Source organism: Arthrobacter sp. Ha26, from assembly GCF_059091705.1.
On the sequence record NZ_JBNHGX010000011.1, the window covers coordinates 1 to 41,408 of the forward strand.

A 41,408-nucleotide genomic window follows, 5' to 3' on the forward strand; every position below is an offset into this window, starting at 1 on the left:
CCGGCATGGCTACACCACTACAATCACCACAGACCCCACACCGCAATCGGAGGCCACCCGCCCATCAGCCGATTAACCAACCTGCCTGGGCAGTACACCTAGGCCGGGACAAACTCTCCGTATCCGGCGTCCCGAAGTCCCTGCCGCAGTTTTCCCGCATTGGCATCCAGGACTTTGGGGTCGGGATTCTGGTCCGCGGAGGCAAAGTTAAAGTCGGCCATGCTCCTGGAGGGCCACACGTGCACATGCAGGTGGTTGATTTCGTAGCCGGCCACAATGAGCCCTGCGCGTGGAGCGTCGAAGATCTCCACCTGGACGGCGCCGATGCGGCGGGCCACTTCCATGACTTTTGCCAGGGTTTCGGGGGAAGCGTCGGTCCAGCGGTCCACCTCCTCGGTGGGGACCACCAGGGTGTGTCCGTCGGCCAGCGGGCCAGTGGTGAGGAACGCGGACACGTCGTCTTCGCGCCACACGAACCGGCCGGGAATTTCGCCGTTCAGGATCCTGGTGAAGAGCGTGCTCATGCGTCTGCCTCCTTGGCGGGTGCCTGCAAGGTGCTGGTGTCCAGCACAAACCGGTATTTCACATCGCCTGCAACCATGCGGTCGTAGGCCTCGTTGAGCTGGTCCGCGCGGACCACTTCGATGTCAGCCACCACCCCTTGCCTGGCACAGAAGTCCAGCATTTCCTGGGTCTCGGCAATCCCGCCGATCAGGGAGCCGGCGTAGGCGATCCTGCGCCGGATCAATGCCCTCGGATTCACGGGCGGCATGGCCTCGGACGGCAGTCCGAGCTGGAAGAGCGCACCGTCCACCCGCAGGGTTCGGAACAGCGGGTTCAGGTCATGGGGCGCTGCGACGGTGTCGATGATCAGGTCGATGGTGCGGTTGGCCGCATTCATCGCCGCTTCGTCGCGGGAAAGGACAACCTGGTCGGCGCCAAGCTCCTGCGCGGCGGGCACCTTGGACGGGGACGTGGTGAAGACCACCACTTTCGCTCCCATGGCTTTGGCAAGCTTGACGGCCATGTGGCCGAGTCCGCCGAGCCCCACCACACCCACAACGTCGCCTTCTTCGACGTCGAAATGCCGCAGCGGCGAGTACGTGGTAACGCCAGCGCACAGCAAAGGGGCGACGGCGGCCGGGTCCAGGGAGTCCGGCACACGAAGAACGTAGCGGCGGTCCACCACCACGGTGGAGGAATAGCCGCCCTGGGTGATGGAATCGCGGTTCCGCCGGTCAACGGCGCCATACGTGCCCGTCATCCCGTTTTCGCAGTACTGCTCCAGACCGTCCAGGCAGCTCTCGCATTCCCGGCAGGAATCCACAATGCATCCCACACCCACCCGGTCCCCGGGGGCGAAATCTGTGACGGCTGGCCCGACGCGGCTGACGGTCCCCACGATCTCGTGGCCGGGGACCAGCGGATAGGCCTGGCCGCCCCATTCGCCGCGGACGGCGTGCACATCTGAATGGCACAGCCCGCAGAACTCGATGGCAATTTCGACGTCATCCGCCTTGGGAGTGCGGCGCGCAAGGGTCAGCGGCACCAACCCGCTTTCCGCGGACGTGGCGCCGTAGGCGGCGGCGAGGACGCCGCCGCCGGAACCAGCGGGCTCTGTCGCGGCGGGCTCGGGATCAACAGGTATTGCCAGGGGCGGTGGCACGGGACGTCCAGGAGTCATAGTGCGACGCTACCCTTGCGCCCGTGAGTGTTTCCACTCAACCGTCCCGTCGCCACCGCGGGGCCCCGGCCCGGTGACCACCGGCAGATGGGGGTTGCTGGACCACTCCGAGAAGGACCCTGGATACAGGGCGGCGCGGAATCCGGCCAGCTCAAGGGCGGCAACCTCATGCGCGGCGGTGACGCCGGACCCGCAATAGACACCCACCTCAACGTCGTCCTTCAGACCCAGCGATTCGAACCGGCGGCGCAATTCAGCCGGAGGCAGGAACCGTCCGTTGCTGTCCACGTTGGCCGAAGTTGGCGCGCTGACCGCGCCGGGAATGTGGCCTGCCCGCGGATCAACAGGCTCAATCTCGCCCCGGTACCTCTCGCCGGCACGCGCGTCAAGGAGCAGCCTGTCCGGTTGCGGACGTTCGGAACCGGGCTCCGTTTCCACCCAAGCGGTCACGGCAGCAGCGTCAAGGACCGGCATCTGCCCGTCCGCCAGGGAGACGTCCCCGGGAGGAGGCCGGACCTCGCCTTGTTCAAGCGGCAGGCCTGCTGCCTGCCAAGCCGCCAGGCCGCCGTCGAGCAGGTATACCTCGCTCAGGCCGGCGTTCCGCAGCATCCACCAGGCGCGCGCCGCGGCCATGTTGGCACTGTCGTCATAAGCCACCACAACATCGCCGTTGTTGATCCCCCACCGCCGGGCGGCGTCCTGGAACCCCAGCGGCGATGGCAGCGGGTGCCTGCCGCGCTCCGGCACCGCAGGGTCCGCCAGCTCCGCGGCCAGGTCGACAAACACGGCGTCCGGCAGGTGGCCCTGCAGGTAGTGCTCGTGGCCGTGCGGGTCGCCCAGTGCCCAGCGCACGTCCAGGAGCACTGTCCGCAGGCCGCGGGCGCGGCGTTCCTCCAGTGCGGCAACATCCAGCAGAGGCTTCATGGTGTTCCTTCGTCAGGCGGTCAATGCTCCCACTCTAACGAAAGCCGCCGGGGCCGCAGGTAGGCTGGGGCGGTGAAGATCGAGCGCAGCGCGGGCCGGGCCTGGGCGGACGAAGCAATCCGGAAAATCACGGCAGAAAACAACCGCTCCGCCGATACCCATCTGTATTCCGTGCCCGTTCCGGAGCACTGGGGCGTCCAGCTCTACCTGAAGGACGAATCGACGCACCGTACCGGCAGCCTCAAGCACCGGCTGGCGCGCTCGCTGTTCCTGTTCGGGCTGGTCAACGGCTGGATCAGGGCTGACACCACCATTGTTGAGGCGTCCAGCGGCAGCACCGCGGTGTCCGAAGCGTATTTCGCCCAGCTCCTGGGGCTGCCGTTCATCGCGGTCATGGCGCGCAGTACCAGCCAGGAAAAGATCGACCTGATTGAACAGTTTGGCGGCTCCTGCCTGCTGGTGGACCACGCCTCCGAGGTTTATGCGACGGCGGAAGAAGTGGCCGCCATCAGCGGCGGGCACTACATGGACCAGTTCACCTACGCCGAACGTGCCACGGACTGGCGCGGGAACAACAACATCGCGGAGTCCATCTTCGGCCAGCTCGAACTGGAGGAGCACCCCGTGCCGGACTGGATCGTGGTGGGCGCGGGAACGGGCGGCACCAGCGCCACCATCGGCAGGTACCTCCGCTACCACAGCCACCCCACCCGGTTGCTGGTGGTGGATCCGGAGAACTCAGCCTTCCTCCCCAGTTGGCGCGGCAGCACGTCCGGCCCTGCCACGGGCCTGCCCTCGCGGATCGAGGGCATCGGCCGGCCGCGGATGGAGCCCAGCTTTGTCCCCTCCGTCATCGATCACATGGTCCAGGTTCCGGACGCCGCATCAGTGGCTGCCATGCGCCACCTCCGCACGCTTGCCGGCCTCCACGCCGGCCCCTCCACGGGGACAAATCTTTGGGGCGTCTGGCAGCTGATCGCCGGCATGATTGCGGAGGGCCGCCGGGGCAGCATCGTCTCATTGATGTGCGACGGCGGGGAGCGCTATGCGGGCAACTACTACAGCCCCGGCTGGCTGGCGGCCCGCGGCCTGGACCCGGCACCTTATGAAGCGGTGATCACCCGCTTCTTTGACACTGGCATCTGGGATGGGGACCCAGTCTAGACTTCCACCGATTCCCCGGCTGCAAGGTGCTGGTACTCCGTGCCGTACTTTGCCCCAAGCCGTTTGACGTGGCCTTCCACGATCTTCAGCCCGTTCCCGTTGAGCAGCCCGTCATGGATCTGGAAGGCTCGTGGTGCCCGGACGCCGATAACAAAGTCCACCACCTCGGCAGCCTTGCTCCACGGTGCATGAAGGGGAACCAGCAGCGTCTTGACGTTGACGCCGTCAGGGATAACGAAGGAATCGCCGGGGTGGTAGACATTCCCGTCCAGGAGATAGCCGACGTTGGCCACCAACGGGATCTGCGGGTGGATCAGGGCGTGCTGGCCGCCGAAGCTGCGGACGTCGAAACCCGCCGCGGTGAAGGACGAGCCGGAGTCCACGGTAGTGATCCGGGCAGCGGCATCAGGGGCTTCCTTACGCAGGTTCTCCGCGACGCCGGCCGGGGCGAACAGTTCGAGCTTCCCGTTGTCCTTCAAGGCAGTAACTACCGCCGGCACGTCGATGTGGTCGCCGTGTTCGTGGGTGACCAGCACCGCCTCAGCACCTGCCAGGGCCTCTGCCGATTCAGAGAATGTTCCCGGGTCCAGCACCAGGACGCGGTTGTCCTTCTCGAGGCGGACGCAGGCGTGGGTGTATTTCGTCAGCTTCATAGCGCCAGCCTAGGGTCCGGCCCGGACACTGTCCACGAAGCTGCGGCTGGTAATCTGGATCTTTGCCACCATCCTGAGGGAAGCGAGTCCATCCATGCCGTTCGGCACCAAGGCTGATGCCACCAAGCCCGCTTCGGCTCCGGCTTCCGGCGCCGCGGGGACAGCCGCAGGCACGGCCGGCGCAGGTGCGGGCAAGGAGCAGCGGGTCACGAAACAGCGGCTGGCCGTCAGCGCCGCTTTGGACGACCTGGATGACTTCGTCAGTACCCAGGAGCTCTACCGGATCCTGCAGAACCAGGGCGTCTCGGTGTCCCTCGCCACGGCCTACCGGATCCTCCAGTCCCTTGCCGATGAAGGACGTGTGGACGTGCTCCGCAACGGCGACGGCGAGGCGGTCTACCGCCGGTGCGCCGTCACGGGACACCATCACCACCTGCTGTGCCGCAATTGCGGGAAAGCGGTGGAAGTGGAAGCGCCTGCCGTCGAAACGTGGGCGGCCCGGATTGCCCGGGAGCACGGCTACACCGAGGTGGCGCATACCGTGGAAATCTTCGGCCTCTGCCCGGAGTGCACGGCGCGCAAGGCCACCGGAACCCTGTAGAAAAACGGGTCAGCGGGCCTGCAGCACGCGCCCGTTGATCCCCCGGGAAGCACGGACGGAACCGATGGTCCGGCACACCACGTAGATCAGGAACGACAACGTAGTGACGTACGGGCTGATGGGAATGCGGCCGCCCAGGGCAAGCAGGATCCCGCCAACAGTCGCCGTGATGGCAAAGGCCACGCTGAGCACCACCACGGCCACGGGCGACGACGTCACCCGGAGGGCAGCCGCAGCAGGAGTAATGAGGAGCGCGAGCACCAGGAGTGCCCCCACCACCTGGATGGACAGCGCCACGCTGATGCCCAGCAGGACCATAAAGACTATGCCCAGCGTCCGGACGGGGACACCCCGCGCCTCGGCGAGTTCCGGGTCAACACTGGCGAAATTCAAGGGCCGCCAGATGGCCGCCAGGACCACCATCACCACCACGGCCGTTCCGGCCAGGGCCTGGAGCTGGACGGTATCAACCGAAACGATCTGCCCGGTCAGGAGGCCGAACTTGTTCGCGGCGCGGCCCTCATACAGGGACAGGAACAGGATCCCGAGGCCCAGCCCGAAGGGCATGATCACCCCGATGATCGAGTTCTTGTCCCTGGCCCTGACCCCCATGAGGGCCAGCAGCAGCGCAGCAGCCACCGAGCCGATGAGCGAACCGAAAACGATGTCTGCGCCGATCAGCAGGGCGAAGGCCGCACCCGCGAATGACAGTTCCGAAATGCCGTGCACGGCGAAGGCCAGGTCACGCTTCATCACGAACGTCCCCACCAGGCCGCCGAGCAGGCCGAGGACGGCGCCTGCCCAGATGGAGTTTTGGACCAGGACCAGCAGTTCGCCGTAGTTCTCGAAACTGAAAATGGCGCCAATAATACTGTCGGCGTCCATCAGGCCACCTCTTGGGCAAGGGCGTGGGCCTCGTCATGATGGTGGTGGGTGGTGGCGTCCGGCAGGCCAACCACCACGATGCGCCCGTTGGCGTGAATGACTTCCACGTGGCTGCCGTACAGGTCGGAGAGGACCTCCGTGGTCATCACTTCCTGCGGCGTGCCCACCTTGAAGCGCCCGCCGGCCAGGTACAGCACCCGGTCCACGTAGTCGATGATGGGGTTGATCTCGTGGGTGACAAAAACCACTGCACTGTTTTGCTCATGGCACTGTTTGTTGATCAGCGCACTGACGGCCTGCTGGTGGTGCAGGTCCAGGGAAAGCAACGGCTCGTCGCAGAGCAGGACTTTTGGATCTGTTGCCAGCGCCTGGGCAACCCGGAGCCGCTGCTGCTCGCCGCCGGAGAGCTGGCCCACCGGAACTTTGGCGTACTCCGACGCCCCCACCAGTTCGAGGAGTTCATCAATCCTGCGGTTGGCCTTGGCTGAAGACAACCGAAGCCCCCAGCGGTGGCCGTCCACTCCCAGGCCCACGAGGTCGCGTGCGCGCATTGGCGTGTCACGGGCGAATGATTTCTGCTGCGGGATGTAACCGATCAGGCTGCTGCCGCGCTCCACCGGGTGGCCGCCGAGTGTGGCCGTACCCCGGTGCAGGTCCTGGAGGCCCAACAGGACTTTGAGGAAGCTGGTTTTGCCGCTTCCGTTGGGTCCCAGCACTGCGAAGAACTCACCCGGCCTAATCTCCAGGTCCAGGTCCTCCCACAGTGTCCGCTGGCCGAACGTGAGGGACGCCCCGGCGAGACTGACCACAGGTTTCAACTATTTGTCTCCAGAACTTTGCTGACGTTGTTCACATTGTCCGTCATCCACTGCAGGTAGGTCTTGCCCTCAGGCAGCGTTTCACTGAAATCGACCACGGGGACACCAGCCGTGCCGGCCGCCTTCTTCAGCGCTTCCGTCTGCGGGCCTTCCGTCTGGGCATTGTAGGCAAGGAACCTGACGGACTTAGAGGCGACCAGATCTGTTGCAGCCTTGAGAACGGCCGGCGGAACGTCGGAGCCCTCCTCGATCGCAGCAGTGTAGTCCTCAGGCGTGGAGTTCTCCAGCCCGGCATCGGCCAGCAGGTACAGGGGCACCGGCTCGGTGACGGCCACCTTGTCCCCGGCCGCCTCCGCCTTCAGGGCACCGAGCTTTCCTGCCAGTTGGTCGAGTTCAGACTTGAAGGTGCCTGCGTTGGCTGTGAACGTGGCGGCTGATTCCGGTTCCAGCTCGCCCAGCCTGGCGGCAAGGATGTCGGCCAACTGGCCCATGGCGGCGAGGCTGTACCAAACGTGCTCGTTGAACTCTCCGTGGTCGTGGTCCTGCTCATCCGCTGCCGCCGACTCCGCCGTTGTCGCTTCGGCGGAGGCTTCCTCCTCCGGGTGCGCCAGCCCGGAAAGTTCGACGGCGTCCAGCACGTTGTGTGCGTCAATGCCGCTGTCTGCCACCAAGGTGTGGAGGAAATCGTCATAGCCCCCGCCGTTTTCCACCACGAGATTCGCCTTGGAAACGGCAAGCCGGTCCTGGGCGGTGGCCTCGTAGGAATGCGGGTCCTGGCTGGTCTTGTTGATGATGGCGGCGACGCTGACTTTGTCGCCACCCACTGTCTTCGCGATGTCCCCGTAAACGTTGGTGGACGCCACCACGTTGATTCCCTCAGCCGGCTTACCGGCAGAGGCCTCCGGCTGCGGACTGCACGCGCTCAGCAACAGGCCAAGCCCGGCGAAGACGGCAAGGGACGTTCTGGCGGCGGCGGAACGGCGCACGGAGACCTCGGTTCAGTGGTGTGGGATCGGAGCGAACCACTCCAGGGTATACCTAAATAGGAATGATTCCTATTTAGAAAGACTTGGGTGGGGAGCCCCCACGCACCGCGTGCAGGCTCCTCACCGTCCAAAGTCCCTGTACAGAAGTTGCTGTCTGCAGCGGCGTCAGTGCTCTGCGCCGTTGGGCTGGCCCAGCCGGCGGACGCCCCGGGCCTGGGTGGCGTCCCGGATCTCACCCACCAGCTGCTCGATCACGTCTTCGAGGAACAGGACGCCCTTGGTGTTCCCGTCCGGACCTATGACCCGGGCCAGGTGCGAACCCGTACGCTGCATCACCGACATGGCCTTCTCGATCTCGTCATCCAGGGCGAGGTTGGCCAGGGACCTGATCCGGCTCTCCGCGATGGGCCGCTCATAGGCCGCCTCCGGGATGGACAGGACGTCCTTGACATGGAGGTAGCCGTACAGCATGTCGTCATCGTCGAGCATCGGGAAGCGGGAGAAGCCGGTGCGGCTCACCGCCTTCTCGAACTCCACAGGCGTGGTGGAGCCCTTGAGCATGACCAGCTTTTCCAGCGGAACCATGATGTCCGCCGCGTTGTACTCGGAGAATTCAAGCGCACCGTTGATCAGCCCCGCCTCGTCATCCACCAAACCGTGACGCGTGGACTCCTGCACAATGGACTGCACTTCCTCCAGCGTGAAAGAGGAGTTCACCTCATCCTTGGGCTCAATGCGGAGCAGCTTGAGGATGTGGTTCGCCGACCAGTTCAGGACGGAGATGACCGGGTGGACCAGCCGTGCAATAAACATCAGCGGCGGGGCGAGCAGGAGCGCGGCCTTGTCCGCCACGGACACCGAGATGTTCTTCGGCACCATCTCGCCGAAGGTCACGTGCAGGAACGTCACCAGCATCAGGGCCACCGCGAACGCCGCAACGTCCGCGATCTCCATGGGCAGGCCCAGCGTCTCCAACGGCACAGCCAGCAGGTGATGGATGGCGGGTTCTGCCACGAGCAGGATCAGCAGCGAGCAGACCGTAATGCCCAGCTGGGCACAGGCCAGCATCAGCGAAACATTCTCCATGGCCCGCAGGGTGGTCTGTGCCCGCTTGGAACCCGCTTCTGCCAGCGGTTCGATCTGGCTGCGGCGGGCAGACATCACGGCAAATTCCGCGGCCACAAAGAACGCGTTGCCGAACAGGAGGACCACCAGCCACAGTATTCCGGCCCAGTCGCTCATCGTTCGGTCCTGTCGTCGTTCGTCCTGCCGGCAGGGTCACCGGACTCAGGTTCCGGCTGGGCCGGGCGGAAGCAGATCCGGTCGATCCGCCGGCCGTCCATCCTGGTAACGCTGAGCGTTCCGCCCTCCACGGGCACCGTGTCCCCTACCACCGCGATCCGGCCGAGCTTGCTCATCACATAGCCGCCCACCGTTTCGTAGGCTGACTCGTCGGGAACGGTCAGGCCCGGAATCTGCTCGGACAGCTCATCCGGGCGGAGCAGGCCAGGGAAGTACCAGTCCCCGGAAGCGCTTTGCAGCAGTCCGGGACGGACCTTGTCATGCTCATCCGCCACCTCCCCCACGATTTCCTCCACGAGGTCCTCGAGGGTTGCAATGCCGGCGGTTCCGCCATATTCATCCAGCACCACTGCGAGCTGCAGGTTGCCTTCGCGCAGTTCTGCCAGCAGGGCATCGAGGTGGATAGTCTCCGGGACGCGGAGGACTTCGGTCATGATGGCCCCGGCCTCGAGGTTCGGCCGGCGGTCCCACGGAACGGCCACGGCTTTCTTGACATGGACCAGGCCCCGGATGTCGTCCGCGGATTCACCGATTACGGGGAACCGCGAGTAGCCGGTGCGGCGTGCGGCCGCCAGGATGTCGGTCACAGGCTGGTCCGCCTCGATCGTTTCCACCCGGATGCGGGGCGTCATAACATCGGCCGCAGTCCGCGTGGAGAAATTCAGCGTGCGCGCCACGAAGTTGGCCGTACCGGCGTCAAGTGTTCCCATTGCCGCTGAACGGCGCACCAGGGAGGCCAGTTCAGCTGGGGTCCGGGCGCCGGAAATCTCTTCTTTGGCCTCGAGCCCGAAAACGTGCAGGATCCGGTTCGAGAAGCCGTTCAGGACCACGATGGCGGGTCTGAACACAGCGGTGAACATCAGCTGCGGCCTGGCCAGTGCCCGGCCCATGCGGAAGGACAGCGCGATGGCCATGTTTTTTGGCACAAGTTCGCCCAGGAGCATGGAGAGCAGCGTGGCGAGCACCATGGCGAGGACCAAGGAGATGGAGGCCACCGCAACCTCAGGCAGTCCGACGGCGGCCAGCGGGGCTTCCAGGAGCTTGCCCACCGAAGGTTCCATCACGTAACCGGTCAACAAGGTGGTGAGGGTGATGCCCAGCTGGCAGCTGGAAAGCTGCGTCGAGAGGGATTTCAGGCAGGCGAGCAAGGGGACGGCGCGTTCGTCGCCGTCGTCAATGGCTCGTTGGACCGTGGCCTGGTCAAGGGCAATAAGCGAAAATTCGACGGCGACAAAAAAGCCCGTGCCGGCGATCAGCAGCAGTCCCGCTGCGAGGAGGAGCCATTCCATTCAGCACCCCGCCTGAACAGCGGTGGGCGCCGGGATTCGCGAAGGAGTTAGGGAGCGGCGCCCGTAATATCGGTCCGGCGGAGGGTGGTCAGCCGGGGCCGACGCGGTTTCCTTTGCAGCTCCTGCCGGCAGTACCGGCGAATGGTGATGGGCGCGTGTTCGGGGTTTGCCGGCTCTTCGGGTGGACTGTGCGGCGCTGCTTACGCTCCGCTGACAGCCCCCAGGCCGGCACCTAGATTTACTGTCCATAAGAATTTCATTCTACAGGAGCAGATCCCGGCAGCAGCGCCCCCTGCCCGCGACTGCCGGGCCGACAGGTCAGGCGGCCCGAAGAGCTGCATGGCAGCCGTCCCGCGGCCGCCATATTCAGCCGTTTTCACGTCTCATCATGATTTGGGTCACCCTTATTGGCAGTTACCACAAGATGCTCACTAGACTGGCAATGGTCTGGGTTCAGAGGACGCAGAGACCGGTTGAAACGTAGTGCTGAAGCACCGTGGGCCGGAGAGAAATCAAACTCATGGAAGAGGCGTATTTCAAGTGCCAGAGCAGCCTAGCCACCGTCTACCAGAGGAATTTGGCGGAAACGAGTGGCTCGTTGACGAACTGTACGAGCAGTACCAAAAGGACAAGAACGCTGTCGACGCCAAGTGGTGGCCGCTGTTTGAATCCTTCGGCTCGGGCAGCAGTTCTTCTTCCAACGGAAATTCGGCGCAAGCCACCGCCCACCCCGCAACCAGGGAAATGCCGGTTGTAAACCAGGCCCCCGCGGCACCGGCAGCGCCGCCGGCTGCAGCTCCGCCCGCTCCGCCGTCGGCCCCGCCCGCTTCCGCGGCACCCGCCGCTGCGCCGGCACCGGTCAAGAAAGCCCCTGCCACGGTAGCCCGCGACGGTGGGAAGAAGACCGAATCCGGCACCGGCTCGCAGCCCATCCCGGCGCAGCTGCCCAAGAACGTCAAGGCCCCCACGGCTCCGGAAGAGGACGTTGTTTCGGTCCTGCGCGGACCGGCCAAGGCCATCGCCACCAACATGGTCACCAGCCTTCAGGTGCCCACTGCCACCAGCGTCCGGGCCATCCCCGCCAAGCTGCTGATCGACAACCGCGTGGTCATCAACTCCAACCTGGCCCGAGCCCGCGGCGGCAAGGTATCCTTCACGCACCTGATCGGCTACGCCGTGATCCGTGCGCTGTCCCAGTTCCCTTCCATGAACGTGTACTACGACGAAGTGGACGGCAAGCCCGTCGCCGTCCAGCCGGCACACGTCAACTTCGGCATCGCCATCGACATGCCCAAGCCTGATGGCACCCGCCTGCTGATGGTCCCCAACATCAAAAAGGCAGAAACCCTTAACTTCTCCGAGTTCTGGCACACCTATGAGGACCTCATCAAGAGGGCCCGTAACGGCAAGCTGACGGCCGAGGACCACCAGGGCACCACGGTGTCCCTGACCAACCCGGGCGGCATCGGCACCGTACACTCGGTGCCCCGTCTGTCCAAGGGCCAGGCCGCCATCATCGGCGTCGGCGCACTGGATTACCCTGCCGAATTCCAGGGGGCCAGCGAGAAGATCATCGCCCAGAACGCCATCAGCAAGGTCCTGACCCTGACCTCCACCTACGATCACCGCGTGATCCAGGGTGCAGGCAGCGGCGAGTTCCTGAAACTGGTCCATCAGCTGCTGCTCGGTGCCCAGAACTTCTACGACGAGATCTTCGAGTCCCTGCGCATCCCGTACGAGCCCGTACGCTGGAGCGCGGACAAGCAGGTTGACCCGGCCGACGAGATCAACAAGGTGGCCCGGATCCAGCAGCTGATCCACTCCTACCGGGTCCGCGGACACCTGATGGCGGACACCGATCCGCTCGAGTACGTCCAGCGCAAGCACCCGGACCTTGACGTCCTGACCTACGGGCTTACGCTCTGGGACCTGGACCGCGAGTGGCCTACCGGCGGCTTCGGCGGCAAACCCATGCTTAAGTTCCGCGACATCCTGGGTGTCCTTCGCGATGCCTACTGCCGCACCACGGGCATCGAGTACATGCACATCCAGGAGCCCGCCGAGCGCAAGTGGTTCCAGGACCAGCTCGAGCACCCGTACTCCAAGCCCAGCCGTGAAGAGCAGCTGCGCATCGTTTCCAAGCTGAACGCCGCCGAGGCCTTCGAAACCTTCCTGCAGACCAAGTTCGTGGGCCAGAAGCGCTTCTCCCTTGAGGGCGGCGAGTCCCTGATTCCGCTGCTGGACGCCATCATGTCCGACGCCGCCGACGACGGCCTGGACGAAGTGGCCATCGGCATGGCCCACCGCGGCCGCCTGAACGTGCTGACCAACATCGCAGGCAAGACCTACGCACAGGTGTTCCGCGAGTTCGAAGGCACCCAGGACCCCCGGTCGGTACAGGGTTCGGGCGACGTCAAGTACCACCTGGGCACCGAGGGCACGTTCACCTCGGACAACGGCAAGGAGACCAAGGTCTACCTGGCCGCCAACCCGTCCCACCTCGAAGCAGTTGACCCCGTACTGGAAGGCATCGTCCGCGCAAAGCAGGACCGCCTGGACCAGGGTGAGTCCTTCCCGGTTCTCCCCATCATGGTCCACGGTGACGCCGCGTTCGCCGGCCAGGGTGTAGTTGCTGAAACCCTGAACCTGTCCCAGCTGCGGGGCTACCGCACCGGCGGAACCATCCACATCGTGGTCAACAACCAGGTGGGCTTCACTACGGCGCCTTCCTCGTCCCGCTCGTCCACATACTCCACCGACGTCGCCAAGATGATCCAGGCACCGGTGTTCCACGTGAACGGCGACGATCCCGAGGCCGTGGTCCGCATTGGCCAGCTCGCCTACGAGTTCCGCCAGCGCTTCCACAAGGACGTTGTCATCGACATGGTCTGCTACCGCCGCCGCGGGCACAACGAGGGCGATGATCCCTCGATGACCCAGCCGCTGATGTACAACCTGATCGAGGCCAAGCGTTCGGTGCGCAAGCTCTACACCGAGTCGCTCATCGGCCGCGGTGACATCACCGAAGAAGAAGCCGAGCAGCTGCTCCGTGACTACCAGGAGCGGCTGGAGCGCGTCTTCGCCGAGACCCACGCAGCGCAGACCTCCCCGATTCCGATCATCACCGCCGATTCGGCAGCAGTATCGGACATCGAGCGGCCCATCGCCCAGCAGTCGGATTCCAGCACCAATGCGCCCGTGTCCACGGCCATCTCCGCTGACACGCTGGCCCGGATCGGCAAGGCCCACGTGGAGGTGCCCGAGGGCTTCACCGTCCATGCAAAGCTCAAGCAACTGCTTGAGAAGCGTGAGCAGATGTCCCGTGAAGGCGGCATCGACTGGGGCTTCGGCGAGATCGCTGCCTTTGGCTCCCTGATCATGGAAGGCGTGCCTGTACGGCTCGCCGGCCAGGACTCGCGCCGCGGCACGTTCGTGCAGCGCCACGCCGTTTTCCACGACCGCGCCAACGGCAAGGAATGGCTGCCGCTGGGCAACCTCTCCGATGACCAGGCCAAGCTGTGGATCTACGATTCACTGCTGTCCGAATACGCGGCCATGGGCTTCGAATACGGCTACTCGGTGGAACGCCCCGATGCCCTCGTCCTGTGGGAAGCCCAGTTCGGCGATTTCGTCAACGGCGCACAGACCATCATCGATGAGTTCATCTCGTCGGCCGAGCAGAAGTGGGGCCAGCGGTCCTCGCTGGTGCTGATGCTGCCGCACGGCTACGAAGGCCAGGGCCCGGACCACTCCTCCGCAAGGATCGAGCGCTTCCTGCAGCTGTGTGCCGAAGAGAACATGATCGTGGCCAACCCCACTACTGCGGCCTCCCACTTCCACCTGCTGCGCCGCCAGGCATACAGCCGTCCGCGGAAGCCGCTGATCATCTTCACGCCCAAGCAGCTGCTGCGCCTCAAGGCCGCTGCCTCGTCGGTGGAAGACTTCACCACCGGCACGTTCCGCCCGGTCATCCCTGAGCATGAGCAGCTGGCCGCAGACGCCGTCGAACGCGTCCTGCTGGTCTCCGGCCGCCTGTACTACGATCTGCTGTCCACGCGGCAAAAGACCGGCGATACAACGACGGCGATTGTCCGGGTGGAGCAGCTCTACCCGCTGCCGCACGCAGAGATTGCCGCGGAGCTGGCCAAGTACCCGAACGCCGAGGTTGTCTGGGCGCAGGACGAGCCAGCCAACCAGGGTCCGTGGCCGTTCATTGGCCTGAACCTTCCGGATGCGCTGGACCGGCGGGTCCGCCTCGTGTCGCGTCCGGCGTCGGCCTCCACGGCTGCCGGCTCCATGAAGCGCCACGCCGCAGAGCAGGATGCCCTGCTGAAGCAGGCGTTTGCACGGTAATAACCAGTAAGGCTGCCCGGCCGGACGTCGAAATACCAGACTCCGGCCGGGCAGTTCTGTTTAATGGGATGCACAGCGTCCGCCCGGGCCAGGAAGAAGCCGCGGGTTGCGGCGGGCAGTCAGCACCGAAGTAAAGAGGAACGTGTGGAAGACAGGAAGCTGCGTATTGCAGCTGTAGGAGATGAACTGCTGGCCGGACTGGGTGACCCCCGGGCACTCGGCTGGCTGGGCCGCGTACTGGCCCGCACTCCACAGGACGGCATGGTCCTGGAAAGCTACGCACTCCCTTGCCCGCAGGAAGGTACGGAAGGCCTGGCTGCACGCTGGTTTGACGAGGCGGGGCGGCGGTTCAGCGCCCAATCCGAAAACCGCCTGGTAATCGGGCTCTCGGGCCGGGACATCGAGTTCGGGCTTTCCACTGCCCGCAGCCGGCTCAACCTGGCCAACATCCTCGATTCTGCCTCCCAGAACCGCCTGGAGGTGTTCGTTGTTGGGCCACCGCCAACCCTGGACCCAGCCCAGAACCGGCGGCTGGACGAGTTGAACACGGCATTCGCAGACGTCACCACCCGCCGCAAGCACCTCTACGTGGATACCTTCTCCCCCCTGCTGAACCACGAACAGTGGCGCCAGGACCTTGCTGCCAATGGCGGCACCCCCGGGCAGGCCGGTTATGGCCTGATGGCCTGGCTGGTGTTGCACCGCGGCTGGTTCCAGTGGTTGGGGATGGCAGTTCCCGAGTAGGCCTGTTCGCGATATATCTTGTTTCCCCCCGGAGCGGGGAGTACCGTGGTCAGACACGATATATCGTCTCTGGAGGAACCATGGCTGATCAGAACTGGACCGTTACAGGCGCGCAGACTATTGACGTCGGGTCTGTCTCGTCACTGAAGCTGGGGATGGTCCGCGGCCGGTTCGACATCGTTGCGCATGAGCAGCCGTATACCAGGATCGAGATTACCGAGGTGCACGGCGATCCTGTGGCCGTTTCGCTGGAAGACGGCCGGCTGGAAGTCCGCCACCAGCTTGACGGGCCGCAGGGCTGGTTCAAGAACCTGATGGGAACGGTCAACCATCACAGCGAAAACTACGCCGTCATCAGCATTGCCCTGCCTGCCACGGTCGATGTTGAAGCGGGCACGGTCAGCGGCGACGGGTTAGTGTCCGGCATGGCCGCGCGCACACGCCTCAACACCGTCTCCGGTTCGGTGCTGGCCGACGGCACTGACGGCGAGTTGTTCGTCAACACCGTCAGCGGTGAGGTCAATGCACGGCATCACAGCGGCGTCCTGACCGCCAAGACTGTCTCCGGCGAGGTGACGGCGTCCGGCCATTTCAGCCACATCCGTGCCAACACGGTCAGTGGCGACATGAACTTCGACCTGCTGGGGTTCACCCAGGACTTCGGTGCCAATTCCGTCTCCGGTGACCTCACCATCCGGATCCCCCGTGACGTCGGGGTGGATATCGTGGCCAAGTCAGCCAGCGGGGCAGTGGTGATCGGCAACCAGCAGTACCATGTGGCTGCTGGCAAAGTGGAGACAATTGCCGGTCCGGACGCCAAGCTGATGCTGGTCCGGACCAATTCGGTCTCGGGCAAGACCTCCATCCTCCACAGCCCGTCGCCGGAGGAAGCCAACGGCACCACAGGGTCCGCGGAAGAACGGCACTGATGCCCGCCGTCTTCGCCCACGGCGCCTTGCGGCTGTACCTGCTTGCCCTGCTTGAGTCGGGTCCAAAGCACGGGTACGAGCTGATCAAGGCGCTCAAGGAACGGTTCGGGGGCACCTACTCCCCCAGCGCCGGCACCATCTACCCGCGGCTGGGGAAGCTGGAGGAAGAGGGCCTGGTGGCCACGGAGGCCGCAGGGCGCCGCACCAATTACCGGATCACGCCTGCCGGGCTGGCGGAACTCAACCTGCGCCGCGAGGAACTGGCAGCGGTGGAAAAGGAGATCTCCGCGTCCGTCCGCCGGCTGGCAGACAACCTCCGCGAGGATATCCGCAGCAATATGCGTGGTCTTCGGGCAGATCTTGCGGCCACCGCGGAGGCCGCCCGTGCCGGTGCAGCGTCCGCCGCTTTCACAGCCCTCAAAGGCAGCCCGGCCGGGGAGGGCAAGGGGTCGCTCAAGGAGGCCGAGCTTATGCTTCAGGCGTTCCAGGATGACCTCCGCGCCGAACTCCGGCAGCAGGCAGGAAAGCAGCCCCTGAGTCCTGTGGTCCTGGAGACGGTGAGGACGGTCTTGGAGCAGGCCGGAATCGCCATCCGCAACTCGCTCCGCAACTAGGGGATCGGCCGGCAGCCACTGAACCGCAGGTCATGCGGCGGTTGCCGGTTCGCGGGGCGCCACATCATGTGGGAGACTTGAGGGCAGCTCTTTCGAGTACAACAGTAAGGAGGCCAGCTATGAGCAAGCGTGCACGCAAGCGTCGTGACCGTAAGCGTGGCGGCGCGAACCACGGGAAGCGCCCCAACACCTAGGCACATGCCAGGTACAGCGGTTACAGCAAAGGACCCCGGAAGCCGATCGGCTTCCGGGGTCCTTCGTCTTTGGGTGACCTGCAGGCTCCCGCTGTCCAAGGTCCCTGGCCGGGCCAGCAGGCGGCCCGGAGCGTCAGGCACCGCCTAGGCGTCCACCGGACGGATCGAGTGGATCCGGTCCAGGATGGCGTTCTTCAGGTTCTCTGGAGCAGCTTCGGTGCAGGAACGCTTAACCATGTTGCGGATCACGCATTCAAGGTCGTACTGCTCCGAGCACTCCGGGCACTCATCAAGGTGCGTCTTGATTTCCGTGATGTCGTCACGGGTCAGCGCTCCGTCAAGGTACTCGTAGATGCGTTGCATCCTCGTATCGTCGCAGTCGCCCAATCCCTGGCAGTCGCTCATTTCCTGTTCTCCTGTTGTGTGCTTCCTGCCGCGTCCGGTGCATCCGCGGCTGTTTTGAATCCTCGCTCGGCGGCGTATTCCCCGAGCATGTCCCGCAACATTCGCCGGCCGCGGTGGAGCCGGGACATCACTGTTCCGATAGGGGTATTCATGATGTCTGAGATTTCCTTGTAGGCGAACCCTTCAACATCCGCGAAGTACACCGCGAGGCGGAATTCTTCGGGGATGGCCTGAAGGGCGCGCTTGACGTCTGAATCCGGAAGGTGATCCAGCGCCTCAGCCTCAGCGGAGCGCAGCCCGCTGGAGGTGTGTGACTCAGCACGGGCCAACTGCCAGTCTTCTATTGTGTCCGAATTGGACTGAAGCGGTTCGCGCTGCCGTTTGCGGTACAGGTTGATATAGGTGTTCGTCAGAATCCGATACAGCCAGGCCTTGAGGTTGGTTCCCGGCTTGTACTGATGGAACGCCGAAAAGGCCTTGGTGTAGGCCTCCTGGACGAGGTCCTCTGCGTCGGCTGGATTCCGGGCCATCCGCATGGCCGCCGAGTACAGCTGGTCGACGTACTGCATCGCATCGCGTTCGAAACGGACGCGTCGCTCCTCGGTGGACTCGGTGGAAACGTTGACCGCTTCTTCTGCCGATTCCGCAGGCTGCACGGATTCTTCCGTGGGCTCTGACGGCTCGGGCAGGGCATCGGCGGTCTTCTTGGCGTCGTTCTGCGAAGCCTCATACATGGCCGAAACGGCCGGATCCAGGGTGCTCATTGCCTTCAAGTCTACTGTCAGGCTCCGGGCACGCGCCGAACCGTACCCGGGAGGTTCAGCCCCCAACGAGTCCATGGCTACCGGGCCTGCTGCATCGATTCCGTCCAACACCCGCCTCAAGGGCCAACTCCGCTCTGTTGTCCGGTGCTTTGTCTTGTGGGCCCGGCTCTTCAGGCCCAGTTGCCATAACCTGCAGCTTCGGGCAAATATTCCCCAAAAGTGCAAGACTAGAACGGACTCCGCCGCACCAGACGCGGTTCGTCCACCCAGGAGGAAATCCATGTCCTTTGTCCGCACACTCGCACGGCCCATGCTGGCTTCCAGTTTCGTTCTTGCCGGAATGGATAAGCTCAGGAATGCCGACGATACCGCGCAACAGCTCTCGCCCCTGCTGAGCAAGGCCACGGCCGCGCTCCCTTTCCAGACCGACGAGAAGACTCTGGCCCGGATCATCGGCGGCACGCAGGTGGGCGCCGGTGTTCTGTTCGGACTGGGGAAGTTCTCCCGTCTTTCGGCCACCGTGCTGACCGTGGTTTCCCTGCTCAACACATTTGTCGAGTGGCGCAGCGCGGACATCAGCAGCAAGGAGGGCCGCGGAAGCCGCCGTAACCAGCTGCTGAAGAACCTGTCCCTGAGCGGCGGGGCCTTGCTTGCTTCCGTGGACACGGCAGGCAAGCCGGGGCTGGCCTGGCGTGCCGAGCACCTCGCGGCCGACGCCCGGAAGGGCGCGGCGCACCTCGCCGCCGATGCCCGGAAGACCACGAACAAGAAGCTGCACAAGGCCGACAAGGCCGTGCGCCGTGCTGTGGAACAGGCCACGGGGGCATAAGCAGGACATGACCGCACCAGCCGCCGATACCCGGGAAAACTCCGAAGCGTCCCTCCCCCACTGGCCCGCCCCCTTCGCCGCCCGCCCTGTCGATGCCACTGTCACCGTGCCGGGCTCGAAGTCGCTGACCAACCGCTACCTGGTGCTGGCCGCACTTGCCGACGGCCCGTCGCGCCTGCGCGCACCGCTGCATTCAAGGGACTCGGCCCTCATGATCGAGGCGCTCCGCCAGCTGGGCGCCACCATCACCGAGGTGCCGGGTGAGGGAGCCTTCGGGCCGGACCTTGAGGTCCTGCCGCTCACCGCGGATGGAGCACCTTCCGACACGAGGATCGACTGCGGCCTCGCCGGAACGGTGATGCGGTTCGTGCCGCCGCTGGCAGCGCTGCGCAACGGAACCAGCCTGTTCGACGGCGATCCGCACGCCCGGAAGCGGCCCATGGGAACCATTATCGAAGCGCTGAAGGCGCTGGGAGTGAACGTTTCGGCGGATGGTGGCGGCACGCCGTCGTCCTTGCCGTTTCTGGTGGAGGGCTCCGGCGAAGTCCGGGGCGGCCACCTGGTTATTGACGCCAGCGCATCGTCCCAGTTTGTCTCGGCCCTGCTTTTGGTGGGGGCACGGTTCAGTGAGGGGCTGCACCTGGAGCATGTGGGCAAACCGGTGCCGAGCCTGGACCACATCAATATGACTGTTGCCGTACTCCGGGGCGCCGGCGTGGTGGTTGATGACTCAGTCCCGAACCACTGGGTAGTTGCCCCCGGGCCTATCCGCGCGTTCGACCAGCGGATCGAGCAGGACCTGTCCAACGCGGGGCCCTTCCTCGCCGCGGCCCTGGCCTCGGGCGGAACCGTGCGGGTCCCGGGGTGGCCGGACCAGACGCAGCAGGTAGGTGATCTCTGGCGCAGCATCTTGGCCGAGATGGGCGCCGACGTCAACCTGCGTGACGGCGTCCTCACCGTTAAGGGCGGACCGGCGATCAAGGGGGGAACTTTCGCGGATACCAGTGAACTGGCCCCCACGGTCGCGGCCCTCTGCGCCCTGGCCACGGGCCCCTCCCGGCTTACCGGGATCGCCCACCTGCGCGGGCACGAGACGGACCGGCTGGCAGCCCTGGTCACCGAGATCAACCGCCTGGGCGGCGACGTCGAGGAGACCAGTGACGGCCTGGTGATCCGGCCCGCCAGGCTGCACGCCGGCGTCGTCCACAGCTACGCGGACCACCGCATGGCCACCGCCGGAGCCATCCTTGGCCTGGCCGTGGAAGGGGTGCAGGTGGAGGACATCGCCACCACCGCCAAGACCATGCCGGACTTTCCCCGGCTGTGGGCAGACATGCTCGCCCAGACTGGCCCCTCCGATGCCGGAGCGGAAGGTTCAGCCGGTGGCGCGCGGCACTGACTCCTGGGACGAATCGGATGTCCGCATCCGGCCCAGCAAAAAGGGCTCCAGGCCCCGCACCAAGGACCGGCCAAGCCACGATGACGCGGTCACGGGCCGCATCGTTACCGTTGACCGTGGCCGGTACACGGCAGTGGTGGGTGAAGACTCGGGCTACGAGCGCGTTGTTATTGCCGCACGCGCCCGCGAACTGCGCCGCAACCCGGTAGTGGCCGGCGACTTTGTTTCGCTCGTGGGTGACGTTTCCGGCGACCCCCACACCCTGGCCCGTCTGGTGAAAATCCAGGACCGTAAAACCCTCTTGCGGCGCAGCGCCGACGATACAGATCCTGTGGAACGGGCAGTGGTGGCCAACGCCGACCAGCTTGTGATCGTTGTGGCTGCAGCGAACCCCGAGCCGCGCACCGGCTTCATCGACCGCGCCCTGGTGGCTGCCTACGACGCCCGGATCGAACCGATCCTGCTGGTCACCAAGGCGGACGTCAAGGATCCCGCGGAACTGTTGGCCAACTACGAGCACCTGGACTTCCCTGTCATCATCAGCCGGACGGCGGATTCTGCGGCTTCAGGCATCGATGCCCGCTCAGACGATGGTCTGTCGGCACGCCTGGACAGCACAGCCGTGGCGGAGCTGCGGGGCTACCTGGACGGAAAGGTCACCGTGATGCTCGGGCATTCCGGTGTGGGGAAATCCACCATGGTGAACGCGCTGACAGGGGCCGAGCGTGCCACCGGCGGCGTCAACGCCGTGACCGGACGCGGCCGCCACACGTCATCGTCCGCCCTGGCGCTTCGATTGTCCGATGCACCTCCGGGCAGCTGGATCATCGATACCCCGGGCATCCGCTCCTTCGGCCTGGCCCACGTGGACCCGGACCGGATCCTGCGCTCCTTCCCGGACCTCTTCCCGGGCATCGAGGACTGCGAACGGGGCTGCAAACATACCGCCACTGCGGTGAATTGCGGCCTGGACGCCTGGGTGGCGGGCGGCCATGCCGGAGCCACCGGGGAAGCGCGGCTGGCATCCCTCCGCCGGCTCCTCGGCACCGATCCCCGCATGGAGGCCCAGGAGACCAAGGAGCTTGGCAGCGTCAACTGACAACGCCGATCTCCCAGCAGAACCGCGAGCAGACGGTAGTTTGGAACCATGATCCAACCCGCTTCAAGCTACAACGATGACCTGCGCCTGGCCCATGTCCTGGCCGACTCCGTGGATGACCAGACCATGAGCCGCTTCAAGGCCCTGGACCTCCAGGTGGAGACCAAGCCGGACCTGACGCCGGTCACCGACGCGGACAAGGCCGCCGAAGAAGCCATCCGCGGCCAGCTTTCCCGTTCCCGGCCACGCGACGCCGTGCTCGGCGAGGAGTTCGGCAGCACCGGGCACGGGTCGCGCCGCTGGATCATCGATCCCATTGACGGCACCAAGAACTTTGTCCGCGGCGTCCCGGTCTGGGCCACCCTGATTGCGCTCGTGGATGAAGGCGAGCCGGTAGTGGGTGTGGTCAGCGCCCCTGCCCTGGGCAAGCGCTGGTGGGCCGCCAAGGGCATGGGCGCCTACATGGGCCGTTCCCTCGCTGCGGCCACGCGGCTGCGGGTATCCAACGTGGCCAAGCTCTCCGACGCCTCACTGTCCTACTCCAGCCTCAGCGGCTGGAAAGAGCGCGGCAACCTTGACAACTTCCTGGGGCTCACCGAGGATGTGTGGCGGACCCGGGCCTACGGCGATTTCTGGTCCTACTGCATGGTGGCAGAGGGCTCAGTGGACATCGCGTGCGAACCTGAGCTGAACCTTTACGACATGGCCGCACTGGTGCCCATCGTGGTGGAAGCCGGCGGACGCTTCACCTCCCTGGAAGGGGAAGACGGACCCTTCGGCGGTAACGCGCTGGCCACTAACTCCATCCTGCACTCCGAGGTACTCCGCCGGTTGAACCCGGACCTGGACGACCTCCTCTGAAGCAACAGCACCGAAGAATCAGCGGCGGGCGGCTCCTCAAGGAGGCGCCCGCCGTCGGTTCTTCGGGAAAAAGGCCCGCTTTTCACCCGCCCGTAACAATCCGCTTAACATTCCTGCCGGCTTCAAACCTTCCTGCCCCATGTCCTACGCTCTTAAGCAGGTCACGAGTGCCAGCGCGAAACCCCGGTTTGCTGGCCGGCAACCCTCCAACCGCGGTGGGGTGCCCCGGGTGACGACCAGGCCGGTCCGGAAGGGATACGGCAAGCGCGGATTCCCGGTAGCGGGAGTCCTTTCCAAAGTGAGGTCTTTCGTGACGACTGCCACCGTCTCCCCCAACGCCACTACCGCGCCCGGCACTCCCGTGCCTGAAGCAGCCCGGCCCGGGACCATCTTTGATGCCCGCCGTGCCGCCGCCGGCCGTCCGCTGTCCGCCGTCACCGGCGCTGAGATCCAGGCGCCGCTGATCCAGGGCGGCCACATCCGCTACGCCAACCTCGACTATGGCGCCTCCGCTCCGGCCCTGTCGGTGGTCTCGGCATACCTGAACGAGATCCTGCCGTTTTACGCCAGCGTCCACCGCGGCGCCGGTTACGCGTCCCAGATCAGCACCTCCGTCTACGAAAACGCGCGGAATATCGTCCGGGAGTTTGTGGGCGGACGCCGGGACGACTCCGTGATCTTCACGCGGAACACCACCGACTCGCTCAACCTGCTGGCCGGCTGCCTGCCCGTCACGGAGGGCCGGCCGGACGGGGATGTCCTCTACCTGGACATCGAGCACCACGCCAACCTGCTGCCTTGGCAGGGTGTCCCGCACCGCAGCATCGTTGCTGCGGACACCATCAAAGGCACCATCGACGCCGTCCGTGCAGAGCTGGCGCAGGGCGGCGTAAGCCTGCTCGCCGTCACCGGCGCGTCGAACGTCACGGGCGAGATCCTTCCCATCCGCGCCCTGGCCGCTTTGGCCCACGAGCACGGCGCACGGATTGTGGTTGACGCCGCCCAGCTGGCACCGCACCGCCGGATCGACATAGCCACGGACGACGTCGACTACCTCGCCTTCTCCGGCCACAAGCTCTACGCGCCCTTCGGTGCCGGCGTGCTGGTGGGCCGCTCCGACTGGCTCGATGCCGGAACGCCGCACCTCGCCGGCGGCGGCGCCGTCAAGGAAGCAAGGCTCGACGGCGTCAGCTGGGCCACCGGGCCGGCCCGCCATGAGGGCGGGTCACCCAACGTGCTGGGCGCGGCGACGCTGGCCCGTGCCACGCAGGTGATCGCCGGGCTGGACCAGGAGCAGTGGCACGCCCACGAATCGGCCATCCGTTCCTTCCTGGTGGAAGGCCTGCAGCAGATCGACGGCGTCACGGTGCACCAGATCTTCAAGGACACCAACCCGGATACAGACACTATCGGCGTGGTCAACTTCTCGGTGGAAGGCTACGACGCCGGGCTGGTGGCAGCCTATTTGTCCGCCGAACACGGCGTTGGGCTGCGCGACGGCCGCTTCTGCGCCCACCCGCTGTTAAAGCGCCTGGGTTTGCCGTCCGGATCGCTGCGCGCCAGCTTCGGCGTCGGCTCCCGCCTGGAGGACGCAGAGCGTCTCCTTGCCGGCATCACGGCGCTGCGCAACAACGGGCTGGGCTGGGACTACGTGGTGGACGCCGGGCGCTGGGTTCCTGCAAACGACACTCGGACCTACCCGCATTGGGCTCCCAACACCCCGGGAACCGCCGGGGCTGCTCCCTGCATTGACGATTAGGCACTTGCGGTAAATTCGAAGGATACCCAAGGGCAACAATCGAAGGAGGCCACACGTGGTACGGGGTGGCCCCAGGCTTGACCACGGACGGCGGCGGGAACTCGGCCAGAGCTTCCAGGACGGCGGCCGGCACTACCAGGAAGTCCGCCCGGGCTACCCTGAAGAATCGGCGCAGTGGCTGGTTCCCGCCGGAGCCCGGGATGCCTTGGACGCCGGCGCCGGCACCGGAAAATTCACCGAACTCCTGCTTGGCATGGGACTCTCCGTCACGGCAGTGGACCCCTCCGCGGACATGCTCGAACAGCTGCGGGCGCACTACCCCGCTGCCACGGCCGTCCAGGCCACGGCAGAGGAGACCGGCCTGCCCGAGGCCACCTTCGACGTCGTCAGCGTTGCCCAGGCCTGGCACTGGTGCGACGCGTTGGAAGCAAGCCGCGAGCTGGCGCGCGTCCTGCGTCCGCAGGGAACACTGGGACTCATCTGGAACCAGCTGGACACCTCGGTTCCGTGGGTTCACCGGCTGTCCCGGATCATGCACGCCGGAGATGTCTACAAGCCGGATTTCCGTCCCCACGTGGGGCCGGAATTCCGTGATCTTGAGGGCCACGTGACGCATTGGCAAGACCGGGTCACCACCACCGATCTGGTGGAGCTGACGAAGTCGCGGAGCTATTACCTGCGGGCGGGCGAAACCACCCGCGCGAAGGTGCTGGCCAACCTGGACTGGTATCTGCACGAGCACCTGGGCCATAGCCTGGATGAAGAGCTCGAACTCCCCTATCTCACGCTCACGTGGCGGGCCATCAAAGCGTAACGGCGGGCGGTCAACGGGTAGGCTAGGTACTGTGAAGACCAGCGCGCCCTCCTCCTCCATCGAGGATTACGTCAAGGTCATCTACTCATTCACTGAATGGCAGGACAAGCCCATCACGTCCTCCCAGCTGGCCCAGCGCCTGGGCGTGGCCAATTCCTCGGTGTCCGAAATGGTCCGGAAGCTCAAGGACCAGGGCCTGGTGGACCATAAGCCCTACAGCGCTATCACTCTTACGGACCAGGGCGTCCGGCTGGCACTGTCCATGGTGCGCCGCCACCGCCTGATCGAGACCTACCTTGTCCAGCAGCTGGGCTACAGCTGGGACGAGGTCCACGACGAAGCTGAACTGCTGGAGCACGCTGTTTCCGACACGTTCATTGAACGCGTCGCAGCCAAACTCGGAGACCCGCAGCGCGACCCCCATGGCGACCCGATCCCCACAGCCGAGGGCACAGTCATGATGCCCCGCGCCCACCTGCTCGGGGAACTGGACCAGGGGCACACCGGCAGGATCACCCGGATCAGCGACGAAAACCCGGACCTGCTCCGCTACCTTTCCGCCGAGGAGATAGACCTCGACGCCGAAGTGGAGGTGGTGGGCCGCAAGCCGTTCGGTGGTGCCCTGGTGGTGCGGATCCGGAACTCGGGCAGGACCAGGGATTACGATTTGGCCGATGAAATCACGTCTGCCCTGTGGGTGCACAGCGACCATCCCCACCCGGGCTGCCTGCTCGGGGAGAGCTGAATGACGCCTGCCGGCAGACCGGCGGTCCGCGCCTGGGTCGCTGTTGCCATCGGAGGCCTGCTCGGTACTGAACTGCGGTACGGGCTGGGGCTCGCGTTCCCGGATGTACCGGGCTCCGTACCGTGGGCAACCCTGTGGATCAACATGGGTGGAAGCTTTGTGCTGGCGTTGCTGACTACGGTGTGGATGGCCCGGCCCCACACGGCGTTCTGGCTCCGTGCAGGTCTGGGACCCGGCGTCCTGGGATCGTTCACCACGTTCTCCGCGGTGGTGTTCGCGGCGGACCAGCTGGCGCGCGCCGGCTCGCACTTCATCTGGGTCGCCTACCTGGTGCTGTCGGTATTGCTGGGCCTCGCCGCCGCCGGTGCAGGGTGGCGCTCCGGGAAGGTAGTGGCAGGCCGGTTGAACGGACGCGATACCAGGATGCGCGCGCAGGATGCCGGCCGGATGGGCGGGCGCGGTCCCGGTCGGATGGACGGGCGCCCATGATGGCGGCTGCGCTGGTGGGTGTGTTCGGGGTGGCCGGCGCGCTGCTCCGTTTTGCCGTGGACAGCTGGTTCGCCCACCACACCTCGATCCGGGCAGCCCGTGGCTCTGAAATGCATGGCACAGTCCATAGGGAGCGGTTGCACTGGCCGTGGGCCACGCTGCTGGTGAACGTTGTGGGGTGCTTCATTATCGGCGCCGCCCACGCTGTCACCCTCAGACTAGGAATGGCCCCGGAATGGGAGGCCGCACTTGCCACCGGGCTGGCAGGCGGGCTCACGACCTTCAGTTCATGGACCACCGCAACTGTCCGCCTGCTCAGTGAAGCCCGCTTCGGTGCCGCGGGTGCGAACCTGGCCGCCAACCTGGTTCTTGGTTTTGGCGCAGCTGCGGCAGGCCTGGCCCTCGCTTCCTAGGGCCGGCCGGGTGCGATTTGGCGGACTCCCGTATTGTGGATGGTGATGATTAGCAGACGCGACGCCGCCATTGCCCTGGATGTACCGATGGAAATGGCACAGCGCCATGGCCTTCCAAAGTGGATGACCGAGGCTGAACTTGGTGAGATCATGGACAACCCGCCGCCGTGGCTGGTCCAGTCCCGCGCCAACCGGACAGGCAAGCGGCCGGTCTGGGTGCACCTGGAGTGCGCCGTCTGCGGTTATGAGGAAGCGGCACGCCCCAAGAAGTGGTGGCCGGAATTCACCTACGTGGTCTGCGCGCACCATAACCCCGCGGACGTTCCGCCGCTGCGCACGGGGTACGTCCGCAGCGAGTTCGACGGCGTAGGCACGCGTTTCGTGGGCATCGCAGACGTAGCTGGTCAGGGCTAAGCCTCTTCCCTCTCCGGGGGGCCACCCCGCAATGCGGTTGCTGCCCTTCCCTTCCTGGACAGGCGGAACGCTACATTCCGCTGCTGTTCATTTCCTCCGGCACTGCCATGAGATGGATTTCGGCTCCGTCCCGCAACACGGCGAGCTGGAGTGGTTCGCCGATGGCGTCTGCGAACAACAGCCTCTGCAGGCTTTCGGCGTCGCTGACCGCGCGGCCACCGGCCGCGAGGAGGATATCGCCGCCGGTCAGGCCCGCCTTGTCCGCCGGAGAACCCGGCAGCACCTCCACCACCCGCAGGGCATCCCGCTGGCCGGTCCTGATCACGGCGCTCGGGCTAAGCCGCGTAGGAGTGCTGACCAGGCCGAGGTAGGCCCGCCGTACGCGTCCGTCCGCCAGCAGCGCTGAGATAATCCGCCGGGTGGTGGCGTTGATGGGGATGGCTAGGCCCAGCCCGGCACCGGCGACGGCGGTGTTGATCCCCACGATCCGGCTGTGGGTATCGGCCAGCGCTCCCCCGGAGTTGCCCGGATTGAGTGCGGCATCCGTCTGGATGACGTCCTCAATCACGCGACGGTTGCGGCCGGACCACACCGGAATGGACCGGCCCAGCCCGCTGACCACTCCGGCGGTCACGGAACCGGCCAAACCAAGGGGGTTTCCGACGGCCACCACCAACTGGCCAACGCGCAGGGACTCTGCGTCCCCGAACGTGGCTGGCGGAATCCGCGGCGGCCTGCCGTGGACCACGGCGAGATCGGACAGCGGGTCGGCGCCCACCAGCTCCAAATCCATTCGACTGCCGTCGGCGAAAACTGCATGCCCCCGGTTCGTGCCGGCCACCACGTGCGAGTTGGTCAGCAGGTAGCCGTCCTCGGTGAAGAGCACTGCGGAACCGGCGCCGACCCGTATGCGCCCGTTGCGGCGGCCGGCGGACATTTCCAGGGCTGCAACGTGAGGCGTCACGGTGGCGGCCACGCGCATGACTGTCTCTGAATAGGAGTCCAGGGCGTCGACGTCGGGCGCCTGCGGAACTGGCTCGCTCCCTTGGCTCATCGGGCACCTCCTCGGTTGCCGGACCCCGGCGGCATTGCGCGTCCGGGTCCTACCGGTGACAACGTTCGGCAGCGGATCCGTAGTCCCGGCCGGGCTACGCCGTGGGTGAACGGCGCGGATCCAGCCCCGCGTCTGCCAGGGCGTCCGGCCTTCCTGAGGGCAAAGAAAAGCACCCCGGTCCGAAGACCGGGGTGCTGTTCCGATGAATCCATTCCTGAGGATGGAACCATCGCAAAATGTGGAGATGGGGGGAATTGAACCCCCGTCCGATGTCGTGTTGTCAGGGCTTCTCCGGGCGCAGTTTGCTTCAGACTTTCTCGGCCCCAGCCATGCCGCAAACAGCTGGCTGATCCGGGCCCAGTCATCTAAAAGTCCCGTTCACCCCGATGACGAAGGTGAACAGCAGTGGCTATCTAAATGACGCCAGGATCCGGGGCGATAGCAACCTCGGGCTGACGGACTGTCTTACTGCTTAGGCAGCAAGAGCGAAGTCAGTGCGCTTAGATTCGGCACTTATTGGTTTGCAGAAAGCGTTTACGAGATAATTCTGCATCCTCGGCCCGCTTCACCTGTCGCGACTAACATCGTCGAAACCGATCATCCCCATATTCTTTTACCAAACCGGCAGGCAAGCCTGCCGGACTACCTATCATAACGCATCATTCAGGGAATTCATTCCAGCCTATCGGCGGCGGTTGCGCTCCCGCATTTCCCGCTGTGCTTCGCGGTTGTCCTGCTGTTCGCGCAGGGTCTGCCGCTTGTCGTATTCGCGCTTACCGCGGGCCACGCCGATCTCCACCTTTGCCCTGCCGTCGACGAAGTACAGCTGCAACGGAACGATCGTGTAGCCCGATTCGCGCACCTTATGCGAGATCTTGATGAGCTCCTCGCGGTGCAGCAGCAGCTTCCGGCGGCGCCGGGCGGCATGGTTGGTCCAGCTGCCCTGGTTGTACTCCGGAATGTGAATGGCTTCCATCCACAGTTCGTCGTTGTAGAAGGTGCAGAATCCGTCCACCATGGAGGCGTGGCCTTCGCGCAGGGACTTCACTTCGGTTCCCATCAGCGCGATTCCAGCTTCGTAGGTGTCCAGCACGTGGTAGTCGTGCCGGGCCTTGCGGTTGGTGGCCACCACTTTACGGCCACTTTCTTTAGGCAAGGGAAAGCTCCTCAGTTGAAGAATCGGATGTCCTCCTGGCCAGCCGGCGCGGAGTCATACCAGTGTACGGCAGGCTTATCCGCGCTAGAGCAGCCCCATCGGATCCACGGCGGTACCGTTCAGCCAGGTCTCGAAGTGGGCATGGCAACCGGTGGAGTTTCCTGTATTGCCCGAGTAGGCAATCAACTGCCCCTGTGAGACCCGCTGGCCGTTCGACACCACAATGCTGGCGTTGTGATAGTAGATGGTGTTCAGCGTGTTGCCCTGCATCAGGCCGTGGGAGATCTTCACCCGCCAACCGCCGCCGTCAGCAGAGTTCCAACCGGAGCTGAAAACCTCCCCTGCCGCTGCAGCGTAGACAGGTGTGCCGCAGGCTGCGCCGAAGTCAAGGCCTGTGTGCATGTAGCCGCCCTGCCCGTAGAAGTCGATGGTCCCAGGCGGCGTCGCACGCCAGCCGAAGCCGGACGTGATGGGGATGTTGCCGTCGAAGGGATGCCTGAGGCCAAAGGCCGACGGCGATCCAACAGGAGGTACAAACGGCTGCACGGGGGGTGGCGGCTGGTTCCTAGCTGCGGCTGCCGCTGCGGCCGCGGCTGCGGCCTCCGCCGCCAACCGGCGCTGCTCTGCTTCCCACGCCTCGCGCAGCTTCCGGTCACGTTCTTCGATTTCAGCCGCGACGGCGTTCTGGCTGGCCTGCACACTCGCCAGCTGGGACTGGATGCCCGGCTTAGCCGCCTGCAGCTCTGCATCCAGGCGGGTGGTGTCGGCGATCAGCCGGTCCACTTCGTCTTTCCTGGCAGCTGCTTCGTCCCTGGCCACTTTCTCCCGCTCCAGGGCAGCGTCGGCTTTGGCCTTCAGGTCCTTGATCTCGGCTTCGACGGCCTGGAGGCGTGCCTCGGAGTTTACGTTGGTGGCGTTCTGCTGGGAAAGCTTGTCCATGGCGGCGTTCTGGCTGCGCATGGCCTGGTCCGCCAGGTCCATGGTCTCAGTGAGGCTTCCGCCGTTGTTCGAGCCGAAGAACAGGGATAGGTTGGAGGGCACTCCCCCGGACTTGTAGGCCTGGGTGGCGATCTGGCCGATCAGCTTCTTGGTATCGGCGATCTTTTGCTTGTCCGTTTCAAGCTGCTGGGTGATTTTGGCCTTGTTCTGCTGGGCCATATCCACACGGGCGGAAAGCGCTTCAACTTCCTTGACGGCACCGGCCACGCGCCCCTGCGCCTCAAGGAGGGCCTGCTGGGCGCCCGGCAACTGTCCCTGGTAAATGACCAGGTCGCTGGCAGCCTTGGCGATGCGCGAATCGACGAATTCCAATGACTGCTGGACCCTGGCTGCCTCAGCCTCGAGCGCCTTCTGCTTGTCTTCCAGCTCGTCGGCGAACGCCACCGGGGTGGAGGATGCGAGCCCCGCGGTGAGGACGACGGCGAGCACGGCGCTCATGAAACCGGCGCGGCGAGGCGCCTTCCGCCTGTTGGGGCGTGGGCGCTGCGGGGACGTTTGATCCATTACGTTCATGGGCATTCCTTGTTCGGTTTGCATACCTAGACCCGAAGGTATCGGCGCAAGGTCAAGAGAGACGAAATTCCCGCCAAGGATCCGCCAAGGATTATCAGGGCCGGTGCCAGGATCAGCGTCTGGCCGGAGGAGATGAAGGCTGTGTCCGGGTACTGCTGGGACATGTATTCGCCGAGGAAGAAGTGCGCGACGGCCCATAGGGTGGCGGAGGCCAAGGCGGCGCCAATGACTGCTGCGATGACGCCCTCCAGGATGAACGGCAGCTGGATCACTGTCTTCGAGGCGCCCACCAGGCGCATGATTCCGGTTTCACGGCGCCGGCTGAAGGCGGAGAGCCGGATGGTGGTGGCGATCAGCAGGATGGCGCAGACGATCATCACACCGGCGATGCCCACCGCCACCAGGGAAGCCCCGTTCATGACCGAAAACAGCCTCTCGAGAAGCTGGCGCTGGTCAATGACGGTCTCCACGCCCGGCTGGGAGGCGAACGTCTCGCTGATGATCTGGTACTTTTCCGGGTCCTTCATGTTGATCCGGAAGGATGCGGGCAGCTGGTCCGGCGTAACGGAGTCAACGATGGGCGAATTGGAGAACTGGTCCTTGAAGTGCTTGTAGGCCTCGTCCTTGGACTCGTACTGGAAGTCGTTGATGTACTGCGAGACCGCCGGCGATTCCAGGAGGGCGTTAAGGCTTGACTGCTGCTCGGCGGTGACGGGCCCGCTGGCGCAACCGGCCGCCGTCGAGCCTTCACTGCACAGGAAGATGGCCACCTGGACTTTGTCGTACCAGTAGCCCTTCATCTGGTTTATCTGCATCTGCAGCATGCCGGCCGCACCCACGAAGGTGAGAGAGACGAACGTGACCAGGATGACCGAGACAACCATGGAAAGGTTTCGTCGCAGGCCGCTGCCGATCTCGCTGAGAATGAATGCGAGCCTCATCGCTGATCCTCGCTTTCGCCCTGCTGTCCGGCGTCGGGGGTGTCCCGCCCGCTGGCATCCTTGAGCCTGCGTGACTGGCCCACCACCGGAATCATGGACGTGTACAGCGCCTTGGCTTCGTCACGGATGACCACACCGTTCCTGAGTTCCACCACGCGCTTGCGCATTTCGTTGACGATGTCGTCGTCGTGGGTGGCCATCACCACGGTGGTGCCGTTTTGGTTGATCTTGTCCAGGACGCCCATGATGCCCATGGAGGTGGTGGGGTCCAGGTTTCCGGTGGGCTCGTCGGCGAGGAGGATCCCGGGCCTGTTGACCACGGCGCGGGCGATGGCCACGCGCTGCTGCTCACCGCCGGAGAGTTCGTGTGGCATGCGGTGCTCTTTGCCTTCCAGGCCCACGGTCTTCAGGACTTCTGGCACGGTGTCCCGGATGACACTGCGGCTCTTGCCGATAACCTGCATGGCAAAAGCCACGTTGGCGAAGACGTTTTTCTGGGGCAGGAGCCGGAAGTCCTGGAAAACGACGCCGATTCCCCGGCGGAGCCGCGGCACACGCCAGCTGGAGATCTTGGCGACGTTCTGGCCGGCAACGTAGACGGCGCCGGAGGTTGCCCTGTCTTCCTTGAGGACCAGCCGCAGGAAGGTGGACTTGCCGGAGCCTGATGCACCGACGAGGAAGGCGAATTCGCCGCGATCAATCTCAAGGGTGACGTTGTCCAGCGCAGGCCGGGCTTTTTGGTCGTAGACCTTGGTGACATTTTCGAATCGGATCATGGCCCTAAGTACCCTGCAGGGCATAGCTGATTCTCAAATGCAGCCCAGTTCTGCAGCCGGTGCGCGGGTTTTCGTTTGGGGGAAGTAGGGCCCCGGCCCCTCGACTATACGCAGGGAAACCTGCGAATCAGGCGGGTTTCAAGGGGCGTGTCGCAGGATGCTGGTTGTCCCGGCGCTGCTGGTCCTACTTCTCCGCGTTGCGGTTGTCCGTGCGCCACCGGATGCCGGCGTCGATGAAGTCATCAATTTCGCCGTCGAAGACTGCGGATGTGTTGCCCACTTCGTGTTCGGTGCGCAGGTCCTTAACCATCTGGTACGGGTTGAGGACGTAGGACCGCATCTGGTCACCCCACGATGCCTTAACGTCTCCGGCAAACGCCTTCTTCTCGGCGTCTTCCTGCTCTTTCTTGAGGAGCAGGAGCCGGGACTGCAGAACCCGCATGGCAGCGGCGCGGTTCTGCAACTGCGACTTTTCGTTCTGCATGGAGACCACCGTCCCGGTGGGAATGTGGGTCAGGCGGACGGCGGAGTCGGTGGTGTTGACGGACTGGCCGCCCGGGCCTGAGGAACGGAACACGTCCACGCGGATTTCATTGTCCGGGATCTCGATGGAGTCCGTCTGCTCGATGAGCGGGATGACTTCGACGGCAGCGAAGGACGTCTGGCGCCGGCCTTGGTTGTCGAAGGGACTGATCCTGACGAGCCTGTGGGTTCCGGCTTCAACGCTGAGGGTTCCAAAGGCGTAGGGGGCTTTAACTTCAAAGGTTGCCGATTTGAGGCCAGCTTCCTCCGCGTAGGAAGTGTCCATAACCGTAGTGGGGTAACCGTGGCGCTCGGCCCAGCGGAGGTACATGCGCATCAGCATCTCGGCGAAGTCGGCTGCATCTACGCCGCCGGCTCCGGCCCGGATGGAGACCACGGCCTCGCGCTCGTCGTATTCACCGGACAGCAGGGTGACCACTTCCAGTTCCTTCAGGGCCTTCTTGATTGACTCCAGTTCGGCAGCCGCCTCCCCCATGGAATCGGCGTCGTCTTCATCCTGACCGAGCTCTACCAGGACTTCGAGGTCGTCGATTCTGGCCGCAAGCCGGTTAAGGCGCTCCAGTTCGGACTGGCGGTGTGAAAGGCGGGACGTGATTTTCTGCGCCGCTGCGGGGTCGTCCCAGAGGTCCGGTTCGCCCGCCCGCTCGCTCAGTTCGGCGATGTCTTCCTTCAGTGCCTCTACGTCCGAGACCCTTTCAATGGAGTCGTAGGTGGCGCGGAGGGCGCGGATTTCTGCGGAAAAATCAATATTGGCCATGGTCGTTTAAGCCTACGCCATCCCGGTGTTGGGCTTGACCTGGCTGACTCTCCCGTGCCGGGAGCACCTCGTTGGGCATGTGGGCGCTCCTGGGCCCGTCAACGGGTGAGCCGGGAACGCGCTGTGGAGGTTGCCTCGATGACTATCCCATCCGGCATCAGGAAATTCACGACCGGAGGGCGCACAACAGCCGTGAGCACCACGACGGCGGTGGAACCGTCCGGGGTGCCCGTGGCCCCTGCAACGGCGAGCCCGTTGAAGCGCTGTGACGCCGGTGTCCTGGACACGAAGTCCGCTGCCACGTTCCTTACCCTGGCGGGGTTGAGCACCGCCGAAGGGCTGCCGCCCTGCGTCTCCACCTCGCCCAAGGTGTAGCTGTCAGCGGCAGCAAGGGAGGCGCCATCGGCCAGGGAAAGCAGGCGCTTGTGTTCGAGGTACACGGAGGAAACACCGATGACCACTGTGGTGACCAGCAAGGCCAACGCGACATAGCCCAGGATCATGACCATCACCTGGCCGTCTTCGTCCCTCCATCGTGCTTTCACCGGAACCTGCCCACGAGCTGAGTGGACGACGCCTCCACCTCGCTGGCGCTGAGCCGGAAGCCATCACTGAAGGGCAGGAACGGGAGCGGCACTGTGAGGCGCACAGTCACGGTGACGGCGCTTCCTGCAGTTTGGCAGTCCGCCGGAGTGCATGTTGTTGCTACGCGCGCATCTTCGTCCGGATGGCCAAAGTCCGCCAGTGCGACCGCCACTGCCTGTTCGGCAGCGGCCTGCGCGGTAGCGGCATCAGGCTGGGCTATGTAAACTTTGGCGGCTTGGTCCGCCGCGCCGACCACTGCAAAAGAGCCTCCCTGGATCTGGCTCATGGTGATGATGAAGTACACGAGCGGGACCATCAGCAGCAGAGCCAGGAAGGTGAACTCAACGACGGCACTTCCTTGTTCTTGCCGGTGGCCGCCATGCTGGGCGCCGTCCCGCCGCCTGTTCCTTGGTTCTCTCGCCAACGCCTCCCGGAGCCGAGCGCTTAAGCGATCCCTTGCTGTCCTACGGCTGCAACGCTGCATGGCCCTTCACCTCCAGCGTGTCGCGGGGACCGATAAGTCCGATCACGGGCATTGGTGCCCGGACGGTTACTTCGAGGGTCCGCAGGCCCTGGAACGACACCTCGCTGGTGGTGATCTGTTCGGCGAAACCTGCGTTCAAAGCGGTTTTAATCAGGCTGCGGGTACGCTCCTCGGCATCAACAGCGCCGCGGTCAGCGAGTGTCCCGTAGCGGGCGCCTGAGGCCGCCGCATCAATCAGGGTATTTCTAACGTGCAACACCAGGGTCAGTTGGACAATCGCGAGGAAAAACAAAGTGAGCAGGCTGCCCACGAGGACAAAGTCCACTACGGCCGAGCCTCGTTCGCGGGCTTCGGTTGCCGGCTCGACTTCACCCTCTCGTGGACTTTTTCGTCTGCTGTCCAAGACACGCGCCGTGTTCCCGCGGCGGGCGGACGGCGTCATCGCCTAGCTTCCGACCTTGTCCATCGCTTGGTTGAACATGGCTTCCAGCGCGGGACCGGCGAGAGCCAGGAGCGCTGCAACCAAAACGGCGGACATCAAAGTGATCATGACCCAGCCAGGAACGTCGCCTCTCTCGGGATTGTCGGCTGATACGGCCCTTCGGGAAGGGACGCCGAGTAACTGCCAGCTTTGAGGCCTGTCCCACCGAGTCCTTTCACCGTTTGCGGCGCCCAGCCCGGGGCGCAGCGTGGCCACGACCGCCAGCAACAGCACCATGCAGCGAATCCCCATTTTCTCCATCATTTCCGTCCTATTCCTGCTTTTGTTTTCCGGCTTTACGTTCTTTGGTCTTTTTGTTTTGCACTCAGAAACCCAGGTTGATCGCCGCGATGCCTGGAAATACCGCAAAGACCACGGTCAGGGGCAGCACGCCAAATACGAGCGGCACCATCATGGCGATTTCTTTCTTGCCCGCCGACTCCATCAGGTCACGCTTGGCGGTATCCCGGACGTCCTGGGCCTGCGCCCGAAGCACATCGGCCAGGGGCGTGCCCCGCTCAACGGCGACCACGATGCCGTCCACAAACCGGACAAGTGGTGCGAGGTCTGTCCGCGCTGAAAACTCCTGCAAGGCCTGCACCAAGGGTTTGCCTGCTCTGGTTTCCGCAAGGACGTTGGAGAACTCTTTTGTCAGCTCGCCCTTGGCGCTGCGGCAGACCCTGTCCAAGGCGCCGGTAGCGCTCTCCCCTGCACTGACGGCGAGCGCCATCAGCTCGGCAAGGCTCGGGAATTCTGCCATCATCTTCGTTTCCCTGCGCTTGATCTGAAGGCCAAGCCAATAGTCCCGGAACATGAAGCCACCTATGGCACTGCCCACCACAGCCGCTGCAGCCAGCAAAGGGTTGAACCGGCCTGAGGCCGCACCGAGAACGATAAAGACAACGGAGACCGCGAACCCAGCAGCCGCCCACAAGAGCTGCTCTGCCCTGAAGTGGACGGGAGACTTGTGGATTCCTGCCTGTGCCAGTCTCCGGGCGGTAGTTTTCGAAACGGGGTTTAGCCTGCCGAGGATTGCCAGGCCGTCACGCAGCAAGGGTCGGAGAATCCGTTCCAGCGGCCCGAACGGCGTCACGTTCTGTTCAACGGCGCGAAGCAACCTCGATTCAAGATTTTGTGACTTCAACTGCGGTTCGATGCGCTGGGAAAGCGTGACGGCACGCATAAAGGGTGACCGGAAAATGACGAGCCAAAGTCCGGTCCCCATCAGGACCCCGCATACAACAGCGTTTGGTGAAATATCCATCACCTCAGCACCCTCTCGTCCTGCGGAAGGGTACCGATGCGAAGCATGATTGAGTAGCAGACCAATGAGACGACCAAACCACCGAGCAGAACTCCGGCCCCCACCGGGGTGTTGTAGGCCTGGACTGCCTCCGGCCTAGTGGCCAGCAGCATCATGACGATCCAGGGTGCGGCGACTGCGAGTCTTGCCGCATTGATGGTCCAGGACTGGCGTGCCTCAAGTTCACTTCGCGTCCGCGCATTCTCGCGCAGAAACTCGGCCAACGTTCCCAGTAGCTTGCCCAGGTCCGAGCCGCCCACTTCCCGGGTCAGGCGGAGGGCTTCGACGATCCGGTCCGCAACGGGGTCAGCCAGCCTGTGCTTGAGCTGGTTGAGCGATGCCTCGAATTGCCCACCCGCCCGGTAATCCGCACCGAAATCACGGAAAACGTGCCGGAGTTCCTCTGGCCCTTTGTCTCCAAGCTGTATGAGGGCTTCCGGAAGTGGCAACCCGGCACGGATGGCTGAGCGCAGGTGGTCTACGACGTCCGGCCAAAGTGTGCGAAGTAAAGCACTCCTTCTTTTGGCCCTCCAGCGCAGGACTGTGATGGGCAACCAGGCAGCGAAGAGTCCGAAGCAGCATGAGATCGGCCAGGAGCGGGTGACAGCAAAGAAGATCAGGGCGACGAAGAGTCCGAGCCCAATGCAGGTGCCCAGCAGGCCAGTGGCGGATACTTTTTCAATGCCGGCCCCGGCAAGCAGGTCCGAGAGACGGCTGGCTTTGGCCTTCGGGATCGCCCGCTTCGGCGATTCCCAGAAGGACCACCAGATGAGGAAGAAACCAGCGCCAGCTGTTACTCCAAGGAGAGCCGACATCATCGTGGATCCAGCAGCGCAGCGACGTCGTATCCTGCCCTGAAAAACTTTTCCTGCGCCGGCATGGAGTTGGCCCGCGGCCGCAGGCCGCCTTCCACCATGGTGAACACCGGGGATGATTCGATGATGCCGTTCTCCACTCTGCGGCCCAGGGAGAGAATCTCGGTCACTTCCCGGCACCCGTCCGCTCTGCGGCTGCAGTGCACCACCAGGTCAATGCATGATGCGACGGTCGGGACAACAAAGGCGCTCGAGATATTCTCGCCTGCCAGCAGTGGTAGGGTGCAGATCTTCGTCACGGCGTCATGGGCCGAGTTGGCGTGGACGGTGCACATCCCTGGCAAACCGGAATTTAAGGCAATCAGCATGTCGAGGCTCTCAGCTTCCCGGACTTCGCCGACCACTAGCCGGTCGGGCCGCATCCGCAGTGCCTCTTTGACGAGTCGGCGCAGCGGAATTTCACCCTCGCCTTCGAGGTTCGGCTGACGGCACTGCAAACCAACGACGTCCCTCAGGGGAAATTGCAGCTCGAAAATTTCTTCCACCGTGATGACGCGTTCGCGGCTCCCGATGCTCGCTGCCAGGCAGTTCAGCATCGTTGTTTTGCCCGCCTGCGTCGCCCCGGAGACGAGAATGTTGAGTCCGCTGGAAACCGCAGCTCCAAGGAAGCGGGCGGACTGGGGCGTCAGCGTGCCAAGCTCAACCAGATGCTCAAGCCTGCTCGCTTTGACCACGAACTTCCTGATGTTGACCGCCCAGTGCCTGCGCGTCACATCGGGGATGACAACGTGGAGCCTCGACCCGTCTGGCAGGGCGGCGTCGACAAAGGGTGATGACATGTCCAGCCGGCGGCCGGAACTTTTCAGCATGCGCTCCACCAGATCCCGCACCCGCTGCTCGGTCAGGCTGAGTGAGGTTAGCTCCGATTCGCCGTTCCTGGCGACATAGATTTCGTTGGGCGCGTTGATCCAGACCTCTTCGATGGTTGGATCATCCAGCAGCGGCTGCAGCACGCCGAATCCTGCGACGGCGTCAAAGAGGAACTTCCGGGCGGCATCAAGTGGTCCGATGGGAGGTAGCGGCCCCATCAGTGCGCGTTCGTCGTAGTCGGTTACTGCTGCCTCAACGAGACGGCGTACTTCTCCGGCCTGGTGCAGCGGATCAAGCCCCCGACGACGGATGAGCTCGCGGACTTCGTCCTCGACAATTGCCAGCGCGTCCATAAGTTCCCCAATACAACTGCCGCCCCCGGCGGAGGCAGTGCAACTGCGGTAAAGCCTAGGGACGATACAACATGCTGCCAAGTCATATCTTCATCACTTGTGGATAATTATCCCGAAGGCCGCTGAGGGCGTCCGACTTGAGCCCAGGCTCGCGGTCGTTGCCCTCCCGAATTGGGTTCAGACCGTCTGCTGGTATCCCATGGGGTTGTTTTCCTGCCAGCGCCAATGGTCCTGGCACATCTGCTGGAGATTCCTGCGTGCCGACCAACCCAGATCCGCAAGCGCAGCAGACGGGTCGGCATAGCTGACCGCCGCATCCCCCGGCCGTCGCGGCGCAAACTCATAGGGGATAGACCGGCCGGCGGCCGCCCGGAAAGCCTCTATGACTTCCAGCACTGATGATCCACGGCCGGTCCCCAGGTTCCAGCGGAACACACCATCTTTCGCCGCTACATACTTGAGGGCAGCCAAGTGACCTGCAGCAAGATCCATGACATGGATGTAATCACGGACACCGGTACCATCCGGCGTAGGATAGTCGTTGCCGAATACGAGCACCTTGTCGCGGCGGCCCACAGCGACCTGAGCCACAAATGGCAGCAAATTGTTGGGAGTGCCCTGCGGGTCCTCGCCGATTAGGCCGGATTCGTGTGCCCCCACAGGATTGAAGTAACGCAGCAAGGCAATGCTCCAGTTCGGGCTGGCAGCGCCCAGATCCGAGAGGATATCCTCGATCTGCTCTTTGGTCCGGCCATAGGGATTAGTGGCGTCCAACGGCGATTTTTCGATCAGCGGGACCTCCTCCGAAGCCCCGTAAACCGTGGCGGACGAACTGAAAACCAGGCGGCGGACGCCTGCTCCTTCCATGCTCTCCAACAGGTTAAGCGTTCCCACAACGTTGTTCTTGTAGTACATCAGGGGCTTTTCAACGGACTCACCTACCGCTTTGAGCCCCGCAAAGTGCACTACAGCATCGAAGCCGCCCTCCGCGAAAACCGTATCGACGGCGGCACCGTCCAGTAGGTCCAGCTCCCGGAAATCAACCGGCTTGCCCGTCAACACTTCGACCCGGCGCATTGATTCGGGGCTTGAATTCACCAGATTATCAACGACTACTACATCGTGGCCCTCTTGAAGGAGTAAGAGCGTCGTGTGCGATCCGATGTAGCCGGCACCGCCGGTGACCAATATCTTCATGACACCTACTCTAGGAGATTAGCCTGTTTTGACTTGGACCTAGTTCCATCACATGGGCCCCAGAACACTCAGGTATATCTCTAGTCACATCTGTAACGCAGTGTTACTCTGGGCGCGTTACCTATCAACTTGTCCCTGTTCGGCGAGTCCTGGGGGGATCCACCGGAACAGCAACCCTGATGAGCGTCAGCGCACGGCTCATTGTCACCGGAGCAATACATGAAGCGGAACCTGTCTCAGTCCCGTCATCCAGTCCTGAAACCCGTGGGTCTCCTTTTCCTTGTGTGCTCCTTGCTGTCAGCCATGGGACTGAGCGGAGTGGCGCAGGCAGTGGAATCCAGCCCGGCGGCTACTCCTTCCCCTTCTTCAAGTCCACAGCACTGGGAACCAAGGGTTTCACCGTCCTCCGTCACTCTGCCGGCGGAAACAGCGACGCCGGTACAGACCGCGACCGCGACGGCAATGCCATCTTCCACCGCTTCACAGACCATGGGGGAAGCCGTCGGCCAGGGCGCGGAGATGGGCCAGCGATCAGCCCGTGTAACCGCCTCCTCCAACACGACGGCGGTAAAACGCCTCAGTGCCGAATCACTGTCCGTTGAGGGCACATGGATGCCAACATTTGGCGTACAGGGCCTTGACGTGAGTGGCCACCAGACCCGTATCGACTGGCAGCAGCAGTGGAACATGGGTGCCCGATTCGCTTACGTTAAGGCCTCCGAAGGGAATTATTTCACCAACGACTTATTCAGCTCCCAGTATCAAGGCGCCCGCAATGTGGGGATGATCCGGGGCGCTTACCACTTCGCCATCCCGAACTGGTCCTCGGGAGCCGACCAAGCGCGTTATTTCGTCCAGAACGGCGGCGGCTGGTCAGCTGACGGATACACAATGCCTCCCGTCCTTGACTTCGAATTCAACCCTTACGAAGGAAGGACCATTAACGGTTTCTATTTTGGAAACACGTGCTACAACATGTCCGGTGGCCAGCTCGCGTCGTGGGTTCAGGACTTCGGCAACACCATGAAAGCGCTGACCGGCCGGCTGCCTGTCATCTACACGAACACCAGCTGGTGGAACCAGTGCCTCGGCAACCCCGCGGGTTTTGGCGACTATCCCCTTTGGATCGCGGCTTATCCGAGCTCTGCCACAAATAACGCGGGTCCGGTTCCGACAGCGAGCTGGGGAACGTACAGCATGTGGCAGTACAGCAGCACCGGGCCGTTCGCCGGAGACTCCAACGTCTGGAACGGCGACTACAGCGGTCTGAAGAGCTTCGTTTCCGGATACTCTGTTGATTTGCAGGGCGCGATCGGGTCGACTTGGACAGCTACCGGCGCAGCGACTGGCAAGCTCGGTTACCCCGTCACCAACGAGATCTGCGGTCTGACCGGCGGCGGCTGCTATCAGGGATTCCAGGGCGGGACCATCCACTACGCCCCCGGCGTCG

General features: G+C 64.3%; 43 protein-coding genes, 1 other RNA gene, 1 pseudogene and 1 riboswitch. Of the genes and pseudogenes, 19 read left to right on the forward strand and 26 right to left on the reverse strand.

Annotation, left to right across the window (positions count from 1 at the left end; all coding sequences use genetic code 11):
* A pseudogene (locus tag AC5RVY_RS18655) lies at positions 1–102 on the forward strand (IS481 family transposase); the annotation flags it as partial.
* Here AC5RVY_RS18655 and AC5RVY_RS18660 read toward each other — a convergent pair.
* From AC5RVY_RS18660 to AC5RVY_RS18670, 3 genes are read right to left on the reverse strand one after another with little or no spacing between them, the layout of a single operon-like run.
* Complete coding sequence (locus AC5RVY_RS18660) at positions 99–524, reverse strand: HIT family protein (protein ID WP_493956185.1); 426 nt, start codon at positions 522–524, stop codon at positions 99–101. The pseudogene AC5RVY_RS18655 and the gene AC5RVY_RS18660 overlap by 4 nt on opposite strands.
* Positions 521–1,684 (reverse strand): NAD(P)-dependent alcohol dehydrogenase, encoded by a 1,164-nt coding sequence (locus AC5RVY_RS18665; protein WP_493956186.1) that lies wholly within the window; start codon positions 1,682–1,684, stop codon positions 521–523. The genes AC5RVY_RS18660 and AC5RVY_RS18665 overlap by 4 nt, the downstream gene beginning before the upstream one ends.
* A gap of 9 nt (positions 1,685–1,693) precedes the next feature.
* Positions 1,694–2,608, reverse strand: coding sequence for a sulfurtransferase (locus AC5RVY_RS18670; RefSeq protein WP_493956187.1), 915 nt, complete (start codon positions 2,606–2,608; stop codon positions 1,694–1,696).
* A gap of 72 nt (positions 2,609–2,680) precedes the next feature.
* Between AC5RVY_RS18670 and AC5RVY_RS18675 the strand changes: the two genes are divergently transcribed.
* Positions 2,681–3,772 carry a PLP-dependent cysteine synthase family protein gene (locus AC5RVY_RS18675; RefSeq protein WP_493956188.1) on the forward strand — a complete coding sequence of 364 codons (1,092 nt, stop codon included), beginning with the start codon at positions 2,681–2,683 and terminating at the stop codon, positions 3,770–3,772.
* On the opposite strand, the gene AC5RVY_RS18680 is transcribed toward AC5RVY_RS18675, so the two are convergent.
* Positions 3,769–4,425: an MBL fold metallo-hydrolase gene (locus tag AC5RVY_RS18680; RefSeq protein ID WP_493956189.1), complete on the reverse strand. Its 657-nt coding sequence runs from the start codon at positions 4,423–4,425 to the stop codon at positions 3,769–3,771. The two genes, AC5RVY_RS18675 and AC5RVY_RS18680, sit on opposite strands and share 4 nt — an antisense overlap.
* Positions 4,426–4,519: 94 nt before the next feature.
* Between AC5RVY_RS18680 and AC5RVY_RS18685 the strand changes: the two genes are divergently transcribed.
* Positions 4,520–5,026 (forward strand): Fur family transcriptional regulator, encoded by a 507-nt coding sequence (locus AC5RVY_RS18685; protein WP_493956190.1) that lies wholly within the window; start codon positions 4,520–4,522, stop codon positions 5,024–5,026.
* A 9-nt stretch (positions 5,027–5,035) separates the two neighbouring features.
* Here AC5RVY_RS18685 and AC5RVY_RS18690 read toward each other — a convergent pair whose 3' ends face one another.
* From AC5RVY_RS18690 to AC5RVY_RS18710, 5 genes are all read right to left on the reverse strand, one after another.
* Positions 5,036–5,911 (reverse strand): metal ABC transporter permease, encoded by an 876-nt coding sequence (locus tag AC5RVY_RS18690; RefSeq protein ID WP_493956191.1) that lies wholly within the window; start codon positions 5,909–5,911, stop codon positions 5,036–5,038.
* A complete protein-coding gene (locus tag AC5RVY_RS18695) occupies positions 5,911–6,729 on the reverse strand; it encodes a metal ABC transporter ATP-binding protein (RefSeq protein WP_493956192.1) in 819 nt (272 codons plus the stop codon). The genes AC5RVY_RS18690 and AC5RVY_RS18695 overlap by 1 nt, the downstream gene beginning before the upstream one ends.
* A complete protein-coding gene (locus AC5RVY_RS18700) occupies positions 6,726–7,715 on the reverse strand; it encodes a metal ABC transporter solute-binding protein, Zn/Mn family (RefSeq protein ID WP_493956193.1) in 990 nt (329 codons plus the stop codon). Before AC5RVY_RS18700 ends, AC5RVY_RS18695 begins: the two co-directional genes overlap by 4 nt.
* 165 nt (positions 7,716–7,880) lie before the next feature.
* On the reverse strand, positions 7,881–8,957 hold the full coding sequence (locus tag AC5RVY_RS18705) for a hemolysin family protein (RefSeq protein WP_493956194.1): 1,077 nt from the start codon (positions 8,955–8,957) through the stop codon (positions 7,881–7,883).
* On the reverse strand, positions 8,954–10,306 hold the full coding sequence (locus AC5RVY_RS18710; protein WP_493956195.1) for a hemolysin family protein: 1,353 nt from the start codon (positions 10,304–10,306) through the stop codon (positions 8,954–8,956). Before AC5RVY_RS18710 ends, AC5RVY_RS18705 begins: the two co-directional genes overlap by 4 nt.
* A 540-nt stretch (positions 10,307–10,846) precedes the next feature.
* On the opposite strand from AC5RVY_RS18710, the gene AC5RVY_RS18715 reads away from it, so the two are divergent.
* From AC5RVY_RS18715 to AC5RVY_RS18735, 5 genes are all read left to right on the forward strand, one after another.
* On the forward strand, positions 10,847–14,659 hold the full coding sequence (locus AC5RVY_RS18715) for a multifunctional oxoglutarate decarboxylase/oxoglutarate dehydrogenase thiamine pyrophosphate-binding subunit/dihydrolipoyllysine-residue succinyltransferase subunit (RefSeq protein WP_493956196.1): 3,813 nt from the start codon (positions 10,847–10,849) through the stop codon (positions 14,657–14,659).
* 144 nt (positions 14,660–14,803) lie between these two features.
* The gene (locus AC5RVY_RS18720) at positions 14,804–15,403 is read left to right on the forward strand and encodes a GDSL-type esterase/lipase family protein (protein ID WP_493956197.1); all 600 of its coding nucleotides are present in this window, start codon (positions 14,804–14,806) and stop codon (positions 15,401–15,403) included.
* An 80-nt stretch (positions 15,404–15,483) separates the two neighbouring features.
* Positions 15,484–16,332: a DUF4097 family beta strand repeat-containing protein gene (locus tag AC5RVY_RS18725; protein WP_493956198.1), complete on the forward strand. Its 849-nt coding sequence runs from the start codon at positions 15,484–15,486 to the stop codon at positions 16,330–16,332.
* Entirely contained in the window at positions 16,332–16,946 is a 615-nt protein-coding gene (locus AC5RVY_RS18730) for a PadR family transcriptional regulator (protein ID WP_493956199.1), read from the forward strand. The genes AC5RVY_RS18725 and AC5RVY_RS18730 overlap by 1 nt, the downstream gene beginning before the upstream one ends.
* Before the next feature lie 119 nt (positions 16,947–17,065).
* Entirely contained in the window at positions 17,066–17,140 is a 75-nt protein-coding gene (locus AC5RVY_RS18735; RefSeq protein ID WP_369299106.1) for a 50S ribosomal protein bL37, read from the forward strand.
* 144 nt (positions 17,141–17,284) lie between these two features.
* Here the strand turns inward: AC5RVY_RS18735 and rsrA are convergent, their stop codons facing one another.
* Together rsrA and AC5RVY_RS18745 are read right to left on the reverse strand one after the other, a co-directional pair.
* Complete coding sequence (gene rsrA, locus AC5RVY_RS18740; RefSeq protein WP_493956200.1) at positions 17,285–17,545, reverse strand: mycothiol system anti-sigma-R factor; 261 nt, start codon at positions 17,543–17,545, stop codon at positions 17,285–17,287.
* Positions 17,542–18,384, reverse strand: coding sequence for a sigma-70 family RNA polymerase sigma factor (locus AC5RVY_RS18745; protein ID WP_493956221.1), 843 nt, complete (start codon positions 18,382–18,384; stop codon positions 17,542–17,544). Before AC5RVY_RS18745 ends, rsrA begins: the two co-directional genes overlap by 4 nt.
* 205 nt (positions 18,385–18,589) lie before the next feature.
* Between AC5RVY_RS18745 and AC5RVY_RS18750 the strand changes: the two genes are divergently transcribed.
* The 10 genes from AC5RVY_RS18750 (at position 18,590) to AC5RVY_RS18795 (ending at position 27,131) form a co-directional block, all read left to right on the forward strand.
* A complete protein-coding gene (locus AC5RVY_RS18750) occupies positions 18,590–19,138 on the forward strand; it encodes a DoxX family protein (RefSeq protein ID WP_493956201.1) in 549 nt (182 codons plus the stop codon).
* 7 nt (positions 19,139–19,145) lie between these two features.
* Positions 19,146–20,537, forward strand: coding sequence for a 3-phosphoshikimate 1-carboxyvinyltransferase (aroA, locus tag AC5RVY_RS18755; protein ID WP_493956202.1), 1,392 nt, complete (start codon positions 19,146–19,148; stop codon positions 20,535–20,537).
* Entirely contained in the window at positions 20,521–21,636 is a 1,116-nt protein-coding gene (rsgA, locus tag AC5RVY_RS18760; RefSeq protein WP_493956203.1) for a ribosome small subunit-dependent GTPase A, read from the forward strand. Before aroA ends, rsgA begins: the two co-directional genes overlap by 17 nt.
* A 48-nt stretch (positions 21,637–21,684) precedes the next feature.
* Complete coding sequence (gene hisN / locus AC5RVY_RS18765; protein WP_493956204.1) at positions 21,685–22,497, forward strand: histidinol-phosphatase; 813 nt, start codon at positions 21,685–21,687, stop codon at positions 22,495–22,497.
* Positions 22,498–22,656: 159 nt separating this feature from the next.
* A riboswitch (SAM riboswitch) is annotated at positions 22,657–22,770 on the forward strand.
* A gap of 88 nt (positions 22,771–22,858) precedes the next feature.
* Complete coding sequence (locus tag AC5RVY_RS18770; RefSeq protein ID WP_493956222.1) at positions 22,859–24,256, forward strand: aminotransferase class V-fold PLP-dependent enzyme; 1,398 nt, start codon at positions 22,859–22,861, stop codon at positions 24,254–24,256.
* A gap of 55 nt (positions 24,257–24,311) precedes the next feature.
* Positions 24,312–25,070 carry a class I SAM-dependent methyltransferase gene (locus tag AC5RVY_RS18775; protein ID WP_493956205.1) on the forward strand — a complete coding sequence of 253 codons (759 nt, stop codon included), beginning with the start codon at positions 24,312–24,314 and terminating at the stop codon, positions 25,068–25,070.
* Between the two features lie 31 nt (positions 25,071–25,101).
* On the forward strand, positions 25,102–25,815 hold the full coding sequence (locus AC5RVY_RS18780; protein WP_493956206.1) for a metal-dependent transcriptional regulator: 714 nt from the start codon (positions 25,102–25,104) through the stop codon (positions 25,813–25,815).
* Complete coding sequence (locus tag AC5RVY_RS18785) at positions 25,816–26,304, forward strand: fluoride efflux transporter FluC (RefSeq protein WP_493956207.1); 489 nt, start codon at positions 25,816–25,818, stop codon at positions 26,302–26,304. It begins immediately after the preceding gene.
* Positions 26,301–26,717: a fluoride efflux transporter FluC gene (locus tag AC5RVY_RS18790; RefSeq protein WP_493956208.1), complete on the forward strand. Its 417-nt coding sequence runs from the start codon at positions 26,301–26,303 to the stop codon at positions 26,715–26,717. Before AC5RVY_RS18785 ends, AC5RVY_RS18790 begins: the two co-directional genes overlap by 4 nt.
* Positions 26,718–26,762: 45 nt before the next feature.
* Entirely contained in the window at positions 26,763–27,131 is a 369-nt protein-coding gene (locus tag AC5RVY_RS18795; RefSeq protein WP_493956209.1) for a hypothetical protein, read from the forward strand.
* Positions 27,132–27,201: 70 nt separating this feature from the next.
* On the opposite strand, the gene AC5RVY_RS18800 is transcribed toward AC5RVY_RS18795, so the two are convergent.
* From AC5RVY_RS18800 to galE, 15 genes are all read right to left on the reverse strand, one after another.
* Entirely contained in the window at positions 27,202–28,185 is a 984-nt protein-coding gene (locus AC5RVY_RS18800) for a S1C family serine protease (protein WP_493956210.1), read from the reverse strand.
* 236 nt (positions 28,186–28,421) lie between these two features.
* Positions 28,422–28,790, reverse strand: a transfer-messenger RNA (tmRNA) gene (gene ssrA / locus AC5RVY_RS18805).
* A 77-nt stretch (positions 28,791–28,867) separates the two neighbouring features.
* Positions 28,868–29,341, reverse strand: a complete 474-nt coding sequence (smpB, locus tag AC5RVY_RS18810; RefSeq protein ID WP_050054575.1) for an SsrA-binding protein SmpB — start codon at positions 29,339–29,341, stop codon at positions 28,868–28,870.
* Between the two features lie 84 nt (positions 29,342–29,425).
* Complete coding sequence (locus AC5RVY_RS18815) at positions 29,426–30,853, reverse strand: peptidoglycan DD-metalloendopeptidase family protein (RefSeq protein ID WP_493956211.1); 1,428 nt, start codon at positions 30,851–30,853, stop codon at positions 29,426–29,428.
* A 26-nt stretch (positions 30,854–30,879) separates the two neighbouring features.
* Complete coding sequence (gene ftsX / locus AC5RVY_RS18820; RefSeq protein WP_493956212.1) at positions 30,880–31,794, reverse strand: permease-like cell division protein FtsX; 915 nt, start codon at positions 31,792–31,794, stop codon at positions 30,880–30,882.
* Positions 31,791–32,570, reverse strand: a complete 780-nt coding sequence (gene ftsE, locus AC5RVY_RS18825) for a cell division ATP-binding protein FtsE (protein WP_493956213.1) — start codon at positions 32,568–32,570, stop codon at positions 31,791–31,793. Before ftsE ends, ftsX begins: the two co-directional genes overlap by 4 nt.
* A gap of 184 nt (positions 32,571–32,754) precedes the next feature.
* A complete protein-coding gene (gene prfB / locus AC5RVY_RS18830; RefSeq protein ID WP_493956214.1) occupies positions 32,755–33,870 on the reverse strand; it encodes a peptide chain release factor 2 in 1,116 nt (371 codons plus the stop codon).
* A gap of 98 nt (positions 33,871–33,968) precedes the next feature.
* Positions 33,969–34,379 carry a pilus assembly protein TadG-related protein gene (locus AC5RVY_RS18835; RefSeq protein WP_493956223.1) on the reverse strand — a complete coding sequence of 137 codons (411 nt, stop codon included), beginning with the start codon at positions 34,377–34,379 and terminating at the stop codon, positions 33,969–33,971.
* A 32-nt stretch (positions 34,380–34,411) separates the two neighbouring features.
* The gene (locus AC5RVY_RS18840) at positions 34,412–34,939 is read right to left on the reverse strand and encodes a hypothetical protein (protein WP_493956215.1); all 528 of its coding nucleotides are present in this window, start codon (positions 34,937–34,939) and stop codon (positions 34,412–34,414) included.
* Complete coding sequence (locus AC5RVY_RS18845; protein WP_493956216.1) at positions 34,920–35,264, reverse strand: TadE family protein; 345 nt, start codon at positions 35,262–35,264, stop codon at positions 34,920–34,922. Before AC5RVY_RS18845 ends, AC5RVY_RS18840 begins: the two co-directional genes overlap by 20 nt.
* A 120-nt stretch (positions 35,265–35,384) precedes the next feature.
* Positions 35,385–35,657 (reverse strand): hypothetical protein, encoded by a 273-nt coding sequence (locus AC5RVY_RS18850; protein WP_493956224.1) that lies wholly within the window; start codon positions 35,655–35,657, stop codon positions 35,385–35,387.
* A gap of 88 nt (positions 35,658–35,745) precedes the next feature.
* On the reverse strand, positions 35,746–36,684 hold the full coding sequence (locus AC5RVY_RS18855) for a type II secretion system F family protein (protein ID WP_493956217.1): 939 nt from the start codon (positions 36,682–36,684) through the stop codon (positions 35,746–35,748).
* On the reverse strand, positions 36,684–37,541 hold the full coding sequence (locus tag AC5RVY_RS18860) for a type II secretion system F family protein (RefSeq protein ID WP_493956218.1): 858 nt from the start codon (positions 37,539–37,541) through the stop codon (positions 36,684–36,686). The genes AC5RVY_RS18855 and AC5RVY_RS18860 overlap by 1 nt, the downstream gene beginning before the upstream one ends.
* Positions 37,538–38,761 (reverse strand): TadA family conjugal transfer-associated ATPase, encoded by a 1,224-nt coding sequence (locus AC5RVY_RS18865; protein ID WP_493956219.1) that lies wholly within the window; start codon positions 38,759–38,761, stop codon positions 37,538–37,540. The genes AC5RVY_RS18860 and AC5RVY_RS18865 overlap by 4 nt, the downstream gene beginning before the upstream one ends.
* Before the next feature lie 177 nt (positions 38,762–38,938).
* Positions 38,939–39,958, reverse strand: coding sequence for a UDP-glucose 4-epimerase GalE (gene galE / locus AC5RVY_RS18870; RefSeq protein ID WP_493956220.1), 1,020 nt, complete (start codon positions 39,956–39,958; stop codon positions 38,939–38,941).
* Positions 39,959–40,570: 612 nt separating this feature from the next.
* Here galE and AC5RVY_RS18875 point away from each other — a divergent pair.
* The coding region (locus AC5RVY_RS18875; RefSeq protein WP_493956225.1) for a GH25 family lysozyme at positions 40,571–41,408 on the forward strand (838 nt) is incomplete at its 3' end.

Bases quoted from the DNA above. Each gene is read 5' to 3' on its own strand.
- prfB (WP_493956214.1), bottom strand. From the start codon at position 33,870: ATGGCCAATATTGATTTTTCCGCAGAAATCCGCGCCCTCCGCGCCACC.
- AC5RVY_RS18670 (WP_493956187.1), bottom strand. From the start codon at position 2,608: ATGAAGCCTCTGCTGGATGTTGCCGCACTGGAGGAACGCCGCGCCCGC.
- AC5RVY_RS18660 (WP_493956185.1), bottom strand. From the start codon at position 524: ATGAGCACGCTCTTCACCAGGATCCTGAACGGCGAAATTCCCGGCCGG.
- AC5RVY_RS18865 (WP_493956219.1), bottom strand. From the start codon at position 38,761: ATGGACGCGCTGGCAATTGTCGAGGACGAAGTCCGCGAGCTCATCCGT.
- AC5RVY_RS18835 (WP_493956223.1), bottom strand. From the start codon at position 34,379: ATGGTCATGATCCTGGGCTATGTCGCGTTGGCCTTGCTGGTCACCACA.
- AC5RVY_RS18785 (WP_493956207.1), top strand. From the start codon at position 25,816: ATGACGCCTGCCGGCAGACCGGCGGTCCGCGCCTGGGTCGCTGTTGCC.
- AC5RVY_RS18795 (WP_493956209.1), top strand. From the start codon at position 26,763: ATGATTAGCAGACGCGACGCCGCCATTGCCCTGGATGTACCGATGGAA.
- AC5RVY_RS18730 (WP_493956199.1), top strand. From the start codon at position 16,332: ATGCCCGCCGTCTTCGCCCACGGCGCCTTGCGGCTGTACCTGCTTGCC.
- AC5RVY_RS18860 (WP_493956218.1), bottom strand. From the start codon at position 37,541: ATGATGTCGGCTCTCCTTGGAGTAACAGCTGGCGCTGGTTTCTTCCTC.
- hisN (WP_493956204.1), top strand. From the start codon at position 21,685: ATGATCCAACCCGCTTCAAGCTACAACGATGACCTGCGCCTGGCCCAT.
- ftsX (WP_493956212.1), bottom strand. From the start codon at position 31,794: ATGAGGCTCGCATTCATTCTCAGCGAGATCGGCAGCGGCCTGCGACGA.
- rsrA (WP_493956200.1), bottom strand. From the start codon at position 17,545: ATGAGCGACTGCCAGGGATTGGGCGACTGCGACGATACGAGGATGCAA.
- AC5RVY_RS18815 (WP_493956211.1), bottom strand. From the start codon at position 30,853: ATGAACGTAATGGATCAAACGTCCCCGCAGCGCCCACGCCCCAACAGG.
- AC5RVY_RS18855 (WP_493956217.1), bottom strand. From the start codon at position 36,684: ATGGATATTTCACCAAACGCTGTTGTATGCGGGGTCCTGATGGGGACC.
- AC5RVY_RS18690 (WP_493956191.1), bottom strand. From the start codon at position 5,911: ATGGACGCCGACAGTATTATTGGCGCCATTTTCAGTTTCGAGAACTAC.
- AC5RVY_RS18850 (WP_493956224.1), bottom strand. From the start codon at position 35,657: ATGGTGCTGTTGCTGGCGGTCGTGGCCACGCTGCGCCCCGGGCTGGGC.
- ftsE (WP_493956213.1), bottom strand. From the start codon at position 32,570: ATGATCCGATTCGAAAATGTCACCAAGGTCTACGACCAAAAAGCCCGG.
- aroA (WP_493956202.1), top strand. From the start codon at position 19,146: ATGACCGCACCAGCCGCCGATACCCGGGAAAACTCCGAAGCGTCCCTC.
- AC5RVY_RS18680 (WP_493956189.1), bottom strand. From the start codon at position 4,425: ATGAAGCTGACGAAATACACCCACGCCTGCGTCCGCCTCGAGAAGGAC.
- AC5RVY_RS18800 (WP_493956210.1), bottom strand. From the start codon at position 28,185: ATGAGCCAAGGGAGCGAGCCAGTTCCGCAGGCGCCCGACGTCGACGCC.
- AC5RVY_RS18840 (WP_493956215.1), bottom strand. From the start codon at position 34,939: ATGCAGCGTTGCAGCCGTAGGACAGCAAGGGATCGCTTAAGCGCTCGG.
- AC5RVY_RS18710 (WP_493956195.1), bottom strand. From the start codon at position 10,306: ATGGAATGGCTCCTCCTCGCAGCGGGACTGCTGCTGATCGCCGGCACG.
- AC5RVY_RS18705 (WP_493956194.1), bottom strand. From the start codon at position 8,957: ATGAGCGACTGGGCCGGAATACTGTGGCTGGTGGTCCTCCTGTTCGGC.
- AC5RVY_RS18725 (WP_493956198.1), top strand. From the start codon at position 15,484: ATGGCTGATCAGAACTGGACCGTTACAGGCGCGCAGACTATTGACGTC.
- galE (WP_493956220.1), bottom strand. From the start codon at position 39,958: ATGAAGATATTGGTCACCGGCGGTGCCGGCTACATCGGATCGCACACG.
- AC5RVY_RS18790 (WP_493956208.1), top strand. From the start codon at position 26,301: ATGATGGCGGCTGCGCTGGTGGGTGTGTTCGGGGTGGCCGGCGCGCTG.
- AC5RVY_RS18750 (WP_493956201.1), top strand. From the start codon at position 18,590: ATGTCCTTTGTCCGCACACTCGCACGGCCCATGCTGGCTTCCAGTTTC.
- AC5RVY_RS18685 (WP_493956190.1), top strand. From the start codon at position 4,520: ATGCCGTTCGGCACCAAGGCTGATGCCACCAAGCCCGCTTCGGCTCCG.
- AC5RVY_RS18745 (WP_493956221.1), bottom strand. From the start codon at position 18,384: ATGGACTCGTTGGGGGCTGAACCTCCCGGGTACGGTTCGGCGCGTGCC.
- AC5RVY_RS18665 (WP_493956186.1), bottom strand. From the start codon at position 1,684: ATGACTCCTGGACGTCCCGTGCCACCGCCCCTGGCAATACCTGTTGAT.